Annotated in this window: 52 protein-coding genes and 1 tRNA gene (2 of these 53 cut by a window edge); 27 read left to right on the top strand and 26 right to left on the bottom strand. The window is 63.6% G+C overall.

All coding sequences use genetic code 11. From position 1 onward, the window contains the following. The 6 genes in view from JKL46_RS09730 to JKL46_RS09705 are tightly spaced (at most 18 nt apart) and all read right to left on the bottom strand, a layout consistent with a single transcriptional unit that may run on beyond the window. Positions 1–837: the 5' portion of a VWA domain-containing protein gene (locus tag JKL46_RS09730; RefSeq protein ID WP_201832338.1), read on the bottom strand. It extends 102 nt beyond the left edge of the window; only the first 837 of its 939 coding nucleotides appear in the window; its start codon is at positions 835–837; the stop codon falls past the left edge of the window. After that, the gene (locus JKL46_RS09725; RefSeq protein WP_201832336.1) at positions 834–1841 is read right to left on the bottom strand and encodes a VWA domain-containing protein; all 1008 of its coding nucleotides are present in this window, start codon (positions 1839–1841) and stop codon (positions 834–836) included. Before JKL46_RS09725 ends, JKL46_RS09730 begins: the two co-directional genes overlap by 4 nt. Position 1842: 1 nt before the next feature. Continuing rightward, entirely contained in the window at positions 1843–2307 is a 465-nt protein-coding gene (locus JKL46_RS09720; protein WP_201832334.1) for a DUF4381 domain-containing protein, read from the bottom strand. Beyond that, on the bottom strand, positions 2304–3287 hold the full coding sequence (locus JKL46_RS09715; protein ID WP_201832333.1) for a DUF58 domain-containing protein: 984 nt from the start codon (positions 3285–3287) through the stop codon (positions 2304–2306). Before JKL46_RS09715 ends, JKL46_RS09720 begins: the two co-directional genes overlap by 4 nt. An 18-nt stretch (positions 3288–3305) precedes the next feature. After that, positions 3306–4325, bottom strand: a complete 1020-nt coding sequence (locus JKL46_RS09710; RefSeq protein WP_201832440.1) for an AAA family ATPase — start codon at positions 4323–4325, stop codon at positions 3306–3308. Continuing rightward, complete coding sequence (locus JKL46_RS09705; RefSeq protein WP_201832328.1) at positions 4325–4765, bottom strand: hypothetical protein; 441 nt, start codon at positions 4763–4765, stop codon at positions 4325–4327. The genes JKL46_RS09710 and JKL46_RS09705 overlap by 1 nt, the downstream gene beginning before the upstream one ends. 334 nt (positions 4766–5099) lie before the next feature. Here JKL46_RS09705 and JKL46_RS09700 point away from each other — a divergent pair, with 334 nt between their 5' ends. The 3 genes from JKL46_RS09700 to JKL46_RS09690 all read left to right on the top strand — a co-directional run bounded on the left by JKL46_RS09700 (position 5100) and on the right by JKL46_RS09690 (position 8233). After that, positions 5100–6089, top strand: coding sequence for a Bug family tripartite tricarboxylate transporter substrate binding protein (locus JKL46_RS09700; RefSeq protein WP_425493250.1), 990 nt, complete (start codon positions 5100–5102; stop codon positions 6087–6089). 227 nt (positions 6090–6316) lie between these two features. Further along, complete coding sequence (locus JKL46_RS09695; protein ID WP_201832326.1) at positions 6317–6613, top strand: hypothetical protein; 297 nt, start codon at positions 6317–6319, stop codon at positions 6611–6613. A gap of 243 nt (positions 6614–6856) precedes the next feature. Further along, positions 6857–8233 carry a M10 family metallopeptidase C-terminal domain-containing protein gene (locus JKL46_RS09690; RefSeq protein ID WP_201832323.1) on the top strand — a complete coding sequence of 459 codons (1377 nt, stop codon included), beginning with the start codon at positions 6857–6859 and terminating at the stop codon, positions 8231–8233. A 320-nt stretch (positions 8234–8553) separates the two neighbouring features. Here the strand turns inward: JKL46_RS09690 and JKL46_RS09685 are convergent, their stop codons facing one another. From JKL46_RS09685 to JKL46_RS09675, 3 genes are all read right to left on the bottom strand, one after another. Then, positions 8554–9897, bottom strand: a complete 1344-nt coding sequence (locus JKL46_RS09685) for an FG-GAP-like repeat-containing protein (protein WP_201832321.1) — start codon at positions 9895–9897, stop codon at positions 8554–8556. A gap of 562 nt (positions 9898–10459) precedes the next feature. After that, positions 10460–11443, bottom strand: coding sequence for a Bug family tripartite tricarboxylate transporter substrate binding protein (locus JKL46_RS09680; protein WP_201832312.1), 984 nt, complete (start codon positions 11441–11443; stop codon positions 10460–10462). A gap of 994 nt (positions 11444–12437) precedes the next feature. Further along, positions 12438–12511 (bottom strand) — tRNA-Gln (locus JKL46_RS09675). 383 nt (positions 12512–12894) lie between these two features. On the opposite strand from JKL46_RS09675, the gene JKL46_RS09670 reads away from it, so the two are divergent. Then, positions 12895–13449, top strand: coding sequence for a calcium-binding protein (locus tag JKL46_RS09670; protein WP_201832310.1), 555 nt, complete (start codon positions 12895–12897; stop codon positions 13447–13449). Between the two features lie 180 nt (positions 13450–13629). Here JKL46_RS09670 and ruvX read toward each other — a convergent pair whose 3' ends face one another. From ruvX to JKL46_RS09645, 5 genes are all read right to left on the bottom strand, one after another. Further along, positions 13630–14190: a Holliday junction resolvase RuvX gene (gene ruvX / locus JKL46_RS09665; protein WP_201832309.1), complete on the bottom strand. Its 561-nt coding sequence runs from the start codon at positions 14188–14190 to the stop codon at positions 13630–13632. A 314-nt stretch (positions 14191–14504) separates the two neighbouring features. Then, positions 14505–15641, bottom strand: a complete 1137-nt coding sequence (locus JKL46_RS09660; RefSeq protein ID WP_201832308.1) for an ABC transporter ATP-binding protein — start codon at positions 15639–15641, stop codon at positions 14505–14507. A 16-nt stretch (positions 15642–15657) separates the two neighbouring features. After that, positions 15658–16482: a carbohydrate ABC transporter permease gene (locus tag JKL46_RS09655; protein WP_201832307.1), complete on the bottom strand. Its 825-nt coding sequence runs from the start codon at positions 16480–16482 to the stop codon at positions 15658–15660. Continuing rightward, the gene (locus JKL46_RS09650) at positions 16479–17450 is read right to left on the bottom strand and encodes a carbohydrate ABC transporter permease (protein WP_425493249.1); all 972 of its coding nucleotides are present in this window, start codon (positions 17448–17450) and stop codon (positions 16479–16481) included. The genes JKL46_RS09655 and JKL46_RS09650 overlap by 4 nt, the downstream gene beginning before the upstream one ends. Before the next feature lie 2 nt (positions 17451–17452). Further along, positions 17453–18718 carry an ABC transporter substrate-binding protein gene (locus JKL46_RS09645; protein ID WP_201832303.1) on the bottom strand — a complete coding sequence of 422 codons (1266 nt, stop codon included), beginning with the start codon at positions 18716–18718 and terminating at the stop codon, positions 17453–17455. Between the two features lie 130 nt (positions 18719–18848). Between JKL46_RS09645 and JKL46_RS09640 the strand changes: the two genes are divergently transcribed. The 4 genes from JKL46_RS09640 (at position 18849) to JKL46_RS09625 (ending at position 21978) form a co-directional block, all read left to right on the top strand. Continuing rightward, entirely contained in the window at positions 18849–19550 is a 702-nt protein-coding gene (locus tag JKL46_RS09640; RefSeq protein ID WP_201832302.1) for a metal-dependent hydrolase, read from the top strand. Between the two features lie 196 nt (positions 19551–19746). Next, the gene (gene gatC / locus JKL46_RS09635) at positions 19747–20034 is read left to right on the top strand and encodes an Asp-tRNA(Asn)/Glu-tRNA(Gln) amidotransferase subunit GatC (protein WP_201832301.1); all 288 of its coding nucleotides are present in this window, start codon (positions 19747–19749) and stop codon (positions 20032–20034) included. A 124-nt stretch (positions 20035–20158) separates the two neighbouring features. Continuing rightward, entirely contained in the window at positions 20159–21673 is a 1515-nt protein-coding gene (gene gatA, locus JKL46_RS09630) for an Asp-tRNA(Asn)/Glu-tRNA(Gln) amidotransferase subunit GatA (protein WP_201832300.1), read from the top strand. 5 nt (positions 21674–21678) lie between these two features. Next, a complete protein-coding gene (locus tag JKL46_RS09625) occupies positions 21679–21978 on the top strand; it encodes a hypothetical protein (RefSeq protein WP_201832294.1) in 300 nt (99 codons plus the stop codon). Here JKL46_RS09625 and JKL46_RS09620 read toward each other — a convergent pair. Beyond that, positions 21975–22502, bottom strand: a complete 528-nt coding sequence (locus JKL46_RS09620; protein WP_201832292.1) for a hypothetical protein — start codon at positions 22500–22502, stop codon at positions 21975–21977. The two genes, JKL46_RS09625 and JKL46_RS09620, sit on opposite strands and share 4 nt — an antisense overlap. 151 nt (positions 22503–22653) lie before the next feature. Then, positions 22654–22980, bottom strand: a complete 327-nt coding sequence (locus JKL46_RS35415; protein WP_246529224.1) for an LPXTG cell wall anchor domain-containing protein — start codon at positions 22978–22980, stop codon at positions 22654–22656. Between the two features lie 221 nt (positions 22981–23201). On the opposite strand from JKL46_RS35415, the gene gatB reads away from it, so the two are divergent. The 4 genes from gatB (at position 23202) to JKL46_RS09595 (ending at position 27102) form a co-directional block, all read left to right on the top strand. Then, positions 23202–24677: an Asp-tRNA(Asn)/Glu-tRNA(Gln) amidotransferase subunit GatB gene (gene gatB, locus JKL46_RS09610; protein WP_201832288.1), complete on the top strand. Its 1476-nt coding sequence runs from the start codon at positions 23202–23204 to the stop codon at positions 24675–24677. Positions 24678–24738: 61 nt separating this feature from the next. Next, a complete protein-coding gene (locus tag JKL46_RS09605) occupies positions 24739–25398 on the top strand; it encodes a GDSL-type esterase/lipase family protein (RefSeq protein WP_201832287.1) in 660 nt (219 codons plus the stop codon). Further along, positions 25370–26548 (top strand): acyltransferase family protein, encoded by a 1179-nt coding sequence (locus JKL46_RS09600; RefSeq protein WP_201832286.1) that lies wholly within the window; start codon positions 25370–25372, stop codon positions 26546–26548. The genes JKL46_RS09605 and JKL46_RS09600 overlap by 29 nt, the downstream gene beginning before the upstream one ends. Positions 26549–26613: 65 nt before the next feature. Beyond that, on the top strand, positions 26614–27102 hold the full coding sequence (locus JKL46_RS09595) for a GNAT family N-acetyltransferase (protein WP_201832285.1): 489 nt from the start codon (positions 26614–26616) through the stop codon (positions 27100–27102). Positions 27103–27202: 100 nt separating this feature from the next. Here JKL46_RS09595 and JKL46_RS09590 read toward each other — a convergent pair whose 3' ends face one another. Both JKL46_RS09590 and JKL46_RS09585 read right to left on the bottom strand, forming a co-directional pair. Further along, on the bottom strand, positions 27203–28609 hold the full coding sequence (locus JKL46_RS09590; RefSeq protein WP_201832283.1) for an adenylate/guanylate cyclase domain-containing protein: 1407 nt from the start codon (positions 28607–28609) through the stop codon (positions 27203–27205). 315 nt (positions 28610–28924) lie between these two features. Then, positions 28925–29329, bottom strand: coding sequence for a DUF4345 domain-containing protein (locus JKL46_RS09585; protein WP_201832436.1), 405 nt, complete (start codon positions 29327–29329; stop codon positions 28925–28927). A gap of 173 nt (positions 29330–29502) precedes the next feature. On the opposite strand from JKL46_RS09585, the gene JKL46_RS09580 reads away from it, so the two are divergent. After that, positions 29503–30144: a glutathione S-transferase family protein gene (locus JKL46_RS09580; protein ID WP_201832281.1), complete on the top strand. Its 642-nt coding sequence runs from the start codon at positions 29503–29505 to the stop codon at positions 30142–30144. Then, the gene (locus tag JKL46_RS09575) at positions 30141–30599 is read left to right on the top strand and encodes a GNAT family N-acetyltransferase (protein WP_201832279.1); all 459 of its coding nucleotides are present in this window, start codon (positions 30141–30143) and stop codon (positions 30597–30599) included. The genes JKL46_RS09580 and JKL46_RS09575 overlap by 4 nt, the downstream gene beginning before the upstream one ends. Before the next feature lie 67 nt (positions 30600–30666). On the opposite strand, the gene JKL46_RS09570 is transcribed toward JKL46_RS09575, so the two are convergent. Further along, positions 30667–30918, bottom strand: a complete 252-nt coding sequence (locus JKL46_RS09570; RefSeq protein ID WP_201832277.1) for a hypothetical protein — start codon at positions 30916–30918, stop codon at positions 30667–30669. Between the two features lie 231 nt (positions 30919–31149). On the opposite strand from JKL46_RS09570, the gene JKL46_RS09565 reads away from it, so the two are divergent. Further along, entirely contained in the window at positions 31150–31857 is a 708-nt protein-coding gene (locus JKL46_RS09565; protein ID WP_201832275.1) for a glutathione S-transferase N-terminal domain-containing protein, read from the top strand. A 178-nt stretch (positions 31858–32035) separates the two neighbouring features. Here JKL46_RS09565 and JKL46_RS09560 read toward each other — a convergent pair whose 3' ends face one another. Next, positions 32036–32440, bottom strand: coding sequence for a DUF2147 domain-containing protein (locus tag JKL46_RS09560; RefSeq protein WP_201832273.1), 405 nt, complete (start codon positions 32438–32440; stop codon positions 32036–32038). 150 nt (positions 32441–32590) lie between these two features. On the opposite strand from JKL46_RS09560, the gene ndk reads away from it, so the two are divergent. The 5 genes from ndk (at position 32591) to JKL46_RS09535 (ending at position 41195) form a co-directional block, all read left to right on the top strand. Continuing rightward, positions 32591–33013 (top strand): nucleoside-diphosphate kinase, encoded by a 423-nt coding sequence (gene ndk, locus JKL46_RS09555; RefSeq protein WP_201832271.1) that lies wholly within the window; start codon positions 32591–32593, stop codon positions 33011–33013. Between the two features lie 241 nt (positions 33014–33254). After that, entirely contained in the window at positions 33255–36497 is a 3243-nt protein-coding gene (locus JKL46_RS09550) for a cadherin domain-containing protein (RefSeq protein WP_201832267.1), read from the top strand. Between the two features lie 253 nt (positions 36498–36750). Then, a complete protein-coding gene (locus JKL46_RS09545; protein WP_201832263.1) occupies positions 36751–38904 on the top strand; it encodes a molybdopterin-containing oxidoreductase family protein in 2154 nt (717 codons plus the stop codon). 237 nt (positions 38905–39141) lie between these two features. Next, positions 39142–39501: a hypothetical protein gene (locus JKL46_RS09540; RefSeq protein WP_201832261.1), complete on the top strand. Its 360-nt coding sequence runs from the start codon at positions 39142–39144 to the stop codon at positions 39499–39501. Between the two features lie 422 nt (positions 39502–39923). After that, positions 39924–41195, top strand: a complete 1272-nt coding sequence (locus JKL46_RS09535) for a lytic murein transglycosylase (RefSeq protein ID WP_201832259.1) — start codon at positions 39924–39926, stop codon at positions 41193–41195. Here JKL46_RS09535 and purN read toward each other — a convergent pair. The 3 genes from purN to JKL46_RS09520 all read right to left on the bottom strand — a co-directional run bounded on the left by purN (position 41192) and on the right by JKL46_RS09520 (position 43758). Further along, the gene (gene purN, locus JKL46_RS09530; protein WP_201832258.1) at positions 41192–41839 is read right to left on the bottom strand and encodes a phosphoribosylglycinamide formyltransferase; all 648 of its coding nucleotides are present in this window, start codon (positions 41837–41839) and stop codon (positions 41192–41194) included. The two genes, JKL46_RS09535 and purN, sit on opposite strands and share 4 nt — an antisense overlap. Next, positions 41839–42909: a phosphoribosylformylglycinamidine cyclo-ligase gene (gene purM / locus JKL46_RS09525; protein WP_201832256.1), complete on the bottom strand. Its 1071-nt coding sequence runs from the start codon at positions 42907–42909 to the stop codon at positions 41839–41841. Before purM ends, purN begins: the two co-directional genes overlap by 1 nt. Before the next feature lie 219 nt (positions 42910–43128). After that, positions 43129–43758 (bottom strand): hypothetical protein, encoded by a 630-nt coding sequence (locus JKL46_RS09520; protein ID WP_201832255.1) that lies wholly within the window; start codon positions 43756–43758, stop codon positions 43129–43131. A 314-nt stretch (positions 43759–44072) separates the two neighbouring features. Here JKL46_RS09520 and JKL46_RS09515 point away from each other — a divergent pair, with 314 nt between their 5' ends. From JKL46_RS09515 to JKL46_RS09485, 7 genes are all read left to right on the top strand, one after another. Continuing rightward, complete coding sequence (locus JKL46_RS09515; RefSeq protein WP_201832254.1) at positions 44073–44603, top strand: CDP-alcohol phosphatidyltransferase family protein; 531 nt, start codon at positions 44073–44075, stop codon at positions 44601–44603. A gap of 28 nt (positions 44604–44631) precedes the next feature. After that, a complete protein-coding gene (locus JKL46_RS09510) occupies positions 44632–45762 on the top strand; it encodes an AI-2E family transporter (protein ID WP_201832252.1) in 1131 nt (376 codons plus the stop codon). Beyond that, positions 45755–46447 carry a P-loop NTPase family protein gene (locus JKL46_RS09505; RefSeq protein ID WP_201832250.1) on the top strand — a complete coding sequence of 231 codons (693 nt, stop codon included), beginning with the start codon at positions 45755–45757 and terminating at the stop codon, positions 46445–46447. The genes JKL46_RS09510 and JKL46_RS09505 overlap by 8 nt, the downstream gene beginning before the upstream one ends. Before the next feature lie 131 nt (positions 46448–46578). Further along, positions 46579–48762, top strand: coding sequence for an RNA degradosome polyphosphate kinase (locus JKL46_RS09500; RefSeq protein WP_425493251.1), 2184 nt, complete (start codon positions 46579–46581; stop codon positions 48760–48762). A 1-nt stretch (position 48763) separates the two neighbouring features. After that, positions 48764–50284, top strand: coding sequence for an exopolyphosphatase (gene ppx, locus JKL46_RS09495; protein ID WP_201832244.1), 1521 nt, complete (start codon positions 48764–48766; stop codon positions 50282–50284). A 113-nt stretch (positions 50285–50397) separates the two neighbouring features. After that, positions 50398–51021 carry a 2OG-Fe(II) oxygenase gene (locus tag JKL46_RS09490; RefSeq protein ID WP_201832242.1) on the top strand — a complete coding sequence of 208 codons (624 nt, stop codon included), beginning with the start codon at positions 50398–50400 and terminating at the stop codon, positions 51019–51021. Positions 51022–51094: 73 nt separating this feature from the next. Further along, complete coding sequence (locus JKL46_RS09485) at positions 51095–51637, top strand: NUDIX domain-containing protein (RefSeq protein ID WP_246529223.1); 543 nt, start codon at positions 51095–51097, stop codon at positions 51635–51637. Between the two features lie 4 nt (positions 51638–51641). Here the strand turns inward: JKL46_RS09485 and rnd are convergent, their stop codons facing one another. The 3 genes from rnd to JKL46_RS09470 all read right to left on the bottom strand — a co-directional run. Beyond that, the gene (gene rnd / locus JKL46_RS09480; RefSeq protein WP_201832240.1) at positions 51642–52802 is read right to left on the bottom strand and encodes a ribonuclease D; all 1161 of its coding nucleotides are present in this window, start codon (positions 52800–52802) and stop codon (positions 51642–51644) included. A gap of 668 nt (positions 52803–53470) precedes the next feature. After that, positions 53471–55642, bottom strand: a complete 2172-nt coding sequence (locus tag JKL46_RS09475) for an ABC transporter transmembrane domain-containing protein (protein WP_201832238.1) — start codon at positions 55640–55642, stop codon at positions 53471–53473. Beyond that, positions 55639–56260 carry the end of an HlyD family secretion protein gene (locus JKL46_RS09470; protein WP_201832237.1) on the bottom strand. The gene runs 629 nt beyond the window's last position, so only the last 622 of its 1251 coding nucleotides appear in the window; its start codon lies off the right edge, out of view — the gene reads right to left on this strand; the stop codon is at positions 55639–55641. The genes JKL46_RS09475 and JKL46_RS09470 overlap by 4 nt, the downstream gene beginning before the upstream one ends.

Raw genomic sequence — 56260 nt, 5'->3', positions numbered from 1 at the left:
CGCGACATCGCTCACGACCGTCGCGCGGTCGAGCCGTGCGGCGACGCTTTCCACATCGGTTCGGTCGGGCGTCATCGAAACGAGCGTGGCGTCCATCGCGGAAGCCGCCGATTGCAGGCTCGCCTCGGCGTCGAGACGGGAGGGCGGAACCGCGGTCCACAGGGTGGTCTCGAACCGAACGGGGTCATGTGCGGCATTCTGCAGAAGCGCCACCTGTTCCGGTGCAACGCTGTCCGCCATGACGAGGATCGAACCGCCCTTGCCGGCATCGCGCAGTACGCCCGCGGCGAGGCGAACGGCCTGCGCCAGGCTGTCGCCCGGCACGGGCATGATTTCGGGTGACAGGGCCTGGGCCATGGCGACCACCACATCCTTGTCCGGTGTCGGCGGCAGGACAAGGTGGACCGATCCGGCGTAGGCGACAAGCCCCGTCGAAGCGCCTTCCCGCGCGGCGAGGAGATCGGAGAGCTTCTGCACTGAGCGCACGAGGCGGCTCGGCGCCAGATCTTCCGTCTTCATGGACGGTGCCACCTTGACGACGACCATCGCCGGCGGTCGCGCATCGGCAAAGGGGGAGGGCTCTCGCGTCCAGGTCGGCCCGGCGACCGCGAGAATGCCGAGGCCCCAGGCCAGCAGAAGCACGTCGTGCGGCATGAAGCGGGCCTTGCCGTCGCCGCCGATGGTCAGCGCACGAAGGATCGCGGGATCGATCACGCTCGCCCATCGGGCGCCCGCGTCGGATCGGCGCCGAAGATGCCACCACAGGAAGGCCGCCGGCAGGAGCAGCACCAGCCACCAGGGACGCAGGAAGTGAAAGGAGGCGAGAGCGCTGCTCATGAGAGAGCCTCCTGGCGCGGGGATGCCGGCGCCGAGCGCCGGCCGCGCAGGAGGATGACAGCTGCCGCGCCCATGCCGAGAAGGAGAGCGGCGGCGAGCGGCATCCAATAGAGGTCTCGCTTCGGCCGATAGGAGATCGTCTCGATGCGCCGCGTCTCGATCTCGTCGAGGCGGCGGTAGATGCCTTCGAGCTGTTCGCGGTCGAGCGCGCGGTAGAAGCCGCCGCCGGTTCGCTCCGCCACGTCCCTGAGGGCGGCCTCGTCGAGCTTCTCCTCGCCGGCGGCGGTCGGATCGCCGATGGCGATCGTGTGGATGACGATGCCGCGATCCTTGGCGATGCCGGCCGCCTCGCCCGGCGGCACCTTGCTCGCCGTGTCGTTGCCGTCGGTCAGCGCGATCATCGTTTTCGTCTTCACTGTCGATGAATCGAAGAGGGAGATGCCGAGCCCGATGGCGTCGCCGAACGCGGTGCGCGGACCCGCCATGCCGACGGCGGTGTCCTGCACGAGCTGTCGCGTCAATGTCAGGTCGGTGGTGAACGGCACCAGCGTGAACGGCGCATCGCCGAAAACCACCACGCCGATCCGGTCGCCCTGGCGACGCGCCACGAAATCGTCGAGCACCGCTTTCAGCGCCGTGAGCCGGTCGATTGTCTGGCCCTGCGCGTTCACGAAGTCCTTCGTATCCATGGATGCGGAGAGGTCGACCAGCAGCAGCATGTCGCGGGTGGGCAGGTCGCGATGGAGCGGTGGTTCGATCCATTGCGGCCGCATCAGCGCCGCAAGCGACAGCACCCAGCAGAGGATGAGGATCACCATGCGGCCCGCACCTCTGCGGGCCGTGATCGTGCCGCTCTCAGGCACCTGTCCGGTGAGGGACACGAGCGTTCCGAAGAAGGGCACGCGTATGCCGGCGCGGGGTTGCGCATGCGGCGGCACGAACCGGTCAACGAGCCAGGGCAGGGGGAGCAGCAGCGCGAGCCAGGGATAGGCGAAGGTGAGCATGCTACTCACCCTGAGCGCGATGTTTGCGCAACCATCGCCGCGCATCCGCGACGGCCCTGTCGAGGTCTCCGGACGTCGGGCCGGTGCGCTTTGAATAGGCGAGGCTCGGGAGAAGCCGGGCGGGGCCGGAGGTGAAGACGCTCGTGCCGCCCGTCCGGTCGAGGAAAGCCAGAAACGCATTGCCGCTTAAGGAAGCGACAGCCTCGCGCCCATAGGCGACCATCGCCGCCCGCTTGAGCAGCGGCATGATGCCGGTCATGTCGGTCAGGCCATCGAGCTCGCGGATGGCCTCGCGCCGATAGGCATTGGCCTTGTACCGTCGGAAGGCATGAAAGGATGCCACGAGGATGGTCGCGAGCAGGCCGAGCAGAAGGATCCACAGGCCTGGCGCCAGCGGCCACCATGGGATCGTCGATGGAAGAACGATGTCGCGCAGGTTGGCGAGGTCGGCCGGATCGCCGTTCATGAGGGTGGCGCCTCGCGAACGGAATGCGCGACCTTGCGGCCGAGCAATTCGCGCAGCTGATCGATAGGGTCGAGATCCGCCCTGATCGGCAGCACCGGAATCGAGCGCTTGCGCGAAAACTTTTCGATCTGGGCGCGCCGCTCCTCGAACGCTTGCGCGAAGTCGCGCCTCAGTCCCGATGAGTTCGTATCGACCTCGATCTGCCCCTCCGCCTCGGCCACGACCGCCGGGCCGATCTGCGGGAGGCCCGCCTCGATCGGGTCGTAGATGAAGATGCTCAGCACGTCGTTATGGGCGGTGATGGTCGTGATGCGCTCCACGGTCTCGTCGTCGGCCCCGGCCGCATCCGTGATCAGGCAGAGAAGGCCATCATGCTTCAGAAAGGCGGCGGCATGCTGAAGCGCTGTGTTGAACGCCGCCGGCCGCGAGGCCGCGCGGATGTTGTCCGGCAGTTTGCGGTTCGCGCGCACGACCGCATCGATCACGGCCAGTGCTCCCGCGTCGCGCGCCTGCGGCTTCACCGTCTCGACGGCCTCATCCGAGAACACGACGGCGCCGATCCGGTCGCCGAGCGATGTCACGCGCCAGGCAGAAGCCGCCGCGACCTCGGCGGCGACCACCGATTTCGTCGCGCGCCGGCTGCCGAAGAACATCGACAGGCGCTGGTCGACGAGCAGGACGACGGCCCGGTCGCGTTCCTCGGTATAGACGCGGATGAACGGGTCACGCAGGCGCGCGGTTGCGTTCCAGTCGATGGTGCGGGTGTCGTCGCCGGGATAATAGGGGCGCAGCTCCTCGAAGTTCAGGCCGCGCCCGCGAAGCCGCGAGGCATGGCGCCCGGTGAGAATGCTGTGCACGGGCTGGCGCGGCAGGAAGCTGAAGCCCCTTGCCTTGTGGCGCAGGCGGGCGAGTTCATCCGTCGTCACCGTTATCCGGCCCTGGCCATCGGTGGGGGAGCGCGCGGTTTCAATTGGGGCCAACCGTCACCTCCTGCCTCGTCACGCGGCGACGGCCACCTGACGGATGATCTCGTCGATCACATCGTCGACCCTGATGCCGTCGGCGGTCGCCTCATAGCTCAAGGTGATGCGATGGCGCAGGCAGTCATGGGCGATGGCCTGCACATCCTCCGGCACCACATAGTCGCGTCCCTGAAGCCAGGCCTGCACCCGTGACGTCCGGTCGAGGGCGAGCGAGCCGCGCGGGCTGGCGCCGATGGCGATCCATTGCTTGAGCTTGTCCCCATATTCCGACGGACGGCGTGTCGCCGCGATCAGGCCGACCATGTAGGTCTCGATGGCGTCAGTGGAGGTGATGCGGTCGATCTCCTTGCGCGCATCGAAGATCGCCTGCTGCGGAATCTTCGGCGGCGCAGCGGTGGTGCTCCCGCCCGCGTTCTCCTCGCGCACGAGGCGCAGCACCTTCACCTCGTCGGCATCGCTCGGATAGTCGATATGAACATGCATCAGGAAGCGGTCCATCTGCGCTTCCGGCAGGGGGTAGGTGCCTTCCTGCTCGATAGGATTTTCGGTGGCCAGCACCATGAACAGGTCGGGCAGCTTGTAGCGCTTGCCGGCCACCGTCACCTGCCGCTCCTCCATGGCCTCGAGCAGGGCGGACTGGACTTTCGCCGGAGCGCGGTTGATTTCGTCGGCGAGAACGAGATTGCCGAAGACCGGACCTTGCCGGAATTCGAACGTGCCGCCGCCCTGTCCGTCGCTGCGATAGATCTCGCCGCCCGTCACGTCGGAGGGCAGGAGATCGGGCGTGAACTGGATGCGGCTGAAATCCGCCTCGAGATTCTGAGCGAGGCTCTTGATCGCCCGGGTTTTGGCGAGGCCGGGCAGGCCCTCGATCAGCACGTTGCCGTTGGCAAGGAGGGCGATGATGAGCCGCTCGACGACCCGTTCCTGCCCGATGACCGCCTGGTTCACCCGCGTTTGAAGATCGAGAACGGCCTCACGCGCCGGGAGGGCCGGTCTGGCGCTGTTATCGGAATCGGCGCGATAGGCGCCCATCACGGACAGGCGTCCCAGAAGCCCTGCGTCCGCTGCGTGTTCGTATAATACCAGCAATAGCCGGGCGCAGGCGCCGGCGTCCTGACATAGGCGGTGGCTGCAGCCGCGGTCACGAAACCGACGGCTGCTCCTGCTGCCACGGCCGCGCCGGGACGCCACCAATAATTCGGTGGCCGGACCCATGGACCGACGGGCCGGACGGGCACCGGGCCGACGGGGCGATAGGCTGGACGCCCGACCGCGACGCCTCGACCGGCAACGACCCCGCCACGCGGACCGCGGGCGACGAAGCCGCCCCGGCGATATTGTACCGTCTCGATGGGAGCAAGATTCGTGTCGGCAAGGACACCGATTCCGGGGAGCGGCCCTGCCTGCGCAGGCAGCGACAGCAGCGTTGGAACGGCAAGAAGAAAGGCTGCGCCAAAAGTGGCGATCTTCATGACGGAGCTCCCTCTGGTTTCGAGGCGGTGAGCCGTTGAAGAATGGCTCAAGAAAATCCGTTCTTTGCAAACGAGAGCTTAGACGGACCGTTCGAAATCAAAAATCGGGGAAACACCTGAGACGGGCGGGGTAAACCACTGAGGTGGAGGTGTGCCGGGAAATCGGCGACCTTGGCGGCGCCATCGATCCCTGGCGCGCTCGCGACCGGCCGATCGATCAAGCAGAGTTCAACACCGCACAGGTTCCTGTGTCATGGACATCGCTCTCCTGGCGGCTATGTGAGAGCCAAGCGCGGCACCCTTTCTGCCTATCGCTCAACATGGAGAAAAGATCGTGATCAAAGCAACCCGACGCCGGACCCTCCTCGCCGGTGGCGCCATTCTGGCCGGGGCAGTCCTGGGCCTTGCGCCAGCCTCGGCCCAGACCTATCCCAGCCGTCCGATCACCATGGTCGTGCCCTTCGCCGCCGGCGGCTCCACCGATGTGGTCGCCCGCATCATCGCTCAGAAGATGTCCGAAGGCCTCGGGCAGTCGGTCATCATCGAGAACGTCGCGGGAGCCGGCGGCAGCACGGGCGCGGCCCGTGTCGCCAAGGCCGAGCCCGACGGCTACACGATCCTGATGGGAACCGTCGCGACGCATGCGCTCAACCCGCTGATGCTCAAGCGCAAGCCCTATGACGCGTTGACGGATTTCGCTCCCGTGTCGCTGCTGGTGATCGTGCCCAACGTGCTGGTGGTCAATCCCAGCCTGCCGGTGAAGACGGTGCCGGAATTGATCGCGCTGCTGAAGGCCGATCCGGCCAAGTACAATTACGCGTCCTCCGGCGTCGGCACGCCCCTGCATCTCTCCGGCGAACTCTTCAAGAGCATGGCCAAGGTGTCGATGCAGCACATCGCCTATCGCGGTGCAGGGCCTGCGCTCAACGATGTGGTGGCGGGCCAGGTGCCGATCATGTTCGACAATCTGCCCTCGGCCTCCGAGTTCATCCGGGCGGGCACGCTGCGCGGCATCGCAGTGACGACCAAGGAGCGTGCGCCGTCCTTCCCGGACATGCCGACCATCGCCGAGGGCGGACTTGCCGGCTATGAGACCTATACCTGGAATGCCCTGTTCGCGCCGCCGAACACTCCGAAGGCAGTCATCGATCGGCTGAACGCCGAGGCCCTCAAGGCCGTGAAGGACCCGGCCGTGCAGGAGCGGCTCAAGACCTTCAGCGCCACCGTGGTCGGCTCGACGCCGGAGGCCCTCGGCGAGCACGTCAAGACCGAGATCGCCAAGTGGACACCCGTGGTGAAGGAGGCGGGGGTTCAGATCGACTGACCTCATTTCCTGGATCTAGCGGATCTTCCGGCGAGTGCTCCTCGCCGGAAGATGCAAAAAAGCTTTGCTTTGCCGTCGGCGTCCTGAGATGTCTAAAGCATCGGACTCAAAAGTGGATTCCACTTTTGGGGTCTATCCGATGTCTCTTCTCTTGGCTTGCGCATTGTTGGGCGCGGCCCTCCGGGTCCGCACGATGCGCGAGGTATGTTCTCTTGGGAGCCTGAAACATGCGCAATGTGGCGATCGCTGCAGTTCTGACAATCGGATTGACCGGCCAGGTGACGGCCCAAACCACCCCGGCGCCGGCAAACGGCGCCGTGACGGGAAGCCGGACGGAAATGCGAGAACTCATCGAGGCGACGCAGGCGATCGCAAAAGCATCCCGCGAGAACGTCGACCACGCCCGCGTCGTCCCGGATCTCCTCTATCAGATTCTGGCGAAGCTCGACAAAATCGAGACCAAGCTCGACAAGGTCGAGACGACCCTCAAAGAGACCCAGGCAGCTGCTGCCAGAAGGCGTTGAGTTGCGGCCCCGCCGCGGACCGATGCCTTATCCGAAATAGCCAGTATCTCGCTCTTGTAAGGCGAAGGCTGTCGGCTAAGCTATTCTTCCATCTGTAGTCGTATTTATATAGATTTGCAAGTACAGGTGTGGGCAGTGATAGCCGTCGCGTCGCGATGCGATATGCGCGGCAGGCAAAGCTCACAGCGTCAATAATCCAATTGAATCGAATGCTTTTTGCGAAACCTCGCTGGAGGCAGTTCAATGGCTTACCCAACTTGGCAATTGTTCCCCTACACCGCCGATGCCGCCGTCGACGCCATCACGAACGGCAGCTATTGGGTCATGGACGGGACGAGGACGCTCACTTGGGGCGTGTCGCATGGTTTTCAGGGAGAGACTTGGGCGGATCCAACCGCGATCGCGCAGGTTGCGTATGAAGTCCTGAACACATTCTCGCAATACGCCAACATTGGATTCAGGTTCAATGGATATTACGCAGATCCTTCGGCTTCATACTACTCGGGCTCAGATCTCAACATTTCTCTGAGCGGAAGTTCGGCAATCTTCTCCGACCCGTCGGGCTGGGCCATCGGCGGATTCCCTTCCACACAAATGGAGATGCATACCGGCGGTGCCGGAGACGTCTTTCTCAATGTCAACAGCGAGGCCGTGAGGCTTCCTTCCTACGCTGCGGGTTCGCAAGGTTGGTTTTTGCTGTTGCATGAATTCGGGCATGCCCTTGGTCTGAAGCACACGCATGACGGTGGCGGTACCGGGCGTCCGACATTGCAGTACCTGGGTATTCCGAACTGGGACAAAGACTGGTTCTCGGTGATGTCCTACGAGGATGATTATCAATTGAATTTCACCGAATTCGACCCGGCGACGCCGATGGCGCTCGATGTCATCGGACTCCAGGCATTGTATGGCATCAATCGCAGAACGAATGCAGGAGACTCGACCTACAACCTTTCGGTCGACAGCCTTTATCAGACCATATGGGACGCAGGTGGCCGCGATACGGTAACTGCCCAGGGCTCATCCGAAGGTTGGCGCATCGTGCTGCCATATTGGCAGTTCTCCAACATTGTCACCGAGAAGTTCGGCTGGGCTCTGCCTGTCGCGGATGTCGGCACTTCGTCCCCGCGAACCATGGTTTGGCTCGAAGGTAACATGGAGTATGTGCGGGGCAGTAACTTTGCCGACGAAATCTTCGGAAACCAGCTTTCGAATACCCTGCGCGGATATGACGGCGACGACTATATCAACGGTGGGGCGGGCAACGATGTCCTTTACGGAGGCGCAGGGATGGATCTATTCGTGTTTCACACGAAGCCGAGCAAGAGCGCCAACAGAGACCGGATCTCCGACTTCAATGTCCATGACGATGCGATTTGGCTGGACAATGCCATGTTCAAGAAGCTCGGCAGTGCAGGGGACAGTTCAGATCCGGCGCAGTTGAAGAGTGGGCATTTTCGCCTCACCAAGGCCCGCGATTCCAACGATTACATCATCTACAACAAGAAAACGGGCGTGCTGTCGTATGACGTCGACGGCTCGGGCTCCAAAGCCGCGGTGGAGTTTGCCCTGGTATCGAAGAACCTCAACCTGACCTACAAAGACCTTTTCGTCGTTTAACGATTTTTACTCCGCAGAGATGTTCGTTCGCTAGGCCCTCCCAGTCATGGCAGGCGCCACCCGGTTTGTCTGAAACGCGATTGTACAGGCGTAGAGTTCATCCAGAACCCTGGGCTCGGATTTTGGTCGAGGCAACTGCAGACACCTTCAAGCTTCTGCCCGGTCGTTAAAAATTTCGCCGGACTGCTGGAACTTTCGTGAATGCCGTCTGGGGAGCCAGCTATAGAGTCGTCTAACCACATTAGGGCACGGCAATCGCACCATGCCCTAACGTGTGTGCTTTTTGATGCGCGGGACGTTTGTGCCCGTTTGGCGCGGTCTTATACCATGAAGTCATATTGGTTGAGGAACACAGCCACGCCGTTGCTGCCATAAGCGGCGACTAAGAGGTCCAATTTTCCGTCGCCATTGAGATCGCCTAGGTCGGACTCCCATGGAAGCATTCCAGAAGCGTGTGTCTCATGCAAATTGAACGTCCCGTCGCCATTGCCGAGAAGTACAGAGATGTTGTTGCTTCCCTGATTGGTCACAGCGAGATCAGCCACACCATCGCCGTTCACGTCTCCAATCGAGGCTGAGCTGGGAAAGTCCCCGACTGTGTAGGCCGTCCTTGGTTGAAATGTGCCATCCCCATTATTGAGCAGAATGGACACGGTATCAGCATCCTGGTCGATCGAAACAACATCGGCAACGCCGTCGCCATTGAGATCCCCGATGGCGAGGTTCGATGATCTTGCACCAGCTGCATAATCGACATGAGTCTGGAAGGTGCCATCACCGTTACCAATCAGAATGGAAATGCTGTTCCCAAAAAGATTGCTGGCAGCGATGTCGAGGTCACCATCGCCATTCAAATCGGCAAGCTCCACCTCATTTGGGACAGACCCTGCAGCGTAAGTTGTGCCCGAGTTCAGGGTGCCATCTCCATTGCCAAGCAGTACTATCACACCACCGTGCTCATTTGCGACGACGACATCTGCTTTTTGATCATTGTTCAAGTCGCCAGCCGCGAGCCCGTTAGATCCGGATCCGGCAGCATATGACCCTCCAAACAGGAAAGTGCCATCTCCTACTCCAAGCAAAACAGCAACTTGGCCGCCGTTTGACTGCTGGGAAGCCGCAAGGTCCAAATGACCGTCACCGTTGAAGTCGGCAATAACAACATCATCGCCAGCAGCGGCAGGGTATTGGGTGCTAGCTTGAAAAGTGCCGTTCCCGTTGCCGAGTGAGACTGACGCTCCTGCACCGGTTGAGGCAACAAAGTCCATTTTTCCGTCGCCATTAAGGTCGGCGATATGAACGTCAGTCGGACCGCCGCCTGTCCCGTAGATGTCCAGTACATTCTGCACACCGATTTGGAAGCTCTGCGACGCAGTGGTTTTTCCATCCGTCGCACTGACAGTGATGGTGTGACTCTGCGCAACCTCGTAGTCGAGCAGGGCACCATTGGCCACTTTGACGACCCCAGTAGAAGGATCGATGGCGAATGCACCTGAAGCACTATTCGTCAGGCTGTAAGTGATCGGACCCTTGGCGTTTTTGAGTGTCCCCAGGACGGTGAGACCCACCTCCGTGCCGGTTGCAGATCCCTCGGGAACTATATTGTCGTTCACGTTACTGTCGGAAATCAGTAATTTATCCGGTTTTTCTTTATCTTTTGCCATCGTTTCCTCCTTTTCGTGCATAAGGAACGATCTATCAGAGGAGTTATTATTTTAAGCTCCAGTATTATAGATGACAAAAAAAGTACTTTTGGCAGATTGACGACGTATATGTCAGCCAAATCTGTTATATTTCTGCTTCAAAAGGGGTAGTACGGAGTTGATTAACTGGCAAAGCGTGATTAATTGCGAGGGTGGATAATAATCGCGCACGTTAATCTAGGCAAATTATTTATAATAGGAATCTTATGATAAAATTGCTGTCGCCAGCTGAGCAGAGGGGCGGTTTAGGCTTGAACACTTAAGATAGGCACAAACCTTCGCAAGGCGGCAAATATCCTTGTGGTGGCACCCGCTTATCTGCCTGCCGGCATGATTGGAGGGTAACTTGCCGGCATTCGGCGACGAGAGCATCGGAATTGACTCAATAGTGGACCCGCTTTTGGGGCAATTCCGATGCTCCCTTTTCTTGGCTGGCGCATCGCGCGACCCTCTGGGGCCGCGCGATGCGCTGTAGAGATTGCATACGCGAGAGGCTCTGTCCTGTGAGACTTTCGGCGCCGGCTCATTCAACCTTGATGTTGGCGCCTCGGATGACCTCACCCCACTTCGTCACGTCAGCGGCATGGATCTGACGCAGAGCCTGCGGCGAGCGCTGGCTCTCCGGTGGCGGCTCGGCACCGAGCTGCAGGAACTTCTCGCGCGACGCCGGATCTGTGATGGCCTTTTGCAAAGCAGCGTTCAGCTTCTCGACAATCTCAGGCGGGGTTCCTTTGGGCGCAAACAGTGCGTTCCACACCACCATGTCGATGCCGCTCATGCCGGCTTCGCTTGCCGTAGGCACATCGGGCAGGACAGGAGAGCGCGTCGGCGCGAGCACGGCAAGCGGCTTGACCGTCTTGGCCTGGACCTGGGACATCAAGCTCGTGACCTGGTCGCAGAGATAGCCGACCTGCCCTGAGACGACATCCGTCAAGGCCGGTCCAGTGCCGCGATAGGGGACGAGAGTGACCGACGCGCCGGCACGGTTGTTGAGAAGCAGGCAGGCAAGATGAGAGGTGGAGCCGACACCGGCATTGCCGTTGGTTAGCTTAGCCGGGTTCTCCTTCATGTAGTCGGTGAATTCCGAGAGCTTGGTGGCGGGAATCGTATTGTTGGTGACGAGCATGATCGGCGCCGAGGCGGCGATGCCGATCGGCTCGAAATCGGTGAGCGGATTGAAGGCGAGTTTTGGATAGAGGGCTGGCGAAAAGCTCATCGTGCTCATCGGCCCGACCAAGAGGGTGTGGCCATCCGGTTCCGCCTTGGCGACACGCGCCGCGCCGATCGTTCCGGCTACACCGGCGACATTCTCGATCACCACCTGCTGCCCGAGCGTGCGTGACATATGATCAGCGACGATACGGCCGACAATGTCTGTCGGTCCTCCTGCTGCGAAGGGCACGACCATGGTGATGTAGCGGCTGGGGAAGCTCTGTTGCGCGAGAGCCTGGAAGCTGCCGACCGTTAGCAGAGTTGCGGACGCGAGCGCAATTTTCCACGTGGACATGATTCCTCCTCGAATTCATTGCGTATTTTTTCGGGAGGGTAGCGAGCGGGCGTTTTCGCGTCAAATACCGAAGTCTTTGAATTCCTGTGAGGCATCTCACAGATCGGTCCTTGCGAAGTAGGCAAGAGTGACCGTTCGCCGTCGGAGAACATCCTCGGCGGAAGCGAGCAGCCTTACTGGAAAGGACGTCTCATGAACGGCTACAACATACCCTACGATTCGAGCGGCAAAGAATCGCCCGCGATTGCTGTGGGAGAACCTAATCCGGGAGAACCCATACCCGTGGAACCGAACGGCGGACCGGGCGGTGATGTGGGTCCGCTATACGGCGACAACCCGTTGTCACACCTGTTGGAGGATTTGTCATCCTGGTTCCCTCGCGACGGTGGCCACGGCAGCGGCGAACCTCCGTTTTGTGGAACGCCCCCCGGTTCGGGTGAGGGTCCCGTCATCGTTCCCGCCTACGGCGAAGTCCCCCCTGGCCCCAACGAACCTCTGGACTTCTGGTAACCCAGCCCAGAGCGTCGCGGGTCAGGCCAGATGATCTAAGCGGTTACAGGCGTCCTCAGGCTTCTGCATGGCGGACACCGTCAGTAAAAAGAAAGCGCCCCTCGAAAGAGTGGGCGCTTTTAGGATCCGACCGTAGGGGCAGAAACGGTTTCGGTCTTCATCCCGTAATCGATTCAGCGATCCCCATCTGTCATCGATCCGACAGTTCTCCAATCTCTCGTCTGCGTTCAGACGTCGCATTCGATCCGCTAAGCTCGGAGATGGCAGTGTCGTGGGAGGTCAGGGGGAGAGTTACGGCTAGACGCTGATCTTTAGGTCAAGGTGGTCATTCGTGACGCGGGTAAGCAACTTGAGTGCGGCGTTGGCATCAGCTGTCCGCGCGATAGGTCGAGGCATTGGAGAGATACCGAATCCGCAACGGAATAGCACAGTTACGACCTAGCCGTTCTAAATGCGCAAATCAGAATTTCATAATGAAATCAAATGGCTGGGGGACCTGGATTCGAACCAAGACTAGCGGAGTCAGAGTCCGCTGTTCTACCATTAAACTATCCCCCACTAAGCCAATGAAATCCTTCGCCTATTCAGATTGATTCAATCCGGGGCGGGAATTCGGGGCCGGCGTCGCGGTTGGCGCTGAGATAGGAGGCTTTTTACGCCTCGTCAAGCCTTGAAATGGAGGGCCAGCTGCGAGTTTCGCCCCGGGCTCCAGCAGGTTTTGCCGGTTCGGCTAAGCTTTCTTGCCTGGAAAAGTCTCCCATGTGCGTGGCCACACTTCTGAAAGATCGGGAATCGAAGAGGCTCGGCACCGTGAGAAATTGATCTCCTCGACAAATAAGTAGAGGTTGGTCATTACAGCGTTGCATTTCGAATGGGCGGATTCTATTGCAGATTCGGGCAGCGCTTACTTTGTGTCAGGCGAAATATCGGGGAATGCGTCAATGGCTACTATCAAGGCCAATAAGGATGGTCTCGCAGTCGGGAAATCCGGCAACGATACCGTTTTGGGGGACAGCCGCGCTAACGTCCTGCTCGGTGGGGGCGGCAACGATACCCTCCGCGGGCGGGGCGCCACGGATGCCATCGACGGTGGGATCGGCAACGACAAGCTCTACGGTGACAGCGGTGACGACCTCCTCAGTGGCGGTCTGGGGCGGGACACCCTCATCGGAGGCGCTGGTTCCGACTATTTCGGATTCGACACCAAGCTGTCGAGCAGCAACGTCGATGTGATCGATGATTTCAACGTCAAGGCCGATACGATCGCGCTTTACAAGAAGATCTTCAAGGTTTCCGCCAACCCCAAGGGCGCAATCAAGGAAGGCGCGTTCTGGACCGGTTCCAGCGCTCACGACGCCGATGATCGGCTCATCTACGACAAGGCGACGGGAAGTCTCTATTACGATCCCGATGGGACGGGAGCGAAAGCGGCCGTGCAATTCGCTCAGCTCGATGCGAACCTGAATCTCACTCACAAGGACTTCATTATTTTCTAGCGCATCGTGCAGACCCAGAGGGCCGCGTCAGCGAAAAGTGGACCCGGTTTTCTGCGTTCAACGATGCGCTCTCTTTAGAGTGGAGCAACGGATTGGATCCCAAAAGTGGGTCCACTTTTGGGTCCTATGCTCTAGTTCGCGGCAGCGCCGAATCCGTGAGGAACGTGGCCGAACCTTGCATCACTCATCCAATGCGCCGCCTCCCGGCGGCGTATCCATGTCGAGCTCGGCGCGCAGGTCTGCCTCGTCCTGAGCGTCTTGCGCGTCGGCGGCGATGCGTTCGTAGCGGTCGAGGGCACCTTGCAGGATGTAGGCTGCGGCCATCTTGTCGACGGCGTCGGCCCGCTTGGCGCGCGAGGCATCCGCATCGAGGAGAGTGCGGGTCACCACCATGGTCGACATGCGCTCGTCCCAGTATAAGACGGGCAGAGGCAGCAACGGTTTCAGGTTGCGCACGAACGCACGGGTCGCCTGCGAGCGCGGGCCTTCAGTGCCGTCCATGTTGAGGGGCAGGCCGAAGACGAGGCCGCCGACCTCATAGCGCGCGACGAGGTCCTTGATGCGCTCGACATCGGGCGTGAATTTCACCCGCTTGATCGTCTCGAGCGGCGTCGCGATCCGCCGCTCCACGTCGGACAGGGCAAGGCCGATGGTCTTGGTGCCGAGATCGAGACCCATGAGACGCGCGCGCGGCGCCAGCCCGTCGATGAACCCGACCAGTTCGTCGTCCCGCGAGATCATGGGCGGCCTCCTCGTTCTGCCGGCTTACAGCCAGTATAGAGGAAGTGGAGCGGCGTCGAGACGGGAGTTCGAGGTCTTCTCTACCTCCCTCGCCGTCATCACTTCCCGTTCATGCCCTCCGCCGCCGTCATCCCCGGACTTGGTCCGGGGACCCACGTCTTGGCAGCATTGCGGTTCCCAAAACGTGGGTGGCCGGAGCAAGTCCGGGGATGACGTATGAGGGTGTCACCCTGGCGAGGGAAGGAGATCCATGGCGCGGAGGGGCAAATAGATTCCCTTCCCCTCCGCTGCGCTTCGGCCGGGATGATACTGCTTTATGATGTTGCGCTGGCGAGACCGGGAGAGGATAGGGGCGGACTTGCCGTGCCGGTTCGAGACGGCAACACCTCGCCCGAGCTACGGAACAGGTGGCAAGACTCCCGGGCGAGGTCGAGGGTGACGGTCGAGCCAACCATGTGCCGCGCATCGCCCGGCTCGCGGATTGTCAGGCGACGGCCGCCGCCAACATCGACATAAAGAAGGTGGTTCTCGCCCAGCTCTTCCACCAGTTCGACCCGGCCGGTGAGTGTACCCTCCGGCCCGATCCGGACATGGTCCGGCCGGACGCCGAGGGTGACAGAATCGCCGGGCCTGATGCCGTCGGGCAGTGCCGGAACGGCGAGGGTGCCGCCGCTCGGAAGGTCGACCAGCACCTCATCGGGTCCCGTTCCGGCGACCCGGCATTCGATGAAATTCATCTGCGGCGAGCCGATGAAGCCGGCGACGAAGAGATTGGCCGGGCGGTGATAGAGTTCGAGCGGCGTGCCCACCTGCTCGATGCGGCCGCCGTTGAGCACCACGATCCGGTCGGCGAGCGTCATCGCCTCGACCTGGTCGTGCGTCACGTAGATCATCGTTGCGCGCGTGTCGGTGTGCAGCTTGGCGATCTCGATGCGTGTCTGCACGCGCAAAGCCGCATCGAGGTTGGAGAGCGGCTCGTCGAAGAGAAATACTTTTGGATCGCGCACGATGGCGCGGCCGATGGCGACGCGCTGGCGCTGGCCGCCGGAGAGCTGGCGCGGCTTGCGGTCGAGGAGTTGCTCGATCTGCAGCATGCGCGCGGCCTCGCGCACCTTGGCGTCGATCTCAGGCTTCGAGGATTTCGCCAGCTCCAGGCCGAAGGCCATGTTGTCGTAGACGTTCATGTGCGGATAGAGAGCGTAGGATTGGAACACCATCGCGATGCCGCGCTTTGCCGGCACCAGGTCGTTCACGCGCTCATTGCCGATGAAGAGATCGCCCGCCGTGATGTCCTCGAGTCCGGCGATCAGGCGCAGCAGGGTGGACTTCCCGCAGCCGGAAGGCCCGACGAAGACCACGAATTCGCCATCGCGGATGTCCAGATCGACTCCGTGGATGACCTTCATCCGGCCGAAGGATTTTTGGACGTTCTTGAGGACGACATCAGCCATTGCAGAACACCCTGGACTATCCTTTCACGGCACCGGCCGTGAGGCCGGCCACGATCTTGCGCTGGAACACGAGCACCAGGGCGATGATCGGAATGGTGACGATGACGGAACCGGCCATGATCGTGCCCCAGGGCAGCTCATAGGCCGTCGAGCCGCTCATCAGCGCGATCGCCGGCGGCACGGTGCGCCGCTCGTTTGTGAGCGTGAAGGTCAGCGCGAAGAGAAACTCGTTCCACGAGACGATGAAGGCGAGAAGCCCCGTGGTCACGGCAGCCGGCGCCATCAGCGGCAGGAACACGCGCCGCACGACGATCCAGGGTGTCGCGCCGTCGACGAAGGCCGCCTCCTCGATCTCCTTCGGCAGCTCACGCATGAAGGTGGTGAGCACCCACACCGTGAAGGGCAGGGTCAGCATGAGATTGGCGAGGATGAGGCCGGGCAGGGTGTTGTAGAGGCCGAAGGCGCGGATCAGCTCGAACATGCCCGAGAGGACCGCGACCTGCGGAAACATCGAGACGGCGAGGATGGTCATGAGCAAAAGCGAGCGGCCGCGAAAGGCGATGCGCCCGAAGGCGTAGGCCGCCGTGATGCCGAGCGCGAGGGAGATGGCGACCACGCAGCCTGACACGATAATCGAGTTCAGGATGTTCCAGCCGAAGGGCTGGCGCTCGAAGACGGCGAAATAATTCGAGAGATCGAAGCTTTCCGGCAGATAGGCCACGGAGAACAGGGCGCTCCCGGAGCGGAACGAGGAGATGATCGCGTAATAGAACGGGAACAGCGCGAAGACGGCGATGACGATCACGAGGAGCCAGAAGCCGATGCGGGCGAGGATCGTCATCGGGGATCCTCTCCGAGCCGTACGCGTCCGGCGGCGAGCGTGATGACGACGAGCAGCGCAATGATCAGGAAGATCAGCGTCGAGGCGGCGGAGCCCAAACCCACCTCCTGGAAATCGACGAGCTGCTGGCGCGCATAGACCGACATGGAGGCCGTGTCTTTCGAGTTCGAGGTCAGGACGTAGATGAGATCGAACACCCGTAAGGCATCGAGGGAACGGAAGATCACCGCGACCAGCAGAGCCGGCTTGATCAGCGGCAGGGTCACGCGGAAGAAGACGCGGACCGGCGAGACGCCGTCGACTTTTGCCGCCTCGTAGATATCCTGCGGAAGCATCTGGAGAGCCGCCAGGATGAGGAGCGCCATGAAGGAGGTATGTTTCCAGACATCCACCATCACGGCGGTCCACAGGGCCGTGTCCGGATTGGCCGTCCAGGTGATCGGCGCCGCGATCAGGCCGATGCGCAGAAGCATGTCGTTGATCACGCCGAACTGGTCGTGCAGCATCCAGTTCCACATCTTGGCGGAGACGATGGTCGGGATCGCCCAGGGGATGAGGATGATGGCGCGCATGAGACCGCGGCCGGGAAACGCCGCGTTGAGGATCAGCGCCACGACGATGCCGAGCATCGTCTCGATGGATACCGAGACGAGGGTGAACCACACGGTGTTCCACACCGAGCGCCACCAGTCGGGCTCCGTCAGCACGCCGAACCACTCGTCGTCATATTTGGCGAGATAGTTCTCGAAGCCGATGATCTTGTAGTCGCTCAAGTCGTTGAGATTGGCGTCGGTGAAACTGAACCAGATCGTCCTCAGCAACGGCCAGCCTGCGATCAGCGCAAGTACGATCAGGCTCGGCGCGATGAAAGCCCAAGCCGCCCGGATGCGCGAGCGTGTCAGCGAGGAGCGCTTTCCCCGTGCGGTTGTCCGCACGGGGATTTCAGCCTCGGCGACGGCGCCGCTCATGATCATTGCCAGCCGTTGCGCTTGATCCGCTTCAGGTCACGGTCGAGGCGGTTCAACGCCTGCGCAGGCTCGGCGCGCTTGGAAAGGGCCTGATGCACCGCGTTGAAGAACTCGGTCGAGACCTTGTTGTAGTTCTGGCCCGTCACGGTGGCGGGGCGGGCCACCGCATTGCTGAACACGTCGACCAGATCGCCGATGAAGGGGTTCGCCTTGGCGATGTCGGCATCGCCGTAGAGCGTGACGATGGTCGGATTGAAGGATCCTTGCACCGCGCGGCGCTTCTGCTCGGATTCGCTCGTCAGGTACAGGACGAGATCAGTCGCCGCCGCCGCGTTCTTGGAATATTTCGACACGGCGAGGAGCTGGCCGCCGAGCGTGCCCGCGTGGCGCCCGTCGGCGCCGCCCTTGGGCAGCGGCGCGATGCCGACCTTGTCCTTGATCGTGCTGTCGGGGCCTTGCGCAAGCGCCCAGGCATAGGGCCAGTTGCGCATGAAGAGGGCATTGCCCGCCTGGAAGACGCCGCGCGCTTCCTCTTCGGTGTAGTTGAGCACGCCTTCCGGCGTGATCGTGCCGACCCAGCCGGTGGCCGTCTTCAGCGCCTCGATGGCCTTCGGGTTCTCGATGGTGACCTCGCCCTTTTCATCGACGATGGTGCCGCCGTTGTTGGAAGCGATCCATTCGAGGGCATTGGTGGTCAGGCCCTCATAGGCGCGGCCCTGCCAGGTATAGCCCCAGAACTCGTTCCTGCCCTCCTTGCGCTCGCCCTCCTGAACGAGGCGCGCGGTCTCGGTGAGGTCCGCCCAGGTCTGCGGCACGGGGCGCTTGTATTTGTCCAAAAGGTCCTTGCGGTAATAGAGCAGACCCGCATCGGCGAACCACGGCACGGCCATGAGTTTGCCATCGACCCGGCTGGTCTCGACCATGGCGGGGAGATGGTCGCCGATGATGTTCTGCGCCTTCGAGGTCAGGTCGAGCAGATGATTGCCGAGGGTGCCGGTCCAGACCACGTCGATCTGAAACACGTCGATGTCGCCGGCACCTGCCGCGAGCAATTGTTGATACAGGGCGAGGCGCTCGGTGGCGGAATTGGGTGTCGAGACGATCTTGACCGTGTTGCCGGTGCGCTGTGCCCAGGCATCGACGCCCTGCTTGCAGATCTCGTATTCCTTGCCGAGAGCGCTGCACGAGATCGAAATCTCGACGGCGAATGCGCTGGTGGATGCAAGGATTCCGGCGGCCGCGGCGAAGCTGGCGATGAGGCGGGACATGACTCTCCTCCTGCAGGCTTGAGTTTTATGGCTTAGCTTCTAAAAGCCGCAATGAGCGTTTTGTTCCTGTGAAACGTGGTCCGGGGCCGCTTGTGCCCCATCTGATGTTGCCGAAAACGAGGGTGCTCTCATGAAAATCACATGGTTCGGTCATTCCGCCTTCCGGCTCGATTTCGCCGGCAAGGCCGTGCTCATCGATCCGTTCTTCACCGGCAATCCAGCCTTCGAGGGCGACAAGGCGAAGATTTCGGAGGGCATCTCGCACATCCTGCTCACCCACGGCCACGGCGATCATGTGGGTGATACCGTCGACATCGCGAAGAAGACGGGCGCCAAGGTGGTCACGAATTTCGAGCTCTGCATGCATCTGTCCAAGCAGGGCGTTCAGAATATCGATCCCATGAACACGGGCGGCACCACGGACCAGGACGGCTTCACGGTCACCCTCGTGCGGGCGGACCATTCCGCCGGCCTCGTGGAAATGGACGTGAACTATCCTCTCGGCAACGCCAACGGCATTATCGTGAAGGCGCCGGGCGAGCCGACGATCTACCACATGGGCGACACGGATATTTTTGGCGATATGGCCCTGATCGCCGAGATCCATAAGCCGGACGTGGTGATCGTCCCCATCGGCGACCGCTTCACCATGGGTCCCGAGGTCGCGGCGCTCGCCGTCGAGCGCTATTTCGGCGGCGCCAGGGCCGCCATCCCCTGCCACTATGCCTCCTTCCCGCCGCTGGTGCCCAACGCCGACCGCTTCGTCGCGGCGCTCGACGGCAAGGGCGTCCAGGTGGTGGTGCCGCACAAGACGGTGGGCGTGACGGTTTGATAATAATCCCCCACGTCATCACCGGCCTTGTGCCGGTGATCCCGATGCGGTCGAGCGCTGTGCCTTTCAGGAGCGGGATGGCCGGGACAAGCCCGGCCATGACGTGGTGGGTGTCATTCCCCACATCGAACATTGCCCCCCGAGGCGGGCGGGTGCTATAGGCCGGCCAGCAGATTTCCAAGAGGTTAGGCCATTCATGTCGGTCGATGAGAAAACGGTCCGCCGCATCGCCCATCTGGCGCGCATTGCCGTGACGGATGCGGAGGTGCCGCATCTCCAGGGCGAGCTCAACGCGATTCTCTCCTTCGTCGAGCAGCTCAACGAGGTCGATGTGGAGGGCGTGGAGCCGATGACCTCCGTCACCCCCATGATCATGAAGAAGCGCGAGGACGGCGTGACCGATGGCGGCTATGCCGAGAAGATCGTCCAAAATGCCCCGGCCACCGAGGACAACTTCTTCCTCGTGCCGAAAGTGATCGAGTAAGGGCGCTCTGCCCTTACTCGATCATCCCCGGGCAAACGCGGTGCGACCCGGGGATCTCCCGCAGAATAAGGCGTGGATGGCCGGGACAAGCCCGGCCATGACGTTAAAACAGAGATCCAGTCCCGTGACCGAACTGACCCATCTCACCATTGCCGAAGCCCGCGACGGCCTGAAGGCCAAGAGCTTCTCGGCATCGGAGCTCGCCATGGCCCATATCGCCGCCATCGAGAAGGCGAGGGCGCTCAATGCCTATGTGCTCGAGACGCCGGAAAAGGCGCTCGCCATGGCCAAGGCCTCGGACGACAGGATCGCAAAGGGTGAGGGCGGGGCGCTCGAGGGCATTCCGCTCGGCATCAAGGACCTGTTCTGCACCGACGGCACGACCACGACCGCGGGCTCCAAGATCCTCGGCAACTTCCACCCGCCTTATGAATCCACCGTCACCCGAAACCTCTGGAACGACGGCGCGGTCATGCTCGGCAAGCTCAACCTGGACGAGTTCGCCATGGGCTCCTCCAACGAGACCAGCGCCTTCGGTCCCGTGGTGTCGCCCTGGCGGCGCGAGGGGTCGAACGTGGGCGCCGGCACTTCCGGCGCCATCGAGGGCAACCATCTGGTGCCCGGCGGCTCTTCGGGTGGCTCCGCGGCCGCCGTTGCCGCTCATCTCTGCCTCGGCGCCACCGCCACCGACACCGGCGGCTCGATCCGCCAGCCGGCTGCCTTCACCGGCACGGTCGGCATCAAGCCGACCTATGGCCGCGTGTCCCGCTGGGGCACTGTGGCCTTCGCCTCGTCCCTCGACCAGGCCGGCCCGATCGCCCGGACGGTGCGCGACGCGGCGATCATGCTGCGCTCCATGGCCGGTCCGGACGCAAAGGACACCACCTGCGCCGACCTACCGGTGCCGGATTTCGAGGCGGCCATCTCTCGCGGCGTGAAGGGCCTCAAGATCGGCATTCCGAAGGAATACCGGGTCGACGGCATGTCGCCCGAGATCGAGCAGCTCTGGCACCAGGGCGCCGAATGGCTGCGCGCCGCCGGCGCCGAGGTGGTCGAGGTTTCCCTGCCTCACACCAAATATGCGCTGCCTGCCTATTATATCGTCGCTCCCGCCGAGGCGTCTTCGAACCTCGCCCGCTATGACGGCGTCCGCTACGGCCTACGCGAGAACGGCAAGGACATCGTCGATCTCTACGAGAAGACCCGCGCCGCCGGCTTCGGCCGCGAGGTCAAGCGCCGCATCATGATCGGCACCTATGTGCTCTCGGCGGGCTATTACGACGCCTATTACGTCCGCGCGCAGAAGCTGCGCACCCTGATCAAGCGCGACTTCGAGGAGGTCTATGCTCAGGGCGTGCACGCGATCCTGACCCCCGCGACCCCGTCCGCCGCCTTCGGCATCGGCGAGAAGGGCTCGGGCGATCCGGTCGAGATGTATCTCAACGACATCTTCACCGTGACGGTAAACATGGCGGGCCTGCCGGGCATCGCCGTGCCGGCCGGGCTCGATTCGCAAGGGCTGCCCCTCGGCCTGCAGCTCATCGGGCGCGCCTTCGACGAAGAGACGCTCTTCGCCACCGCGCAGGCGATCGAGGATGCGGCCGGCCGCATCAAGCTGCCGCAGGCGTGGTGGGCTTAAAACACGTGCATCCCACCGTTCCCGTCGTCCATCTCTGGGATTGGCTGCCCGCCGCCTTCGATCCGGTTCTGGTCGTCATCGCTCTCTGGCTCGGCTGGAAGGCCGACCAGTTCGGCAAGGTGCTGATCGTCGGCATGATCGCGCTGGCCGTGTCGGTGCTCGTGTCCTGGGTGATCAGCAGCTTAGGAATACCCTGGATCGCCCCGGTTCGGTCCGACGCGCTGACCCTGTTTCCGGTGCGGTTCGTCGCGGCCCTTCTCTGGGCCAGCGGTGCCTATCTCGCCCGGCGGGTGGCGAACCGCTAGGTTTCGGCGAGCCCTGCGCCGGATCCAGCCGGGTTGCCGAGCGCCGTGGCGATCTCTCCCAGCGTGGCCTTCTCGGCATCGCTGACGGCGACGCCCCCAAAGCCCAGGAACCCACCTTCCTTGCCGGCCTCGGCCGATTTCTGCGCGACGCTCCACAGCCAGGATTTGAAGGCAACCGCATCTTCGGGCGCCTTGGCGTCGAGCAGGCTCGAGACCGCATGCAGCTCCGCGATGGCCTTGTTCTTGATGTCGGCGAACTGGCTGCCCTTGAACTGGGCCTGGAAGCCCTCGCGGACGGCGTTGCGGGTGTTGGTGTCGGCAATGTCGTCGGCGACCGCCTTTACCAGAGGCGTCGCCTGGGCGTCCTGTTTGGCTTCGAGCAGGGCCCAGCCGCTCGCCATGGATTCCTGCAGCAGGCTCCAGAGCCCGCCCGGATCCGCAGCCGTGATCGCCATGCTGGCGACCACAGGGCTCGCGACGATGCGGGACCATTCCTCTGGGGTGAAAGTCGACTTGCTGGCCATCGCTTTGCTCCTGAGAGGCTGCCCGCTCGAACGTTTTCAAGCGTAACCGCTCCCAATTCCGGTTGGTTCCGACAGGTTGGAAGGTGAAACGAAAAATGGGTCTGACCCGAAGGTCAGACCCATCATGCGCAGCGTTACGCGGGACGTGGGGTTACTGCGGATTGGCCGGAGCCGACGGAGCGGCCGGGGAAGACGGCGTCGCCGGGGCCGCGGGGGCCGACGGAGCAGCCGGGGTCATCGGGCTCGCTGGAGCGTTCGGAGCGGTGCTCGGCGAGGACTGGGTGGTCGGCGCCGTGCTGCCCGTGGTGCTCGGCTCGTTGCTGCCGCCGTCATAGAAGAGGAAGGCCAGCAGGCCAAGCGCGACAACAAGACCACCGATCACGTAGGCAAGAGTGTTCGAACCACGCCCGGTGTTATCGTAGACGTTGGTTTCGCGATTGTAGACATTGGGTTCGCGATCCATAGGATCCATAGCCATTTTGAAACTCCTTGACCGTTTTACCTCCCGAACAACGCTGAATGTGGAGAGCGGTTTCATCGCAGCGTGGCAATTATTTTTGAAAACTGTGCATAAATTTCCGATTATCTTAACGATTGGTTCACCAACCTGAACGTCCGTTCATCTTGAAAGGGGTTGACCGGCTCCGACGCCGCTCGTACTCCGGGCAGGATAAGGCGAGAATTAAAGGCGCAAGGCTCATGAACGCTCCGGTCAACCCTAAGAAGCTCATCAAAGGCGCGACAGGCGATTGGGAAATCGTCGTCGGCATGGAGATTCATGCCCAGGTGACGAGCCAGGCCAAGCTGTTCTCCGGCGCCTCGACCGCCTTCGGCGGCGATCCGAACAGCCACGTTTCCCTGGTCGACGCGGCCATGCCCGGCATGCTGCCGGTGATCAACGAAGAATGCGTGCGTCAGGCGATCCGCACGGGGCTTGGCCTCAGGGCCGAGATCAACCTGAAGAGCACTTTCGACCGCAAGAACTACTTCTACCCGGACCTGCCGCAGGGCTACCAGATCAGCCAGTACAAGAGCCCGATCGTGGGCGAGGGCGAGGTGATCGTCGATGTGCCGGAAAGCGGCGAGACCATCACCGTGCGCATCGAGCGGCTGCATCTCGAGCAGGATGCCGGCAAGTCCATCCACGACCTGCACCCCACCTTGAGCTTCGTCGACCTCAACCGTTCGGGCGTCGCCCTGATGGAGATCGTGTCGAAGCCCGACCTGCGCTCGGCCGACGAGGCGCGCGCCTACGTGACCAAGCTGCGCACCATCCTGCGCTATCTCGGCACCTGCGACGGCGACATGGAGAAGGGCAACCTTCGTGCCGACGTGAACGTCTCCGTCCGCCGCCCCGGCGAAGAACTCGGCACCCGCTGCGAGATCAAGAACGTCAATTCGATCCGCTTCATCGGCCAGGCCATCGAGGTCGAGGCGCGGCGCCAGATCGCCATCCTGGAGGACGGCGGCACGATCGACCAGGAGACCCGCCTCTACGATCCCGGCAAGGGCGAGACCCGCTCCATGCGCTCGAAGGAAGAGGCGCACGATTACCGCTACTTCCCCGATCCGGACCTGCTGCCGCTCGAATTCGACCAGGCCTATGTGGACGATCTCGCCCGGCACCTGCCGGAACTGCCGGACGAGAAGAAGGCCCGCTTCATGGCGTCCTACGGGCTGCCTCCCTACGACGCCGGCGTGCTCGTGGCCGAGCGCGTCTCCGCCGACTTCTATGAGGACGTCGCAAAGGGTCGTGACGGCAAGGCGGCCGCGAACTGGGTGATCAACGAGCTCTTCGGCCGCCTCAACAAGGACGGCAAGGATCTCACGGAAACGCCGGTCTCGGCCGCGCAGCTCGGCGCCATCATCGAGCTCATCGGCGAGAACGTGATCTCCGGCAAGATCGCCAAGGATCTGTTCGAGATCGTCTTCACCGAGGGTGGCGATCCGCGCGAGATCGTGGAAAAGCGCGGCATGAAGCAGGTGACCGACACGGGCGCCATCGAGAAGGCCGTCGACGAGATCATCGCCGCGAACCCGGACAAGGTGGAGCAGGCGAAGGCGAAGCCGACCCTGCTCGGCTGGTTCGTCGGCCAGACCATGAAGGCCACCGGCGGCAAGGCCAACCCGCAAGCCCTCAACGAGATCTTGAAGCAGAAGCTCGGGATCGAGTAAGTCTCGTCGGCCCACCGGCGGAAGCAATCGTTTCCGTCGGGCTTTTGCAGGTGCTGATCTCGTGACCCAGCAGCCCAATCCCTTCGCACCGCATTGGTTGATCCGCGACATCACGATCGCGACGCACCGGACGCTTGTCGGCCCCGGCGGGCTGCTCTTTCTGGGCGACTCGCTGGTCGAGGGTTTCTACTGGAGCAGCCTCGGCGGCCTTCCGGTGCTCAACGCCGGCTATTTCGGCATCTGGACGGAAGAGCTGGAGCCGAAGGTGGCGCGCCTGCTGAAATCGGCGCAGCCGAGCATCGGCGTGCTGCTCGTCGGCACGAACGACGCCAAGAAGGGCAGCTCCGAGGAAAGCATCGCCGCCGCCGCCGAGCATTTCGAGCGCGTCGTGCGGCATTTCGAGGATGCAGGCGTGCCCTTCGTCGCGGTGACGCCGCCGCCGATCGAGCCCTCCAAGAGGCTCTCCAATTTCTACCTGGCCGATTCCATGGAGTCCTTGAGCCGTCGCATCCTGCGGATCGTCGACGGCCGTGCTGCAGCGATCCTCGATCTGCAGAAGGATTTCGCCGATCCCGACGGCGCCGCGCGGGCTGGGATCACCACCGACGGCATCCATCTGTCTGCGGAGGCCTACCGCCTGCTGCACGACATGCTTGAGACAACGATTGCCGCAGTGACGGCGTGGAGGGGCCATGAGCGCGGCCAGTCAGCCCGTCTTTAATTCAGCCGCGTCGCCAAGCGGCGCGCATTGGCCGTTTCTCGACCTTCTGCGCCTGGGTGCGGCGTTGCTGGTGCTCTTCGGGCATACCCGCGGGCTGCTCTTCGTCAGTTTCCAGGATATCCCGCAGGCGGGATTGGGAACCAAGGCTTTCTATTTCCTGACGGGCATTCATCGGGAAGGCGTGGCGATCTTCTTCGCGGTCAGCGGCTTCCTGGTCGGCGGTGGCGTCTGGCGGTCACTGCAAAGGAAGAGGTTCGATGCGAAGACTTATTTCGCCAGCCGCTTTGCCCGCATCTATATCGTCCTTCTGCCGGCATTGGCGCTGACATTCCTGCTCGACTGGATCGGGCGATCCACCCTGATCGAGACGCGCTTCTTCGGCGAGCGGCCCCTGATGCCCATGGGCCTCACTTCGGACTGGACCTGGGGGCAGCTTGCCTGCAACGTCGCGGCGGTGCAGGGGATTTTCTGCAGGCCGCTCGGTCTCAATCCGCCGCTCTGGTCGCTCGGCTATGAATGGGTGTTCTATCTTCTCGCCCCCATTCTGTTCGGTCTTTGTCTTGCGACGTTCCCGAAAGTGCTCAAGCTCTGTGCCGTCGCGCTGCTGTTCTTAGGGATCTCCACTCTGGCGGGCGGTTTTCTGAGCTGGATGCCCTGGTTTCTTATCTGGGTCGCAGGAACGCTGGCAGCCCAGGTCGTCAGAGAGCGCCATCTGCCGCTTATCGTCGGCCTGATCGGATTGGCCGCGGTGGTATGCGGCTTCGTCGTCTCGCGCCTGCAGATCCTGCCGCCCTACGGGACCGATCTCATGGTCGGATTGGGAACCGCGCTTGCCATCGCAAACGGGCGTTTGCTGTCCTGGTGCCCGCTCGCTGGCCCGGTTCGCATCGGAGCGGATTTTTCCTATTCGCTTTATCTCATCCATGTACCGGTCACCGTTTTCCTCGGCGGCCTTCTTGAGTGGTACGGATGGCCCTCGCTTCTGGTTCCTCCGAGCGCATCTGCCTATGCTGCTTTTGCTGGTCTCGTACTCGGAGCAATCGTCGCGGCCTTTGCGTTCGCCCTCCTCACCGAGCGCCGCACCGAAGCCGTCCGCGATCTCCTTCTTGGGCGTAGAGCCACGACATCCGTGCTCCCGAAACCCATTTAAACGCCCGCGCCCCGCCAACAGATCGATTGCCCGCAACCATGTCCCAACCTGCGCCATCCCTTGCAATGGCTTCCTCCGCCCCGATCATCCGCTCCGTCGTCGACGCCGATGCGCAGGATATCTTCGGCCTGATCGCGATCTGCTACGCGGAATATCCCGGCTGCTTCGTCGATCCGCATGACGACCTGCCGGACTTGCGCGCGCCGAGCATCTCCTATGCCGCTTCCGGCGGCGCCTTCTGGGCCGTCGAGGATGAGCGCGGACGGATCTGCGCCTGCGTCGCCGTCGATTTTCCGGAAGCGGGCGTTGCTGAACTGCACCGGCTCTATGTCCGTCCCGGCCAGCGCGGACAGGGATTGGGTTCGCGTCTCGTTCAGAGGGCTGAAACCCACGCCCGCATGCGCGGCGCCTCGCGCTTGATCCTGTGGTCCGACACCCGCTTCACCACCGCGCACAGGCTCTACAGCCGCCTGGGATATGTGCAGATCGACGGGCAGCGTCAGCTCGGGGATATTTCGCAGTCGGTGGAGTATCGTTTCGAGAAGGTGCTGTAATTTTCTACGTCATGGCCGGGCCTGTCCCGGCCACCCACGCCTTTAACGCCATGAAGGCATGGACCCCCGGCACGAGGCCGGGGATGACGAAGTTGTTCCCTCACGGAATCTCATAAACCAGATATTCGTCGTTGAGGCCGCGCAAAGCGGTCTTTTGCAGGGTAGGCTGCAGGCCCCGCGTCTCGATGATCTGGGACGCCTCCGGATGCTCGACCACGGAATCGGTCGCGAAGATCGAGCGCGACATGGCAAGGCCTTGCACCCGCGATGCGATGTTCACCGTCTGGCCGAAATAATCCTGCCGGTCGTTCAGGGTGACGGCGAGGCATGGCCCTTCGTGGATGCCGATCTTCAAGAGCAGGTCTTCCTGGCCGCGCTGGTCGTTGAGGCTTCGCATGGCCTCGCGCATGCGCAGGGCGGCGGAGATTCCGTGGTCCGGCGTGGGGAATGTCGCCATGACCGCATCGCCGATGGTCTTCACCACGGCGCCGGTCTCGGAGGCGACGATGTCCTGGAGCACGCGAAAATGCTCGCGCACGAGGTCGTAGGCCACGAGATCGCCGACGCGCTCGTAGAGTTCCGTCGAGCCCTTCAGGTCCGTGAAGAGGAAGGTCAGGCTCGTGATCTTCAGGCGCTGGTCGATGTCGAGCGTATCGGTGCGATAGAGGTCGCGGAAAGTCTGGTTGGTCAGAAGACGCTTTGCGGTCAGGAACTGGCGGCGCTGCTTCATCATGTGATGCAGCTCGTCGCTGGCCACCCACACCGCCGGAAGGACACGGCGGTTCGTACGGTTTTCGAGCGAGATCCGCAGAGGTCCGGGCTGCATGGTCAGGGTCTGGTTCTGCGGGTGCGTCTCGTTGAGCACGAGCGACAGGCTCTGCCGCTCGCGGGTCGGTTCGCCCTTCACGTCGATGAACTGCGCCGCATGGGTGACAGGCTCGAAGATGATCACGAATGCCGCCGGCAGCTGCAGGGACAGGATCGCGCGCTCTCCCGGCGGGAGCTCGACCGCGTCGAGCACGATCTCCTCGATCATCCGATCGAAATCCTCCGGCAGGTCGATGCCCGAACCCCAGAAGATTTGGCGCATATATTCGTGCATCGGCAGCGAATCCGGGTCGTGCGCCGCGATCTTGCGCACCCGCGGGCTGACCGTGAACGTGACCTCGACCATTTCGTCGAGGGTCGGCTCGTAGCCCGCCGCGCAGAGGGAGCAGCAATATTCGCTCTGGTTGACGGATTTCAGGCTCATCCCGGCCTCGAGCACGCCGCCGCATCCGGGGCAGAGCACATTCCAGGACATCTCGAACAGGCCGAGCCGGGCGGCATGGAGAAACGCCGCGATGACGCGATCCTCATCGAGCCCGCGCTTCCTGGCGAAGGAGAGCGCATTGATCCGGTTCAGCTCATGATCGGGCGCGTCACGGATCAGCGTTTCGATGGCGTCGACGATCTCGGCGTCGGCGGATTGGCGCAGGACGGCGAGGAGTTTCTGGTCTTCGCTCATGATGGGGCCTCCTTCGAGGCGCTGTCAGGCCATGGGGATTTCAGCAGACCACGGCACGGGCCTTCGGGCCCTTACGTCCGATAAAGGACGGCTATGATAGCAAAACCAGCGCGGCGAGGCACGTTCTTCTAGAGTATCGGCTCGAAAGGTGGGCTCTGCGTTCGGGCCCTCGAAATGCGTCGTCAGGCGAAAAGGCCGAGCTTCCAAAGGCCCTGAGGGGCGATGTCGCTGGACAAGGAGGTATCCTATGTTTGTCGAGGTACGGGCTTCCGATAAAGTGATGGCCTTTCGACGCGGTCTTGATCGAGCAGGCGCTTATGCAACCCCGTATTCCTCGGCGTAGCGGTTGGCGACGCGGGTCTGCCACAGGCAGAGAACGGGAGCGACGAAAAGTTCGACGACCAGGCCGCCGACCATGAAGAAGGACGGCAATCCGGTGAGTGCGAGACCGATCAGCCGGCTTAAGCCGCCGATGACGACGAGCAGGGTCAGAATCCGGAAGCGGCCCGTCCTGATCTCGATGGAGGGCAGGGTGCTCCAGAAGCACAGGCCGATGCCGAGGAGAAGGCCGGACAGGAACCGGAAATGGCTCTCGGCGGAGATCGACACCGCATCGCCCGTGAGCGCCTGCCCGAACAACACCCCGTATAGCCCCGTCGCGACGGGGATGGCGGCGACGATAGCCACGCTCTGCTGCAGCAGTTTTCGCTCGCGTTCCATGCTGGGCATGACATCCCCCTGAAGCATCGGTTGTCGATGCTCATCCCTAGGCTGGCGCATCGTTCGGCGCGGAGCCGGAAGTCCGCACCATATGCTGGATTTTGCTCCTTCCAGGAGCCGACACAATCGACTAGCTTCCCGGGCCACAGAATTTTCTCATGGAGGGGCGCATCATGACGGCACGGTTCGAACTGCACGGGTTTGCCTATTCGGGCCCGACCTACAAGGTCGCGCTCACCCTGTCGCTGATGGGCGAGGCCTTCGACTACGTGCACGTGAACATGATGGCGGGCGAGCATAAGCAGCCGCCCCATCTCTCCCGGCAGCGCTACGGCCAGGTGCCCCTTCTGCTCGACCGGAACAACGGCCGTCACCTGTGCCAGTCGGCGGCGATCCTGGAATATCTCGCCGACATGACCGGCAAGTTCGGCGGCGCCAATCTCGATGAGCGGCTGCAGGTGCGCGAATGGCTCTACTGGGATTTCGACCGCCTCGCGGCGCCGCTGTACAAGGCACGCGTGATCAAGCTGGGCTTCCGCAAGGCGTCGCCCGAGGTGGCCGAGGATTGCATCCAGGCTGCGAAGGCCGGTCTCAGCGTTCTTGAGACCCATCTCGCCGGCCGCGAATGGCTGGTCGGGGAGGGCCTGACCATCGCCGATATCGACGTTTATGGGGTCGTGACTTTCGCGGGTGAAGCCGGCATCGACCTTGCCGATTATCCCCAGATCCAGGCTTTCACGCAGCGCATCGAGGCACCTCCCGGCTTCAAGGCCAGGGCGGAGCTGCTGCCGATGGAATCGCGGGCGGCGGCATGACCGACCTCTCGATCCGCGAGGCCCGGGCAAGCGACCTCGAAGCGATCATCCGCCTGCACGAGGAGGATGAACTGGGTTCGCACGGCGACCTGTGGTCGGAGGAAACGCGGCCGGCCTACGAGGCCGCTTTCGCCGCCATCGCGCGCAGTCCCGAAAACCGGCTCTTCGTCGCGCTCGACGGCGACGAGATCGTCGGCACCTTTCAGCTCACCTTCATCCCCAACCTCACCGGACGCGGAGCGTTGCGGGTCAAGGTCGAGAGCGTGAAGGTGAAGGCAGTGCGGCGCTCGGGAGGCATCGGCGCCCGGATGATCGCCTTCGCCGAAGGCTACGCCCGCGAGCAGGGGGCCAGAGCGATGGAACTGACCTCGAACAAGACCCGCAAGGACGCACATCGCTTTTACGAGCGCCTGGACTTCGCCCGCAGCCACGAGGGCTTCAAGAAGAAGCTTTGAGCGCCAGCGAGCCCGATATCGGCTGTCACTCCGCTGCGCGGCCCCGGATGAGAGGAAGGGTGGGCCTCTAGGCCTTCGTCTCGGACTTGAGCCGGGTGTTGCAGGCGCTCCAGAACTTCGGCCAGTTGGCGTCTTTCTCGAGCTTGCCGCTGGCCTTGGCGTCCTTCCATTCGAGGCTGCACCTGGCCATGCGCTCGCGCGCGGCGGTCTGGGCGGGAGTCGGTTCCCGCTTCGGTTTCGTATCGCCGGCGGCCTCGACGGTGCCGGCCATGGAAAGGGCCATCGCCACGGCGATAGCCGAACTCACAACGCGGTTCATGAACTGATCCCCCACAGACCCGATTTTATCGTTATAAGATAACCTGTCCGAAACATAGGAACAAGTGCTTCCTGCCCCTGGAGCGGCTTCACCTGGGTGCTCATGCGTTGAGCATCGCCCCGCCGGGAGTGGGCTGTCATTTTGCGTCTGCGAAAAACCGGCTCCATTTTTCTGCGCGATGCGCTAACGTCTCAGCGCAGCCCCGTAGCGACATCGAAGGAGAGGCGTTCCATGGCGGTTTCCCCGCAGCAGCCGATCGAGCTTTATTACTGGCCGACCCCGAACGGATGGAAGATCACCATCATGCTCGAGGAATGCGGGCTGCCCTACACCGTCCTGCCCGTCAATATCGGCAAGGGCGATCAGTTCAAGCCGGACTTCCTGGCGATCTCGCCCAACAACAAGATGCCGGCCATCGTCGATCATGACGGACCGGGTGGCGAGCCGATCTCGGTCTTCGAGTCGGGTGCGATCCTGCAATATCTCGGCCGCAAGACCGGCAAGTTCTATCCGCAGGACGAACGAGGGCGCGTCGAGGTCGACCAGTGGCTGTTCTGGCAGATGGGCGGCTTCGGCCCCATGCTCGGACAGGCCCACCATTTCCGCATCTACGCGCCGGAGAAGGTGGACTACGCCATCGACCGCTACACCAACGAGACCAATCGCCTCTATGGGGTGCTGAACAAGCGCCTGGCCGACCGGGAATTCGTGGCGGGCGAGTATTCCATCGCCGACATGGCCATTGCCCCCTGGGCGAAGCTCTGGGAGCGCCAGGGCCAGAACATCGACGAGTTTCCCCATGCCAAGCGGTGGCTCGAAACCGTTCTCGCCCGCCCGGCGGTCCAGCGCGGGATCAAGGTGAGCTCGGAGGAGCGGGAGAAGACCGACCTGACGGACCCGAAGGTCCAGGCGATCCTGTTTGGGCAAAGGGCGCGGTAGGATCCGGCGCGTCAGTAGGCAAGGTCGGAATGAGACCTTCACGTCATGGCCGGCCTCGTGCCGGCCATCCCGATTCTGCGAGGCACGGCGCTTTTCTGGATCGGGATCACCGGCACGACGCCGGTGATGACGTGGGAGGCAGTATGAGGGGCAGTGCCTCGACTTTCCAGCCCCATGCTCAATTCACCTTCGTCCAGGTCTGCGACCGGCAGATCAGGCCGCCCAGGACGCAGCCGGAGAGCTGCAGGGTGGTCGGGGTCATCACCTTGAGCTTGCCCGTATAGGTTCGCCCGTCCTGCGGATTGTAGAGCTGGCCGCTGAGGCCGTCGCCCTCCGGCTTGGCATCCCAGATCATCCGGACGCCGACAATGGGGCGCTCGCGCAAGGCAGGATCCGAATTGTTCGTGTCCTTCTGGTAGGTGGAGGTCACGATGGTGCCGCAATAGACGGTGCCGCACCTGGCGATCCGCACACGGGTATCGCCGCTCTGGGTCAGCCACGTGCCGCTCGGATCGGCCGACTGAGCCTTTGCGGGCAGGGCGAGCGCGATCAGTCCGAACGCCGCCAGGATCGCTTGCTTCATTTCTCGTTCCTCCAGACCGACCGGGCAAGAGACTAGGGGAGCAGGTTAAGCTTTCCAAGCAGCCGGGGCAAAAGGCGCTTGAGGCCTAAGGGTCACGCCGCTATAAGCGCCGCACTTCACCATTTCTCATAATCCTCAAAGCGAGCTGTCATGGCCATCGAGCGCACTTTCTCCATCATCAAGCCCGACGCGACCGAGCGTAACCTCACCGGCGCCGTCAACGCGGTCATCGAGCAGGCTGGCCTGCGCATCGTCGCTCAGAAGCGCATCCTGATGAGCCGCCGCGAGGCCGAGACCTTCTACGCGGTCCACAAGGAGCGTCCCTTCTTCGGCGAGCTGGTGGATTTCATGATCTCCGCTCCGGTCGTCGTGCAGGTGCTCGAAGGCGAGAACGCCGTCCTGCGCTACCGCGAGATCATGGGCGCCACCAACCCTGAGAGCGCCGCCGAGGGCACGATCCGCAAGCTCTACGCCAAGTCCATCGGCGAGAACTCGGTCCACGGCTCCGACAGCCAGGACAACGCCAAGATCGAGATCGCCCAGTTCTTCTCGGGCAACGAGATCGTCGGGTAAGCGCCTTCGGGCCCTATCGCCTCCAGCGTTCAGGCCGCCTTCGGGCGGCCTTTTCCGTTGTGAGGCCTCGCCCGCATTTTTCGCCCCCAGGGGGTCAAATCGCGCACTCCCGCCGGATCGATGCCACTTACTGCTTGTTATGATATATAATTCCAATAATTTGAGCCCATGACGTGCGGGTAGGCGTGCAAACGATCTCCCGGACTTATGGGGCTGCCTGCCCCGGGCATCAGGGGGATCAATGGCTTTCACCATCTATCGGGCCGGGGCCGAAACGCGGGTCAATACCATCACCGCGGGCGACCAGAGCCGTCCGAGCGTCGCCCGGCTGAACGATGGCGGCTGGGTGGTGGCCTGGCAGGGCCAGGATTCCGAAGGCACCGGCATCTACATGCAGCGCTTCGACGCGCAGGGGACGCGCCTATACGCCAGTGACATCCCCGTGAACGACGCTACGGCGGGCGAGCAAAATCCCCCGGTCGTTGCTGCGCTCACGGATGGCGGCTGGGTGATCGCTTGGCAGGATCTCAAATACTACGAGGTGACCCAGCAGCGCTACAGTTTTGACGGCGTCGCCGGAGCGACGTTGCCTGTCTACGGCTCCAACCCGGTGACACCGGGCTTCGCCAACCTGGCCATCGCAGGCCTGCCGAACGGCGGCTGGATGGTGACATGGTCGGGCGGCTGGCCGGTCGACATCATGCAGCAGCACTACAGCTCGGCAAGTGCCACGCCGGGAACCGTGACCTCGCTGGACCAGACCTTCGACCGCAGGGAAAACTATTCCAGCATCGCGACACTCACCGGCGGCGGCTGGGTCGTGGCCTGGAGTACGGGTTTCGATCGGGACGTCCAGGCGGACATCATCGTTCAGCGCTTCGACAGCGGACGCAACCGCGCCGGCCCACCCGTGGTCATCGGCGCTGGGGATGGTGTCGAACAGAACCGCCCGAAGGTGGCCACGCTCACCGGCGGCGACTTCGTCCTGACATGGCAGACGGGGACCGCCGCCAATGGTTATGACATCTATCAGCAGCGGTTCAGCAGCAACGGAACCGCGCGGGGCCCAGCTGAACTCGTGTCGCAATACACGACCGGCACGCAAGAGGCGCCCGGCATCGCTGCCCTCGCCGACGGCGGCTGGGTGATCACGTGGAGCACCGGTGCCGAAGTCGCGCATCGCTACTACAACGCGTCCGGCGAGACGATGGGGCCGGACCTGCGCGTCGTGACGCGCAACGCCAGCAACACCAATCGCTATTCCAGCGTGGCGGCCTTGTCCGATGGCTGGGTGGTGACATGGCAGGACAACAACGCCGATACCAGCACGTCGAGCGGAATATCACAGCGCACCTTCCGGAAGGCCGGAGGTACGGCTCTTTCCTCATCATGGGAATACGCCATCGGCACGGCGGTTGACGACATCCTCGAGGTCGATCCGGACGGGCTCGCTTCCGACGTGATCGCCGGGCATGGCGGCACCGACACGATGCAGGTGATGCGGGCCGGCCGCATCGATCTTTCGGCAACGATCAGCATCGAGAGTGTCGAGCGGCTGATCGGCTCGAGCGGCGACGATGTGATCGTCAGCGATGCAGCACGCCTGGCCGGCTTCACCCTCATCGACGGCGGGGACGGCCGGAACACGCTCGAACTGAACAGCAGCCTCCAATCATATGACCTCACGGCCAAGACCCTCGAAAAAATCGGGCGCGTTGTCTTGGGTGCGGCAAATGCAAGGGTTCTCGTCGACGAGATTCCGATGGCGCTTCTGATGCATGCGACGCAGGACGGAACGACCGTCGAGCTCACGGTCGGAGCGTTCAGCCAGGACGAGCGGTTGCAGCTCTTCCGCCAGGGCATCGACGTGATCATCGCCGATGGCGTCACTTACCGGTCCGGCGCGCCCGATGTCGGTGGACTCAATGGCGACGAAGTCTCGGTGGTGGCCGGAGGTAGAGTGCGTCTCGATCGCGGCGGAGACGCGACGGTACAGGACGCCACCGGGCGTTTCGACACGCTGACCGTGATCATCACCAATCGCGACGCCGATGAGGACGGTCTCGGCATCGATGTCGGCGATGGCTCGCCGGTGACGCTCTCGAACGGCGTGACCATCGGCAGCGTGGTATCGGTCGAAGGGGCGGCGATCGGCACGATCACAGCCGATGGCGGCCCTGCCGGATTGTCAATCGCCTTCGACGAGGGTGCTACGGCGGCACACGTCGAGGCCCTCCTGCATGTCCTCACGTACGAGCATCACGGGACGTCACTGAACCGCCCGCGTGACATCGTGATTACGCTTGCCAATGCAGGCGGCGGCGCGAGCGCATCGAATTTGACCGTCGAATTCGGGAACTCGCCGCCGACTCTGATCCTGCCGCCGGCTCCGACCGGCGTGGACACGGGCCTCTTGTCGCTGTTTGCCGATGCGTCGGTAAACGATGCGAACGGCCATACGCTGACGGTGACCGTGACCCTCGACGACAAGGCCAAGGGAGTGCTCGTCGCGACCAAAGGCGGCCGCTACAATGCCGAGAGGGGAATCTTCACCTTCAGCGGCAGCGCCGGCGCCGCGACCGACGCGCTGAAGGGCCTTCAATTCGATGCGCGCGATCGCAGCGATCCGGTCGGCGATGTGGAGTCCACCACCTTCGCCATCTCGGTGTCGGACGGCTTGGCAACGACGCCCGGTACACTCACCGTCCACATTGCCACCGCCAACCGCGCCCCGGCCGTGCCGGATCTCGTCGGCAGCGGCTTGAAGGAGCTGTCCGATCCCGGCACGCCGGTCGGAAGGCTCTCGGCGGGCGATCCCAATGGCGGCGACACGCTCACCTATGCGCTGATCGGTGCGCCGCAGGGCTTATTCGCGATCAGCGGCGATCAGCTCGTGGTGCAGAACGGCATCCTGCTCGATTACGAGCAGACGCGCTCCTACACCTTCACCATCCGCGCCACCGATGCGGGCGGTCTCTTCAACGACCGCGTCGTCACGGTGAATGTCGAGGACGTCAACCCGGAGCGCACCGCCGGCAGCGGCTCCGACGACCGCATCGTCGGCGGCAGCGCGGCGGACGTGCTCTCCGGCGGGGCCGGCGCCGACATCCTCGCGGGCCGGCTCGGCAAGGACATTCTGCGCGGCGATGGCGGCCGCGACGTCTTCGTGTTCGACACCAGGCCCAACAAGAAGACGAATGTCGACACGATCAAGGATTTCTCGGTCAAGGACGATTCGATCTGGCTCGACAACGCGGTCTTCAAGACGATCGGCAAGGGCACGCCGGAGATGCCTGTGAAGATGAAGGCCGGTTTCTTCCATGCCGGCAAGGCGGCCCATGACCGCGACGACCGCATCGTCTACGACAAGGCGACCGGAAAGCTGTTCTACGACGAGGACGGCACGGGCCGCAAAGCGCAGGTCGAGATCGCGATCCTGAAGAAGAGCCTCAAGATGACGGCAGCGGATTTCTTCGTCATCTGAGAGGCGCGCGCAACAGGGCGAGCGATTGCCGCTGCGCGTGCCACGTCATGGCCGGGCCTGTCCCGGCCATCCCGATCAGGAAAAGCGCAGCGCTTCATGTATCGGGATCACCGGCACGAGGCCGGTGATGACGGCGAGAGCGTTGCGAAGCACGGCGCTCCGACTGTCCGACCCGGCCTTCGATCCCCCGCGAGGGGGAGGGCAGATTGACGGCCTTTTCATTTCCGGCCCTTTCCCCCATCATGCGCCCGCCATGAACCAAGCTCCCCGCATCGAACGCCGCGCCTCCGTCTGCCCGCATGATTGCCCCTCCGTCTGCTCCCTCGATGTGGAGGTGATCGACGGGCGAACCATCGGGCGGGTGCACGGGGCGAAGACCAACAGCTACACGGCGGGCGTGATCTGCGCCAAAGTGGCGCGCTATGCGGAGCGCATCCACAACCCAGACCGGCTGCTCCACCCCTTGAAGCGCACCGGCCCGAAGGGCTCGGGCCAGTTCGAGCGCATCTCCTGGGACGAGGCGCTCGACATCGTGGCCCAAAAGTTCCTGGAGGCGGAGAGGGAGTTCGGCACCGAATCCGTCTGGCCCTATTACTACGCCGGCACCATGGGCTTCGTGATGCGCGACGGCATCAACCGCCTGCGCCATGTGAAGAAATATTCCGGCCAGTATTCCACCATCTGCACCGCCATGAGCTGGACCGGCTATGTCGCCGGCACGGGCCATCTGCGCGGCGCCGATCCGCGCGAGATGGCGGTCTCCGACTGCATCGTGATCTGGGGCACGAATCCGGTTCACACGCAGGTCAACGTGATGACCCACGCGATGAAGGCCCGCAAGGAGCGCGGCGCCAAGATCGTCGCCATCGACATCTACCAGAACGCCACCATGAAGCAGGCCGACATGGCCCTGCTCGTGAAGCCCGGAACCGACGGAGCGCTCGCCTGCGCCGTCATGCACATTCTCTTCCGCGACGGTCTTGCGGATTGGGATTATCTCGAGCGCTATACCGACCATCCGCACGAACTCGCGGAGCATCTGAAGAGCCGCGATCCGCAATGGGCTTCCGCCATCACCGGCCTGCCGGTGGAGGAGATCGAGGCCTTCGCCGGGCTCGTGGGCACGACGAAGCGCACTTACTTTCGTCTCGGCTACGGCTTCGGGCGTCAGCGCAACGGCGTGGTCAACATGCATGCGGCGGCCTCGATCCCGGCGGTGACGGGGGCATGGCGGCATGAAGGCGGCGGTGCGTTTCATTCCAACAGCGGCATCTTCCACTGGAACAAGGGGCTGATCGAAGGCCACGACGCCATCGACAAGAACATCCGCATCCTCGACCAGTCGCAGATCGGCCGCGTTCTCACCGGCGACGCTGAGGCGCTCTATGACGGGCCGCCCGTCAAGGCGATGCTGATCCAGAACACCAACCCGGTCTCCGTGGCGCCGGAGCAGGAAAAGGTGAAGCGGGGATTTGCCCGCGACGACCTCTTCGTCTGCGTCCACGAGCAGTTCATGACCGAGACGGCGCTGATGGCCGACATCGTGCTGCCCGCGACCATGTTCATGGAGCACGACGATCTCTATTCCGGCGGTGGGCACCAGCATTTCCAGGTCGGGCCGAAGCTCATCGACCCGCCTGGCGAATGCCGCTCGAATCACGAGGTGTTTCGCGGCCTCGCCGAGCGGATCGGCGCCGAGCATCGCGGCTTTGCCATGGAGCCGCGCGAGATCATCGACTGGACGCTGCGGAATTCCGGCTGGGGCTCGCTCGAGAACCTCGAAGCGCATGTCCATTTCGATGCGCAGCCGCCCTTCGAGGAGGCGCATTTCCTCAACGGTTTCGGCTATCCCGACGGCAAGTTCCGCTTCAAGCCCGACTGGACCAAGGTGCCGTCCTACAACAACGGCGCCATGGGGCCCTGGGCGAGCATGCCGGCCTTCCCGGACCATTGGGGCGTGATCGAGGCGGCGACCGAAGAGCATCCGTTCCGCCTCGCCACTAGCCCGGCCCGCAACTTCCTCAATTCCAGCTTCACCGAGACGCCGACATCCCTCGAGAAGGAACGCCGGCCCGAGGTGATGATCCACCCGCTCGATGCCGAGCCGCAGGGCATCGCCGCGGGCGATTGGGTGAAGCTGAAGAACCATCGCGGCGAGGTCTTTTTGCGCGCCAGGCTGTTCGACGGCGTGCGCCGCGGCGTGCTCATCGCCGAGGGCATCTGGCCCAACGCCGCCCACCCCTTCGGGCGCGGCATCAACACGCTGACCGGCGGCGACCAGGTCGCCCCCTATGGCGGCGCGGCTTTCCACGACAATCGGGTGGCGCTGGAGAAGGCGGATCTCGATCCCTCACTTGAGCCCCCAATCGCCCGAAAACGCCTGCGGGATGAGGCGCTTGTCGGCTGATCTTGAGAGGGAGAGTAAATATCTGCCCGTCATGGCCGGGCCTGTCCCGGCCATCCCGATCATGTGAAGCCCTGCGCTTTTCTTGATCGGGATCACCGGCACAAGGCCGGTGATGACGTGAGGCTGATCACGACGCCGGTCAGACCTTCTTAAGCCTATCTGCAGCTCCCACTTGATCCTGAACGGTCAAGCCTATTCTAAAATCCCGAACGTGATTTCCTCCTCGGGGAGCTATCCATGATCTCGACCGTCCGTGCGGTGCTCGCCGCAGCCGCCATGTCCGTCGGTGCGACCGCAGCCTTCGCTGCCGCTTCCAACATGCCGACGCAGTACCAGCCCGATCCGGCGCTCAAGACCGAGAGCATGGCCCAACTGCGCGCCCGCGTCAGCCAGGCCTGCACCGTCGTCCAGGCGAGGAGCCGGAGCGGCGTCAGCGAGGCTTCCCTGAAGTCTCCCTGCGACTGCTATGCCGGCCGCACGATGCGCGCGCTCAGCCCCGAGGAGGTGCAGGCCTATCGCGACACCGGCGTGTTCAACGACACCGCCCGCGCCAAGGCCCTCTCCGCGCTCGACGCCTGCAAGCTCCCGCGCCCGTAGAATTCGCGAGAGGCTGGGCCGGCAAGGGATTCCCCCTAGCCCTCATCCTGAGAGGCTGGCTCATAAAGGGATTCCGCCCCCCGAAGCCCTCATCCTGAGGGCCGCCGCAGGCGGCGTCTCGAAGGACGAGGGCGTCTCCAGAGACCACTGGACGATCCTTCGAGACGCCACTGCGTGGCTCCTCAGGATGAGGTGAGAGATTTATGAGCCAGCCTCTGAGGAGCGACCCGTCTCGAAGGACGAGGGCGTTTCCAGTGCTCTCTGGAACCTCCTTCGAGACGGTCACTCCGTGACCTCCTCAGGATGGGGTCTCAGGGTAATCTGAAGCTCGGCCTTCAGGGGGCATCCTCGGTCATCGTGCGAAGTAGGGCGGGAGCGAGGCGGCGCTTTGCCAGGTCAGCCCAATGCTTTAGATTTCCGCCATGCCCTTGCCCCACAGTTTCACCCGTTTCGTGGCCGCTGTTCTCATGGCTCTCGTGGCTTGTGGCCTGCCGATCCCAGGAGCCTGGACGCTCCACGCACAGGACGCGCGCTCAGCCACCGAGGCGCAATTCCGGGACTGGCTTGCGCAAACGGTTTGGCCCGATGCGCAGAAGCAGGGCGTCTCGCGGGAGACCTTTGAACGTAACCTGTCGGCGATCGGGCTCGCCTGGGACCTCCCGGAACTTCAGCCGCCCGGCACGACGGCTCCGCCCGACGATCAGCGGCAGGCGGAATTCCAGCGACCGGGGCGCTATTTCGCCGAAGCTCAGCTCGCCTCCCTTGCAAAGACCGGGCGCGACCTTCTCCGGCGATGGACCGACACGCTCGACGGCATCGAGAAACGATACAGGGTGCCGCGGGAAATCGTCGTCGCGATCTGGGGGCGGGAATCGCATTTCGGCCGCGTCGCGCCGCAGCACCAGGCTCTGCGGGTTCTGGCCACGCAGGCCTTCATGGGGCGTCGCCGCGCGCTGTATTACCCGGAGCTTCTCGCGGCTCTCGTGATCCTCGAAGAGGATCATTTTTCCGGCGAGACCCTGCTGTCGTCCTGGGCCGGCGCCATGGGCCAGCCGCAATTTCTCCCGTCGAAATTCCTGCGCTACGCGGTCGATGCGGATGCGGACGGGCGGCGGGATGTCTGGAAATCGGTGCCCGACAGCCTCGCCTCCATCGCGAATTATCTGCGCGAGCACGGTTGGAAACCGGATGTGCCCTGGGGTGTCGAGGTGAGCCTGCCGCAGGCCGTTTCCTGCACGCTCGAAGGTCCACGGCAGGGCAGGCCCATGCAGGAATGGCGGCGGCTCGGCGTGACGCCCGTCGGCGGCGGCGCCTTGCCTGATTGGAGCGGCAATGCGACCGCCTTCCTGGTGATGCCTGCGGGCCGCCTCGGACCGGCCTTCCTGGTCTCCGAGAACTTTTACGTGCTCAAGCAGTACAACGAATCCGATCTCTACGCGCTCTTCATCGGCCACCTCGCCGACCGCATGCGCGGCGCCTCGGCCTTTGCGGGCCAGTGGCGGCCGGTGGACAGCCTGAGGCGCGGCCATATCCAGGCCATGCAGGAGCGGCTGAAGGGGCAGGGCTACGATGTCGGCAAGGTGGACGGCCTCGTCGGCTTCGCCACCCGCACCGCCATCGGCCAATGGCAGGCGAAGAGCCGGCGTGACGAGACCTGTTTTCCGGATGCGGCGCTGGTCGAGGCGATCCGCTAACCCGGCGAATGCAGCGTTCCGTCGGCATTCCAGCCGCGTGTGAATGCCACCCGCCCGTTGTCGAGCCGCGCGGTCCCATCGCAGATCATGCGCAAAGCCTTCGGGTAAAGCACGTGCTCCTGCACGATCACCCGTGCGGCGAGGCTATCCGCGGTGTCGCCCGGCACCACGGGCACGGCGGCCTGGGCGATGATCGGGCCGGCATCGAGTTCCGGCACCACGAAATGCACCGTGCAGCCATGCACCAGCACGCCATCTTCAAGCGCCCGCCGGTGAGTCTGGGTGCCGCGGTAGAGCGGCAGGAGGGATGGGTGGATGTTGATCATCCTGCCTGACCAGCGCTCTACGAAACCGTCGGTCAGCACGCGCATGAAGCCGGCGAGGCAGATGAAGGCGATATCGTGCGCCTTGAGCTCGGCCTCCATCGCCTGCTCGAAATCCTCGCGGGTCGGATGGGCCTTGTGATCGACGACGGCCGTTGCGATGCCGGCCGCCGCTGCCCGTTCGAGTCCGGCCGCGTCGGGCCGGTTCGACAGGACGAGGGCGATCCCGGCCGGGAAATCCGGGCGGCTCGCGGCCTCGATCAGGGAGACCATGTTCGAGCCGCGGCCCGAGATCAGGATGGCAACGCGGCGGCGCGTCATCAGAGCTTCAGGGAGCCGGAGGTCTGCACAGGCTCACCGCCGGTATGGGCAATAGTCTCGCCGATGCGCACCGGGCTCTCGCCAGCCCGGCGCAGACGCTCCATGACGTCATCCGCCTTGTCGGCGCTCGCCACCACGATCATGCCGATGCCGCAATTGAAGGTGCGCAGCATCTCGGCCTCCGCCACGCCGCCTGTCCGGCTCAGCCAGCCGAAGACGGGTGGGACGGCAATGGCGTCGAGATCGAGCCTTACGCCGACGCCGTCGGGCAGGACGCGCGGGATGTTGTCCGGGAAGCCGCCGCCGGTGATGTGGCAGAGCGCGTTGATGCCCTCGCCGCCTCTGATCATCTCGAGCAGCGCCTTCACGTAGATCCGCGTCGGCTCCAGCAGGGCCTGGGCCAGGGTTTTGCCGGAAGCGAAGGGAGCGGGCGCATCCCAGGCGAGGCCGGAATGCTCGACGATCCGGCGCACCAGGGAGAAGCCGTTGGAATGGACGCCGGAGGAGGGCAGGCCGATGAGCACGTCGCCGACGCTCACGTCCTTCGGCAGCAGCGTCCCGCGCTCGGCGGCACCGACGGCGAAGCCGGCAAGGTCGTAATCGCCCTTGGCGTAGAGGCCGGGCATCTCCGCCGTCTCGCCGCCGATCAGCGCGCAGCCGGCCTGGAGGCAGCCCTCCGCGATGCCCTTGACGATATGGACGCCGACCTCCGGCGAGAGCTTTCCGGTGGCGAAATAATCGAGGAAGAACAGGGGCTCGGCGCCCTGCACGATGATGTCGTTCACGCACATGGCGACGAGGTCGATGCCGATCGTGTCGTGGATGCCGGTGTCGATGGCGATCTTCACCTTGGTGCCGACGCCGTCATTGGCCGCGACCAGGATCGGGTCCTTGAAGCCGGCGGCCTTGAGATCGAAGAGCCCGCCGAACCCGCCGATCTCCGCATCGGCCCCGGGCCGGCGCGTCGAGCGGACCAGAGGCTTGATCTGGTCGACCATGGCATTGCCGGCATCGATGTCGACACCCGCCTGGGCATAGGTCAGGCCGTTCGTCTGCGTCTCGGTCGTCATGGCTCACCCCGTGTTGCGCTGGGGAGTAAGGCGGGAGGGGGCGGGAGGCAAGGGGATTCAGCAATTTACCATCTAATCTCACCTCCATCTTGGGGTGATACGGGAGTGCTGAGCTTGAGCTGAAATAAGATATTCAAGACATAGGGCGTCGATGAAGCAACCTAATGGTAGAATACTGCGAGGTCCAATGTGAACACTCATGCTTTTCAGAGAAACGGCTTAGCGGGTGCTGGCAGGTGTGCCCTCTTTCGCAATGAAAGACATTATTCTATTAATATAGGTGTTCCTGAAATTTAAAGCTCTGCTTTCTGCATCGTTGAAATCGTAAGTATTGTATTCGATGCTAATAGATTTTAATGGTATTGAAAGTGGGAGGAAGAATGTCTTGAATTCTGCTCCAGCGTCCTTGCGGGTAAGAAAAGCAAGCCCGGCAAATCCGTCGATCTCTGTCGATAAAAGCGTTACTGTTTCTTGTGAATTAGATTTGATCTTGGCGAGCTTCTGACCAATTTCTGAAAGAACCTGAGGATTCTCTCTAGGTGCAGCCGTTAAGTTGCCACTCCGGTCGGCTATCTCTAGCCGGTCGGAGATTATGATTTCTGCCCATTCGACGTTCTTATCGCCATACAAAATACTAAACCGATGTTTGGAGGGACCACATGTGGATGTGGGTATCCGCATAGTCCTCCGTGGTAAGCTTTCAATCACATCCGGAAAGGGAACGTCTCGAACGAGCGGAGCCGATTCTTGCTCGTCAAACCAGTCACCCCTGCATGCCGATGCAGGAGAGACTGCAGGTAGAGTAAGGAAAAGGATGAAGATCGCTTTGATTGCAAGTCGAGGGGTCATGAAGGGCTTAGTCCTGCCGTTCTCACTTTATAACATAGAGCATCTGCTTTGAATGTTGAGAACTGCACTCTTCGCTGCACCCAACTCAGATCGTATTTCCCTGCCCTGCGGGGAGGCAGGAATGGTGTGGCTGGGTGAATGGGTAAGCCAGCCAGCACGTCTCCCTCTCTCATCAGGAGAGGTGAACCTGCGCCACATCCTGTCCCCGATCCCGGGTGGCCCCGGCCACCCGGGATGACCGCTCTTGTGACCGTTATCCCCACCCCGGGCCGACCGGATTGAACTCCGGCCCCCGACCGGCCATCATCGGGCCGATGACCATTCCGAACATCATCACCATCGGCCGCCTGATCATCGTGCCCTTCGTGATCGTCATGATCATGCAGCAGCAGTGGAGCACGGCCTTCATCCTGTTCGTGGTGGCGGGCATCTCGGACGGGATCGACGGGTTCATCGCCCGGAATTTCAACCAGAAGAGCGAGTTCGGGGCCTATATCGACCCCATCGCCGACAAGGCGCTGCTGGTCTCGATCTACGTGACGCTCGCCATCGTCGGCGCCATCCCGAGCTGGCTCGCCATCATCGTCGTATCGCGTGACGTGATGATCGTGGCCGCGGTGCTTCTGTCCTGGGTCATGAGCCGCCCGGTCGAGATCAAGCCGCTCCTCGTGAGCAAGCTGAACACGGCCGCCCAGATCGCATTCGCGGCCTACGCGCTCGCCGCCAATGCCTTCGGCGCACAACTCGCCGGGCTCGAGGACGTCGCCATGCTCCTGGTCGCTGCCTTGACCATAGCCTCTGCGGGTGCCTATCTCGGGGGCTGGCTGAGGCACATGACCACCTGAAGGCCAGATTTTGGGGTATGGAGTACCGATGACGGTCCAACGGCAGATCGGGTTCTGGATAGCGGCGCTGGTCGTCGTGGTGCTGCTGCTGTTCCTGCTGCGCGGTATCCTGCTGCCCTTCGTGGCCGGCTTCGCGCTGGCCTATCTGCTCGACCCCCTGGCCGACCGGCTGCAGAAGGTCGGCGTCGGCCGCCTCGGGGCCAGCCTGCTGATCCTGGTTCTCTTCGTCCTGGTCCTCATCATTTCCCTCATGATCCTGGTCCCCTTCGCGGCGCAGCAGGTCGGCGCTTTCGTGGAGAGGCTGCCGGGCTACGTGACGAGGCTTCAGGAGCTGGGCAGCGAGCAGCTGGGGCCGCTGGTGCGCAGGCTCGGCCTCGAGGATGCGCTGCCCAACGCGCCGACCTCGCTCGGAAACCTCATCAGCCAGGGCATCGCCTGGATCACCGCCTTCCTCCAGGGCCTGTGGTCGGGCGGGCAGGCGCTGATCGGCATCTTCTCCCTGCTGGTGGTGACGCCGGTGGTGGCCTTCTACATGCTCGTCGACTGGGACCGCATGGTGCGCACCGTCGATTCCTGGATGCCGATGCGTCACCGGGAGACGATCCGCACCATCGCCCGCGACATCGACCGGGCGATTGCCGGCTTCGTCCGGGGCCAGGCGCTGGTCTGCATCATCCTCGGCACGTTCTATGCCGTGAGCCTCGCCCTCGTCGGGCTCAATTTCGGGGCGCTCATCGGCATGACGGCGGGGCTTCTCAGCTTCATCCCCTATGTCGGCTCGCTCACGGGCCTCATTCTCTCCGTCGGCGTCGCCATCGTGCAGTTCTGGCCCGACTGGACCATGATCGCGGCGACGCTCGGCATCTTCGTCTTCGGCCAGTTCGTGGAAGGCAACATCCTGTCGCCGAAGCTGGTGGGCGATTCCGTCGGCCTGCATCCGGTCTGGCTGATGTTCGCGCTCCTCGCCTTCGGCGTGCTTTTCGGCTTCGTCGGACTGCTGCTGGCGGTTCCGCTTGCCGCCGCCATCGGCGTGATCGCGCGCTTTGCCCTGCGGCAATATCTGGCAAGCCCCCTCTATCGCGGCACGGATGCGATGATCCTGCCGCCGGTGACGCGGATCGAGATCGAGACCGACCGCAAGGCCGATCTCGATGCGTGAGACGCCCAAGCAGCTTGCCTTCGATCTTCCCCTCGACCCGCGCTTCGGCGCCGAGGATTTTCTCGTCAGCCCGTCGAACGAGCAGGCCTATGGGCTTATCGAGAGCTGGCCCGACTGGCCCGATACGATCCTGCTGCTGATCGGTCCGCGCGGCAGCGGCAAGAGCCATCTCGCCTCGATCTGGGCGACGAACGCCCATGCCTGGACCATCGACGCCTCGTCGATCACGCAGGACAAGGTCCCGCATCTCGTCTCGAACGGCGCTCTCGCCATCGAGGACATGGATCGGGGGGAGCGTGACGAGGCGGCCCTGTTCCACCTGCTCAACCTCGCCCGGGAGAAGAAGGCCTTCCTGCTGATCACGAGCGAGACGACGCCCGACCGCTGGTCCCTGAAAACGCCGGATCTGCTTTCGCGCCTGCGCCTCGCCCCGAGCGTATCGCTCGAGGCGCCGGACGATGCGCTCCTCAAGGCGGTTCTGGTGAAGCTGTTCGTCGACAGGCAACTCGTGGTCGACACCTCCGTTGTCGACTATATTGCTCTGCGGATCGAACGGTCGCTGGCGAAGGCATCCGACCTCGTGGCGCTTCTCGACCGGGAGGCCCTGAGCCGTGGTCGGCGCGTATCGCGCGCGATCGCGGCGGAGATCCTTGGCGCCGCGCAGGAAACGGAAGAGAACGAGTGAAGCCCGAGACCAACGCCCTGTTGTCGAACCGTCGTGAAACCGTCACGAAGCCCAGAGCAAAACGGACGCCGAAGAAGGATGCGGCGGAGATCGAAGTGCGCAGCGCGATTGCCCTGAAAGAGGTCGAGACCATCAGCGAGGCGCCCTTGCCGAAGGCGCCGCCGGATATCGAGCTCGATGGCGCGGTGCTGCGGAAATTCCCGCAGCGCTACATCAACCGCGAGCTGTCCTGGCTGCAGTTCAACCGGCGGGTGTTCGAGGAGGCCTCGAACCGCAGCCACCCGCTCCTGGAGCAGCTTCGGTTCCTGTCTATCTCGGCGGACAATCTCGACGAGTTCTTCATGGTCCGCGTCGCCGGCCTGATTGGGCAGGTGCGCTCGGGCGTTGCGACGCTCTCGCAGGACGGGCTCACGCCTCAGGAGCAGCTGGCGAAGATTTCCGTCGCCGTCTCGAACCTTGCCTCGGATCAGCAGCGGCGCTGGCGCGAGTTGCGCGACGCGCTGCTGGAGGAGGGGATCGTTCTCACGGAAGGCACCGGCCTGACGAAGGCCGAGGCCTCCTGGCTCGAGGATTACTTCCTCAGCCACGTGTTCCCGGTGCTGACGCCGCTCGCCATCGACCCGGCGCACCCCTTCCCGTTCATCCCCAATCTCGGCTCGTCCATCGCGCTGAAACTCGTGCGTCAGAGCGACGGCAAGGTGCTGAACGCGCTGATCCGCCTGCCGTCGCGGGCGGAGCGCTTCATCCGCCTGCCGGATTTTGCGGAAACCGGCGCCACGCGCTTCATCGCGCTCGAGCAGATGATCGTGCTCTACACGAGCCGGCTCTTTCCCGGCTACGAGGTGCAGGGGCAGGGTGCCTTCCGGGTGATCCGCGATTCCGATATCGAGGTCGAGGAAGAGGCCGAGGATCTGGTGCGCCTGTTCGAGACCGCGCTCAAGCAGCGCCGGCGCGGCAGCGTGATCCGCCTCGAGGTCGAGGCGGCGATGCCGGAGGACCTTCGCCTCTTCGTGGCCGAGGAACTGGAAGTGTCCAAGGACGAGGTCTTCGTCGTCGAGGGCATGATGGGCCTGCGGGACCTGTCCCAGCTCGTGGCGCTCGACCGGCCGGACCTCAAGTTCAAGCCTTATAATCCGCGCTTCCCGGAGCGCATCCGCGAGCATAGCGGCGATTGCTTCGCCGCGATCCGCGAGAAGGACATCATCGTCCATCATCCCTACGAGTCGTTCGACGCGGTGGTGCAGTTCCTGCGCCAGGCCGCGCGCGATCCGAACGTGGTCGCGATCAAGCAGACGCTCTATCGCACCTCATCGGACTCCCCGATCGTCGCGGCGCTGGCAGAGGCGGCGGAGGCCGGCAAGTCCGTCACCGCGCTCGTGGAGCTGAAGGCCCGCTTCGACGAGGAGGCCAATATCCGCTGGGCGCGCGATCTCGAGCGCGCGGGCGCGCAGGTGGTGTTCGGCTTCATCGAGCTGAAGACCCATGCGAAGCTGTCCATGGTGGTACGCCGCGAGGGCAGCCAGCTGATCACCTATTGTCATGTCGGCACCGGCAACTACCACCCGATCACCGCACGCATCTATACCGATCTGTCCTATTTCACCGCCGATCCGGTGATCGGGCGGGACGTGTCGCGCATCTTCAATTTCGTGACGGGCTATGCGGAGCCGGCGGAGCTCGAGCGCATGGCGGTCTCGCCGCTGAACCTCAAGAAGCGCCTGCTTCAGCACATTGCCGAAGAAGTGGAGCACGCCAAGGCCGGGCGGCCCGGCGCGATCTGGTGCAAGTGCAATTCCCTCGTCGACGCCGACATCATCGATGCGTTCTACGATGCGAGTTCCGCAGGCGTGCAGATCGACCTCATCGTGCGCGGCATCTGCTGCCTGCGTCCGGGCATCAAGGGTCTGTCGGAGAACATCCGGGTGAAGTCCATCGTCGGGCGGTTCCTGGAGCACACGCGGATCTATGCCTTCGGCAACGGGCAGGGGCTGCCCAATCAGAAGGCCCATGTCTACATCTCGTCCGCCGATCTCATGTCGCGCAATCTCGATCGTCGGGTCGAGGCGCTGATGCCGATCGTCAATACGACGGTTCACCAGCAGGTGCTGGATCAGATCATGCTGGCGAACCTGCTCGACAACGAGCAGAGCTGGAACGTCCTTCCCGACGGCTCGAGCCAGCGGGTCGTGCCGGCCAAGGGCGAGGAACCTTTCAACGCCCACAAGTATTTCATGACAAACCCAAGTCTGTCGGGCCGTGGCAAATCCCTCAAGACCTCCAGTCCCAAGGCGCTCGCCAAGCGCGGGCAACGCTGACATGCCGGCCCTCAGCTTCGATGCTCCCGGACGGCTCAAGCTCGGCCGTCCCGTCGCCATCATCGATATCGGCTCGAACTCCGTCCGCCTCGTGGCCTATGAAGGTCTGACCCGGGCCGTCACGCCGATCTACAACGAAAAGGTCCTCTGCGGCCTCGGCCGCCATGTCGCGACCACCGGCCGCCTCGACGACGATGCGGTCGACCGGGCCCTGCGCGCGCTCGCCCGGTTCCGCGTTCTCTGCGAGACCATGAACGTCTCGGATATCTTCGTACTCGCCACCGCGGCGGCGCGCGACGCCTCGAACGGCCCTGCCTTCCTCGCTGCCGCCGAGAAGGCCTGCGGCCAGCCGATCAGCCTGCTCTCCGGCGCCGAAGAGGCGCGGGCCTCCGCACTCGGCGTCATCGCCGGCTTCCATGCGCCCGACGGCATGGTCGGCGACATGGGCGGCGGCAGCCTGGAGCTGGTCGACGTGCACGGCGCCCAGGTCGGGCAGGGAATCACCATGCCGCTCGGCGGCCTCGCCCTGCAGGATGTCAGCGGCGGCTCGTTGAAGCGGGCTCAGAAGATCGTGCGCGAAGCCCTTGAACGGGCTCCGGAATATCTCGAAGACCTGCACGGACGCACCTTCTATGCGGTCGGAGGCACATGGCGCGCTTTGGCGCGGCTGCATCAGGCGGCGCGGGACTATCCGCTCCATGTGATGCACGCCTACGTCATCGATCCCGACGACGGTCTCGACTTCCTGCGCCTCGTCGAGGAAGCGGATTCCAAGACGCTCAAGGACATCGAGAGCGTCTCCGAAGCCCGCCGGCCGCTGCTCGCCTACGGCGCCATCGTGCTCGAGGAGATCATCCGCCTCGGGGAGCCGAAGGAGGTGGCGATCTCCGCCTTCGGCGTGCGCGAGGGCGTGCTCTTCGACAAGCTCGACCCGCAGGTGCGGGAGCGCGATCCTCTCATCGCGGCGGCGAGCGACCTCAATCTCCTGCGCTCGCGCTCGCCCCGACATGGGGAGGAGATGTGCCAGTGGACCGAGGCGTTCATCCGCAGCCTGAACCTGCCGGAGACGGTCTATGACAGTCGCCTGCGCCGGGCGGCCTGCCTGCTCGCCGATATCGGCTGGCGCGCCCATCCCGACTACCGGGGCGAGCAGAGCCTCAACCTCATCGCCTACGGCGCCTTCGCCGGGCTCGACCATCCGGGACGCGCCTATCTGGCGCTGTCGATCTTCTTCCGGCACGAGGGGCTTTCGCCCGACAAGGTGAGCTCGCGCATCAAGACCCTCGCCGGCCCCCGGCTTCTGGAGCGCGCCCGCCTCCTCGCCGCGCTGATGCGGGTCGCCTATCCGGTCTCGGTCGCCATGGAGGGCGTACTGCCGCGCTCGCCGCTTCTCGCCCGCGGCAATCAGGTCGTGCTGCAATTGCCGGAGCATCTGGAGCCGCTCGCCAACGAGCGCCTCGCCAGCCGTCTGAGGGGGCTCGGCAAGCTCCTCAACATGGAGCCGGTCATCGAAATCCATTGAGGCCGCGCCTGCCTGTCGGCGGGTGCGATAAAATTTCCGTGAAGATCCTGATTTACAGGGGACGACTTTTCGTTACCCTGCGCGCCCATAGAGCTTAGCCTCGGGGGACGCCCATGGAACTGATCGATCTGACTGCTGTCCGGAACGCGGAGCGGTCGAACGAACCTTATGATTATGTGCTGGCAGCAAACCTTCTGAAGCAGGACAAGATCGATGACCTGCGACGGGATTTCCCAGACATCGACAAGCCCGGCTACCTGACCGTCGATGAGGTCAAGCTGCATGGCCGGTTCAAGCAGCTCATCGACGAGCTCGAGGGCCCTGAGCTGACGGAAGAGCTGTCGAAGAAATTCGGCCTGGATCTCCATCAATATCCGCGCCTGACCACCATCATGAAACGGTCGCAGCCGAAATACGGCGCCATCCACACGGACGGCCCGTCCAAGGTCATGACCATGCTCGTCTACATGAACGACGAGTGGGAGCAGGGCGAGGGAGGCCGCCTTCGGGTTCTCTACGACGAGAAGAACTACGACCGCTTCAAGCTTGAAGTGCCGCCTGTCATGGGCACCATGTTCGCCTTCCTGCGCTCCGACCATTCCTGGCACGGCCATCTGCCCTTCGCCGGCGAGCGGCGCGTGGTCCAGATCGCCTGGGTGAAGAGTCAGGCCGATGTCGACCGCAAGAAGAAGCACAACAAGATGGCCCAGTTCTTCAAGGGCATCTTCGGGCGGTAGAGCATCGGACCGAACAATCGGTGTATAAGCGTGGCCGGGCTGTCGCCCGGCCATTTGCTTGTATGGGGGATCCATGGCGCCGAACATCAGAACCACCGCGACGCGCATCGTCTACGAGAACCGCTGGATGCGCCTGCGGGAGGACGCGATCGTCCTTCAGGACGGCACGCCCGGGATCTACGGCGTGGTGGAGAAGGCCGATTTCGCGATCATCGCCCCCGTCGAGAACGGCATGATCCATCTGGTGGAGCAGTACCGTTATCCGGTGAAGGGCCGCTATTGGGAATTGCCGCAGGGCGGTTGGGAGGATGCGCCCGGCATCGACCCGCTGGAACTCGCCCGGGCCGAGCTGCGGGAGGAGACGGGGCTGACGGCGGAGATCATGCGGCCCGTCGGCCACCTGTTCGAATGCTACGGCTACTCGAACCAGGGCTTTCACATCTATCTCGCCCAGGGCCTGCGGCAGGGCGAGGCCCGCCGCGAGCATTCCGAACAGGACATGATCAGCCGCGCCTTCCCCATCGACGAGGTGCTGACGATGATCTCCGGCGGCGCGATCAAGGACGCGGCGACGGTGGCGACGCTGGGGCTGCTGAGGCTGAAGGGGTTTCTTTGAGGCTTCAGGCCTCGGTAATCGTCCTGAGCTTCACCCGCCCGCGCTCCAGCACCAGCCCGAGTTGGCCGTTCTTGAGCGCCAGGGCCTTTTCGCCGAACAGCTTGCGGCGCCAGCCGTGGAGGGAGGGGACGTCGGCGCCGTCGCTGTCGGCGATGGCCTCGAGCTCCTCGACCGTGGCGATGATCTTGGGCGCGACGCCCTCCTGTTCGGCGACCGCCTTGAGCAGCACCTTCAGCAGATCGACGACGGAGCCGGTATTGGCGCGGCCGCGGCTGCGCTCGGGAACCGGGATCGTGGCGGGATCGCGGGACAGCGCCCGCTCCACTGCGTCCAGGATCTCGGCCCCGGTGCGGGAGCGCTCGAAGCCGTTGGGAATGGTGCGCAGGCGGCCGAGCGCCTCGACGCTGCGCGGACCGGACGTGGCGATGTCGATCACCGCGTCGTCCTTGAGGATGCGCCCGCGCGGCACGTCCCGGCTCTGCGCTTCGCGCTCGCGCCAGGCGGCGATCTCCATGAGGACCGCGATCTCGCGCGGCTTGCGCAGGCGCCCGGCCAGGCGGCGCCAGGCATTGTCCGGATCGGCCTGATAGGTCTCGGGCGAAGTGAGGACCGCCATCTCCTCGGTGAGCCATTCGAGACGGCCGTTACGCTCCAGTTCGGCGAGCAGCGCCTGATAGACCTTCACCAGATGGGTCACGTCGGACAGCGCGTAGGTGAGCTGCGCATCGGTGAGAGGGCGGCGCGACCAGTCGGTGAAGCGGGAGGACTTGTCGATCTTCGCCTTGGCGAGGTCGTTGACGAGCTGCTCGTAGGACACCGAGTCGCCATAGCCGCAGACCATGGCGGCGACCTGGGTGTCGAAGAGCGGCGCGGGCACGATGCCGCCGAGATTCCAGACGATTTCCAGATCCTGCCGGGCGGAGTGGAAGACCTTCACCACGTTCGGATCCGCCATGAGCGCCATGAAGGGCTCAAGATCCAGCCCATCGGCCAGGGGATCGATGAGATAGGCTTCGCCCGGGTCCGATCCCGCCATCTGAATGAGACAGAGTTTCGGGTAATAGGTTGTTTCGCGCAGGAATTCCGTGTCGACGGTCACGAAAGGGTGCTGGCTGAGGCTGCGGCAGGCGGCGGCCAGAGCGTCGGAGGAGGCAATCAGGTCCATGGATCGTTCATAACCGATCCCGTCGGGCGCCGCGAGTCCAGGCATGGACGAAGCGGAAAATGTTCTGGGCTAAGGTAAAACCAATTGACTCTCAGGGTTAAAATATTGTTATTATGTTGCACTGGCCCTTTGCCAGGGGATGCCTCACGGCATCCAGTGAGTGGGGGAGGTCTTTATGAAGACCAATGAAGCGATGAAGGACGACGCTCCGATCGAGCTCAGCGAGAAGGAACTCGCAGAGGTCGGCGGTGGACGTCGCGTCATTCTCTACTAAGTCCGACCCGGTCCAACCGGAATAGGACGGGCGCGGCTTGCACCAGCCGCGCCTTTTTCGACCCGCTGCCCGGCGGGTCGGATATCCTGAGAGGCTGGCTTATCATTCAGTATCTTGACCGCCTACTGATGAAGATATGGCGCGGGTACACCTCTCCTTGAGGGAGAGGTCGCGCCGGAGGCGCGGGTGAGGGGTTACAGGTCTATCCGGAAAGGGCGGTGCCCCCTCACCCTCGCTTTCGCTCGACCTCTCCCCGCCCCAAGTCGGGTGTTCCCGACTTGGGCTTGCCAAAACGGATCTCGGAAACATCCGAGATCCGGGGAGAGGTGGCGCCTGCGGCAGCTAAAACGGATCTCGGCAAAACCCGTGATCCGGGGAGAGGTGAAGCGCCGTCTCAAGTCCGGTCCGGTCCGGTCGCCAGACGCGAACCTGACCCATCCGCCAAGGCGAAAGCGTCGGAACCGATCGGCACCGACACCCGGCCTCCGTTCAAAACCACGATGCGGTCCGCAGCCCGGATCGTCTCCGGGCGGTGGGCGATGACGATGCGCGTGATCTTCAGCTCCGCCAGGGCCCGGTTGACCTCGCGCTCCTTGTCGAGATCGAGATGCGATGTGCCCTCGTCCATGAATAGGATGCGCGGGCGGCGGTAGAGCGCACGGGCGAGCAGCACCCGCTGGCGCTGGCCGCCCGAGAGGGCGGTTCCCATGTCGCCGATCAGGGTGTTGTAGTTCATCGGCATGGCCATGATCTCGTCGTCGATCCCGGCGATCCTGGCGCATTCGCGCATCCATTCGAGATCGAGGCTCGCATCGAAAAAGCAGATGTTCTCGGCGATGGAGCCGGAGAGCAGCTGGTCGTCCTGCATCACCACGCCGATCTGCGAGCGGAAGGCCTGACGGCCGAAATGCACGAGGGGCGTGCCGTCGATATGGACCACGCCCTCCAGAGGCTGAAACAAGCCGAGCATGACCTTGAGCAGCGTGGTCTTGCCCCCGCCCGAGGGGCCGGTGATGGCGACGAACTCGCCGGCTGCGACCTTCATCGCGACGCCCGACAGAACCTCCGGCTCAGTGTCGGCATAGCGGAAGCTGACATTCCGTAATTCGAGCGCTCCCACGACCGGCCGCGCCACGAGGCTTTCCGCGTGAGAATCCTCCTCCCGCTCCGTGAGCGCGATGTCGGACAGGCGGTCGAGATGGAGATCGAGCATGCGGTACTGGATGCCGGTCTCGATCAGGTTGGTGGCCTTGGAAAGGAACTGCTCCTTGTAGGCCATGAAGGCGTAGAGCATGCCGATGGTCATGTCGTTCGCCATGATCGCCTTGGCGCCGAGCCAGACCACGAGCGCGTTCTCGAGCCCGTAGATCACATCGTTCGCGGTCTTGAAGCCGATGGTGAAGCGGCCCTGACGGATCGAGCGGCTGATCGATTCCGCATAGCGGTTCTGCCACACGGCCTCGCGATCGGATTCGCGGCCGAAGATCTTGATGCTCTGGATGGCCCGTGCCGTCTCGATGAAGGTGGTCTGCTCCTTGGCGGCCGCCTCTATCATCTCCTCCTGCCGCTGGCGCAAGGAGCGATAGAGGGTAAAGCGCAGGAGCGCATAGAGCGCGAGCGCCGCGAACACGATGCCCGATAGCTTGGGACTGTAGATCAGGATCATGACGAGCGTCAGCGTCGCCATGGCGCCGTCCACGAAGGCGGCGACGAGCCCTTCCGAGATCAGCCGCTGGATCGGCTCCGCCGAGCGGAAGCGCGAGACGAGATCGCCGATATGCCGCTTCTCGAACCAGGCGAGCGGCAGGCGTACGAGATGGTGGAACAGGTTCGCGCCGATCTGGAAATTGAGCGCGCTGCCCAAGAACAGCAGCACGTGCGAGCGCAGCCACTCGGCACCGACATGGATCAGCATGAGCAGGCCGAAGCCCAGCGCGAGCGCGGTCAGAAGGCCCTGGTCGCCCTTCATCACCGCCTCGTCGACGGCAAGCTGCATGTAGAAGGGTGCTGCGAGCACCGCGAGCTGCAGCACGGCGGAGAGCACCAGCGCCTGCGCGAGCGCCCGCTTCACGCCCCGCATCCTGCCCCACAGGGCGGTGAGGCTGAGACGGGATGTCTCCTTCCTGCGCTCGAACCCTTCCGTCGGCGTCAGCTCGAGCGCGATGCCGGTGAAATGCGTCCCGACCTCGTCGAGGGTGAGCGTGCGCACGCCGAGCGCCGGATCGTGGATCGTCACCTTGCGGGCGGCGACCTCTTTGAGCACCACGAAATGGTTCATGTCCCAGTGCAGGATGCAGGGCAGCTTGATCCGCCCCAGCTGCTCGGGCTCGAGCCGCAGGCCCCGGCCCGTCATGCCGAGGCGGCGGCCCATGACGAGCACGTCCTTCAGGGTGACGCCCTTGAGCGAGATCGAGAACAGGCGGCGAAGCGCCATGAGATCGACCTCGCGCCCATGGTAGGTCGCGACCATGGCAAGACAGGCGAGGCCGCATTCCGCTGCCTCCGACTGGATGATCGCTGGCAGGCGCGGGGCGCCGAAATAATCGAGGGAGGCGGCGATCCTCACATCCGCCCCCGGACGCTGATCAGCGGCTCGAACAGCCACGCGACGAGGGAGCGGCCTTCGAGCACGATATCGGCCTTGAGCGTCATGTCGGGCTGGAGCGGCACCTCGCGCCCGAAGGCGTCGATGGCCTGCCTGTCGAGACGCACGGTGACGCGATAGGCCGGCTCGGTCAGCGCCGTCCTGCCGATCACGTCGGTGGGCGAGAGCACCGCCTGCGACACGGTCTCGACCGAGCCGCTGAGCGTCCCGAAGCGCTGATAGGGAAAGGCGTCGACCATGAGCCGCACCTGCTGGCCCGGCGCGACGAAGCCGATGGCGCGGCTCGGTACGAAGAGCTCCGCGATGAGGTTCGCGCCATCGGGGAGGAGGGTGAGGAGCGGCTTGTTGGCATCGACGATCTGCCCGGGCGCAACCTGCAGGGCCGTCACACGTCCTGCGATGGGTGCGGCGAGCACCTGCGCCCGCTGTCCCTGAGCCTCCGCCTTCTGGCGTTCCCGGTCAGCCAGATTGAGGCGCAGCTGCGCCAGGCGCTCGGCCTGCTGCACGGGAAGCTGCTCGCGCTGAAGCTGTGTCTGTCCGAGCTCCTTGTCCGCCGCCGCCAGGTCCCGGTCGATCTCG

The organism is Microvirga zambiensis WSM3693 (assembly GCF_016735695.1).
GTDB classification, from domain to species: domain Bacteria; phylum Pseudomonadota; class Alphaproteobacteria; order Rhizobiales; family Beijerinckiaceae; genus Microvirga; species Microvirga zambiensis.
This window is presented reverse-complemented; position numbering and strand designations above follow the sequence as displayed.

What these genes read in the sequence shown, in the direction of transcription:
- JKL46_RS09725 (WP_201832336.1), bottom strand. Translation starts at nt 1,841, where the DNA reads ATGCTCACCTTCGCCTATCCCTGGCTCGCGCTGCTGCTCCCCCTGCCC.
- JKL46_RS09720 (WP_201832334.1), bottom strand. Translation starts at nt 2,307, where the DNA reads ATGAACGGCGATCCGGCCGACCTCGCCAACCTGCGCGACATCGTTCTT.
- JKL46_RS09710 (WP_201832440.1), bottom strand. Translation starts at nt 4,325, where the DNA reads ATGGGCGCCTATCGCGCCGATTCCGATAACAGCGCCAGACCGGCCCTC.
- JKL46_RS09705 (WP_201832328.1), bottom strand. Translation starts at nt 4,765, where the DNA reads ATGAAGATCGCCACTTTTGGCGCAGCCTTTCTTCTTGCCGTTCCAACG.
- JKL46_RS09695 (WP_201832326.1), top strand. Translation starts at nt 6,317, where the DNA reads ATGCGCAATGTGGCGATCGCTGCAGTTCTGACAATCGGATTGACCGGC.
- JKL46_RS09690 (WP_201832323.1), top strand. Translation starts at nt 6,857, where the DNA reads ATGGCTTACCCAACTTGGCAATTGTTCCCCTACACCGCCGATGCCGCC.
- JKL46_RS09685 (WP_201832321.1), bottom strand. Translation starts at nt 9,897, where the DNA reads ATGGCAAAAGATAAAGAAAAACCGGATAAATTACTGATTTCCGACAGT.
- JKL46_RS09680 (WP_201832312.1), bottom strand. Translation starts at nt 11,443, where the DNA reads ATGTCCACGTGGAAAATTGCGCTCGCGTCCGCAACTCTGCTAACGGTC.
- JKL46_RS09670 (WP_201832310.1), top strand. Translation starts at nt 12,895, where the DNA reads ATGGCTACTATCAAGGCCAATAAGGATGGTCTCGCAGTCGGGAAATCC.
- ruvX (WP_201832309.1), bottom strand. Translation starts at nt 14,190, where the DNA reads ATGATCTCGCGGGACGACGAACTGGTCGGGTTCATCGACGGGCTGGCG.
- JKL46_RS09660 (WP_201832308.1), bottom strand. Translation starts at nt 15,641, where the DNA reads ATGGCTGATGTCGTCCTCAAGAACGTCCAAAAATCCTTCGGCCGGATG.
- JKL46_RS09655 (WP_201832307.1), bottom strand. Translation starts at nt 16,482, where the DNA reads ATGACGATCCTCGCCCGCATCGGCTTCTGGCTCCTCGTGATCGTCATC.
- JKL46_RS09650 (WP_425493249.1), bottom strand. Translation starts at nt 17,450, where the DNA reads ATGAGCGGCGCCGTCGCCGAGGCTGAAATCCCCGTGCGGACAACCGCA.
- JKL46_RS09645 (WP_201832303.1), bottom strand. Translation starts at nt 18,718, where the DNA reads ATGTCCCGCCTCATCGCCAGCTTCGCCGCGGCCGCCGGAATCCTTGCA.
- JKL46_RS09640 (WP_201832302.1), top strand. Translation starts at nt 18,849, where the DNA reads ATGAAAATCACATGGTTCGGTCATTCCGCCTTCCGGCTCGATTTCGCC.
- gatC (WP_201832301.1), top strand. Translation starts at nt 19,747, where the DNA reads ATGTCGGTCGATGAGAAAACGGTCCGCCGCATCGCCCATCTGGCGCGC.
- JKL46_RS09620 (WP_201832292.1), bottom strand. Translation starts at nt 22,502, where the DNA reads ATGGCCAGCAAGTCGACTTTCACCCCAGAGGAATGGTCCCGCATCGTC.
- JKL46_RS35415 (WP_246529224.1), bottom strand. Translation starts at nt 22,980, where the DNA reads ATGGCTATGGATCCTATGGATCGCGAACCCAATGTCTACAATCGCGAA.
- gatB (WP_201832288.1), top strand. Translation starts at nt 23,202, where the DNA reads ATGAACGCTCCGGTCAACCCTAAGAAGCTCATCAAAGGCGCGACAGGC.
- JKL46_RS09600 (WP_201832286.1), top strand. Translation starts at nt 25,370, where the DNA reads ATGAGCGCGGCCAGTCAGCCCGTCTTTAATTCAGCCGCGTCGCCAAGC.
- JKL46_RS09595 (WP_201832285.1), top strand. Translation starts at nt 26,614, where the DNA reads ATGGCTTCCTCCGCCCCGATCATCCGCTCCGTCGTCGACGCCGATGCG.
- JKL46_RS09590 (WP_201832283.1), bottom strand. Translation starts at nt 28,609, where the DNA reads ATGAGCGAAGACCAGAAACTCCTCGCCGTCCTGCGCCAATCCGCCGAC.
- JKL46_RS09585 (WP_201832436.1), bottom strand. Translation starts at nt 29,329, where the DNA reads ATGGAACGCGAGCGAAAACTGCTGCAGCAGAGCGTGGCTATCGTCGCC.
- JKL46_RS09580 (WP_201832281.1), top strand. Translation starts at nt 29,503, where the DNA reads ATGACGGCACGGTTCGAACTGCACGGGTTTGCCTATTCGGGCCCGACC.
- JKL46_RS09575 (WP_201832279.1), top strand. Translation starts at nt 30,141, where the DNA reads ATGACCGACCTCTCGATCCGCGAGGCCCGGGCAAGCGACCTCGAAGCG.
- JKL46_RS09570 (WP_201832277.1), bottom strand. Translation starts at nt 30,918, where the DNA reads ATGAACCGCGTTGTGAGTTCGGCTATCGCCGTGGCGATGGCCCTTTCC.
- JKL46_RS09565 (WP_201832275.1), top strand. Translation starts at nt 31,150, where the DNA reads ATGGCGGTTTCCCCGCAGCAGCCGATCGAGCTTTATTACTGGCCGACC.
- JKL46_RS09560 (WP_201832273.1), bottom strand. Translation starts at nt 32,440, where the DNA reads ATGAAGCAAGCGATCCTGGCGGCGTTCGGACTGATCGCGCTCGCCCTG.
- ndk (WP_201832271.1), top strand. Translation starts at nt 32,591, where the DNA reads ATGGCCATCGAGCGCACTTTCTCCATCATCAAGCCCGACGCGACCGAG.
- JKL46_RS09550 (WP_201832267.1), top strand. Translation starts at nt 33,255, where the DNA reads ATGGCTTTCACCATCTATCGGGCCGGGGCCGAAACGCGGGTCAATACC.
- JKL46_RS09545 (WP_201832263.1), top strand. Translation starts at nt 36,751, where the DNA reads ATGAACCAAGCTCCCCGCATCGAACGCCGCGCCTCCGTCTGCCCGCAT.
- JKL46_RS09540 (WP_201832261.1), top strand. Translation starts at nt 39,142, where the DNA reads ATGATCTCGACCGTCCGTGCGGTGCTCGCCGCAGCCGCCATGTCCGTC.
- JKL46_RS09535 (WP_201832259.1), top strand. Translation starts at nt 39,924, where the DNA reads ATGCCCTTGCCCCACAGTTTCACCCGTTTCGTGGCCGCTGTTCTCATG.
- purN (WP_201832258.1), bottom strand. Translation starts at nt 41,839, where the DNA reads ATGACGCGCCGCCGCGTTGCCATCCTGATCTCGGGCCGCGGCTCGAAC.
- purM (WP_201832256.1), bottom strand. Translation starts at nt 42,909, where the DNA reads ATGACGACCGAGACGCAGACGAACGGCCTGACCTATGCCCAGGCGGGT.
- JKL46_RS09520 (WP_201832255.1), bottom strand. Translation starts at nt 43,758, where the DNA reads ATGACCCCTCGACTTGCAATCAAAGCGATCTTCATCCTTTTCCTTACT.
- JKL46_RS09515 (WP_201832254.1), top strand. Translation starts at nt 44,073, where the DNA reads ATGACCATTCCGAACATCATCACCATCGGCCGCCTGATCATCGTGCCC.
- JKL46_RS09510 (WP_201832252.1), top strand. Translation starts at nt 44,632, where the DNA reads ATGACGGTCCAACGGCAGATCGGGTTCTGGATAGCGGCGCTGGTCGTC.
- JKL46_RS09505 (WP_201832250.1), top strand. Translation starts at nt 45,755, where the DNA reads ATGCGTGAGACGCCCAAGCAGCTTGCCTTCGATCTTCCCCTCGACCCG.
- ppx (WP_201832244.1), top strand. Translation starts at nt 48,764, where the DNA reads ATGCCGGCCCTCAGCTTCGATGCTCCCGGACGGCTCAAGCTCGGCCGT.
- JKL46_RS09490 (WP_201832242.1), top strand. Translation starts at nt 50,398, where the DNA reads ATGGAACTGATCGATCTGACTGCTGTCCGGAACGCGGAGCGGTCGAAC.
- JKL46_RS09485 (WP_246529223.1), top strand. Translation starts at nt 51,095, where the DNA reads ATGGCGCCGAACATCAGAACCACCGCGACGCGCATCGTCTACGAGAAC.
- rnd (WP_201832240.1), bottom strand. Translation starts at nt 52,802, where the DNA reads ATGGACCTGATTGCCTCCTCCGACGCTCTGGCCGCCGCCTGCCGCAGC.